At 69.9% G+C, this 56,860-nt stretch carries 51 protein-coding genes, 1 tRNA gene and 2 pseudogenes (1 of these 54 cut by a window edge); 26 read left to right on the top strand and 28 right to left on the bottom strand.

Annotated elements, in window-relative coordinates; genetic code table 11:
* From QFZ75_RS16500 to QFZ75_RS16485, 4 genes are all read right to left on the bottom strand, one after another.
* Positions 1-64, bottom strand: the start of a protein-coding gene (locus tag QFZ75_RS16500) for an ADP-ribosylglycohydrolase family protein (RefSeq protein WP_307537730.1). 1,097 nt of this gene lie to the left of the window's left edge; only the first 64 of its 1,161 coding nucleotides appear in the window; it begins with the start codon at positions 62-64; the stop codon falls past the left edge of the window.
* Positions 65-449: 385 nt separating this feature from the next.
* Positions 450-650 carry a DUF397 domain-containing protein gene (locus QFZ75_RS16495; RefSeq protein WP_307537728.1) on the bottom strand — a complete coding sequence of 67 codons (201 nt, stop codon included), beginning with the start codon at positions 648-650 and terminating at the stop codon, positions 450-452.
* A gap of 281 nt (positions 651-931) precedes the next feature.
* On the bottom strand, positions 932-1,789 hold the full coding sequence (locus tag QFZ75_RS16490) for a helix-turn-helix transcriptional regulator (protein ID WP_307537726.1): 858 nt from the start codon (positions 1,787-1,789) through the stop codon (positions 932-934).
* 487 nt (positions 1,790-2,276) lie between these two features.
* Positions 2,277-3,035: a GPP34 family phosphoprotein gene (locus QFZ75_RS16485; protein ID WP_307537724.1), complete on the bottom strand. Its 759-nt coding sequence runs from the start codon at positions 3,033-3,035 to the stop codon at positions 2,277-2,279.
* 251 nt (positions 3,036-3,286) lie between these two features.
* Here QFZ75_RS16485 and QFZ75_RS16480 point away from each other — a divergent pair, with 251 nt between their 5' ends.
* On the top strand, positions 3,287-6,466 hold the full coding sequence (locus QFZ75_RS16480) for a D-alanyl-D-alanine carboxypeptidase (RefSeq protein ID WP_307537723.1): 3,180 nt from the start codon (positions 3,287-3,289) through the stop codon (positions 6,464-6,466).
* Between the two features lie 225 nt (positions 6,467-6,691).
* Positions 6,692-8,713 (top strand): MFS transporter, encoded by a 2,022-nt coding sequence (locus QFZ75_RS16475; RefSeq protein ID WP_307537721.1) that lies wholly within the window; start codon positions 6,692-6,694, stop codon positions 8,711-8,713.
* A 225-nt stretch (positions 8,714-8,938) separates the two neighbouring features.
* Here QFZ75_RS16475 and QFZ75_RS16470 read toward each other — a convergent pair whose 3' ends face one another.
* Together QFZ75_RS16470 and QFZ75_RS16465 are read right to left on the bottom strand one after the other, a co-directional pair.
* Complete coding sequence (locus QFZ75_RS16470; protein ID WP_307537719.1) at positions 8,939-9,466, bottom strand: glutathione peroxidase; 528 nt, start codon at positions 9,464-9,466, stop codon at positions 8,939-8,941.
* Positions 9,456-10,556, bottom strand: coding sequence for a helix-turn-helix transcriptional regulator (locus QFZ75_RS16465; RefSeq protein ID WP_307537717.1), 1,101 nt, complete (start codon positions 10,554-10,556; stop codon positions 9,456-9,458). The genes QFZ75_RS16470 and QFZ75_RS16465 overlap by 11 nt, the downstream gene beginning before the upstream one ends.
* 127 nt (positions 10,557-10,683) lie before the next feature.
* On the opposite strand from QFZ75_RS16465, the gene QFZ75_RS16460 reads away from it, so the two are divergent.
* On the top strand, positions 10,684-11,859 hold the full coding sequence (locus tag QFZ75_RS16460) for an MFS transporter (RefSeq protein WP_307537716.1): 1,176 nt from the start codon (positions 10,684-10,686) through the stop codon (positions 11,857-11,859).
* Here the strand turns inward: QFZ75_RS16460 and QFZ75_RS16455 are convergent.
* The 3 genes from QFZ75_RS16455 to QFZ75_RS16445 form a co-directional block, all read right to left on the bottom strand.
* On the bottom strand, positions 11,837-12,202 hold the full coding sequence (locus QFZ75_RS16455; protein ID WP_307537714.1) for a PH domain-containing protein: 366 nt from the start codon (positions 12,200-12,202) through the stop codon (positions 11,837-11,839). The genes QFZ75_RS16460 and QFZ75_RS16455 overlap by 23 nt on opposite strands.
* A gap of 112 nt (positions 12,203-12,314) precedes the next feature.
* Positions 12,315-13,226, bottom strand: coding sequence for a hypothetical protein (locus tag QFZ75_RS16450; RefSeq protein ID WP_307537712.1), 912 nt, complete (start codon positions 13,224-13,226; stop codon positions 12,315-12,317).
* Between the two features lie 218 nt (positions 13,227-13,444).
* Positions 13,445-14,146, bottom strand: a complete 702-nt coding sequence (locus tag QFZ75_RS16445) for a TetR/AcrR family transcriptional regulator (RefSeq protein ID WP_307537711.1) — start codon at positions 14,144-14,146, stop codon at positions 13,445-13,447.
* Positions 14,147-14,394: 248 nt separating this feature from the next.
* On the opposite strand from QFZ75_RS16445, the gene QFZ75_RS16440 reads away from it, so the two are divergent.
* Positions 14,395-15,468, top strand: a complete 1,074-nt coding sequence (locus QFZ75_RS16440) for a medium chain dehydrogenase/reductase family protein (RefSeq protein ID WP_307537709.1) — start codon at positions 14,395-14,397, stop codon at positions 15,466-15,468.
* Positions 15,469-15,612: 144 nt separating this feature from the next.
* Here QFZ75_RS16440 and QFZ75_RS16435 read toward each other — a convergent pair whose 3' ends face one another.
* Positions 15,613-16,893, bottom strand: coding sequence for an SH3 domain-containing protein (locus tag QFZ75_RS16435; protein ID WP_307537705.1), 1,281 nt, complete (start codon positions 16,891-16,893; stop codon positions 15,613-15,615).
* A gap of 214 nt (positions 16,894-17,107) precedes the next feature.
* Between QFZ75_RS16435 and QFZ75_RS16430 the strand changes: the two genes are divergently transcribed.
* Entirely contained in the window at positions 17,108-17,908 is an 801-nt protein-coding gene (locus QFZ75_RS16430) for a peptidoglycan DD-metalloendopeptidase family protein (protein WP_307537703.1), read from the top strand.
* 127 nt (positions 17,909-18,035) lie between these two features.
* Here QFZ75_RS16430 and QFZ75_RS16425 read toward each other — a convergent pair whose 3' ends face one another.
* The 3 genes from QFZ75_RS16425 to QFZ75_RS16415 form a co-directional block, all read right to left on the bottom strand.
* Positions 18,036-19,694, bottom strand: coding sequence for a serine/threonine-protein kinase (locus QFZ75_RS16425; RefSeq protein ID WP_307537701.1), 1,659 nt, complete (start codon positions 19,692-19,694; stop codon positions 18,036-18,038).
* Positions 19,691-20,491: a serine/threonine protein kinase gene (locus tag QFZ75_RS16420; RefSeq protein WP_307537700.1), complete on the bottom strand. Its 801-nt coding sequence runs from the start codon at positions 20,489-20,491 to the stop codon at positions 19,691-19,693. Before QFZ75_RS16420 ends, QFZ75_RS16425 begins: the two co-directional genes overlap by 4 nt.
* 257 nt (positions 20,492-20,748) lie before the next feature.
* Entirely contained in the window at positions 20,749-21,939 is a 1,191-nt protein-coding gene (locus QFZ75_RS16415; RefSeq protein WP_373466047.1) for a hypothetical protein, read from the bottom strand.
* A 611-nt stretch (positions 21,940-22,550) separates the two neighbouring features.
* Between QFZ75_RS16415 and QFZ75_RS16410 the strand changes: the two genes are divergently transcribed.
* Together QFZ75_RS16410 and QFZ75_RS16405 are read left to right on the top strand one after the other, a co-directional pair.
* The gene (locus tag QFZ75_RS16410) at positions 22,551-23,540 is read left to right on the top strand and encodes a hypothetical protein (protein ID WP_307537698.1); all 990 of its coding nucleotides are present in this window, start codon (positions 22,551-22,553) and stop codon (positions 23,538-23,540) included.
* 121 nt (positions 23,541-23,661) lie between these two features.
* Positions 23,662-24,084 (top strand): peptidase inhibitor family I36 protein, encoded by a 423-nt coding sequence (locus tag QFZ75_RS16405; protein WP_307537697.1) that lies wholly within the window; start codon positions 23,662-23,664, stop codon positions 24,082-24,084.
* A gap of 99 nt (positions 24,085-24,183) precedes the next feature.
* Here the strand turns inward: QFZ75_RS16405 and QFZ75_RS16400 are convergent, their stop codons facing one another.
* Together QFZ75_RS16400 and QFZ75_RS16395 are read right to left on the bottom strand one after the other, a co-directional pair.
* Positions 24,184-24,627, bottom strand: coding sequence for a hypothetical protein (locus QFZ75_RS16400; RefSeq protein WP_307537695.1), 444 nt, complete (start codon positions 24,625-24,627; stop codon positions 24,184-24,186).
* Between the two features lie 52 nt (positions 24,628-24,679).
* Positions 24,680-25,747: an AraC family transcriptional regulator gene (locus QFZ75_RS16395; protein ID WP_307537694.1), complete on the bottom strand. Its 1,068-nt coding sequence runs from the start codon at positions 25,745-25,747 to the stop codon at positions 24,680-24,682.
* Between the two features lie 114 nt (positions 25,748-25,861).
* Between QFZ75_RS16395 and QFZ75_RS16390 the strand changes: the two genes are divergently transcribed.
* Positions 25,862-26,905 (top strand): aldo/keto reductase, encoded by a 1,044-nt coding sequence (locus QFZ75_RS16390; RefSeq protein WP_307537693.1) that lies wholly within the window; start codon positions 25,862-25,864, stop codon positions 26,903-26,905.
* A 565-nt stretch (positions 26,906-27,470) separates the two neighbouring features.
* Here QFZ75_RS16390 and QFZ75_RS16385 read toward each other — a convergent pair.
* Complete coding sequence (locus tag QFZ75_RS16385) at positions 27,471-28,361, bottom strand: alpha/beta fold hydrolase (protein WP_307537691.1); 891 nt, start codon at positions 28,359-28,361, stop codon at positions 27,471-27,473.
* 87 nt (positions 28,362-28,448) lie between these two features.
* On the opposite strand from QFZ75_RS16385, the gene QFZ75_RS16380 reads away from it, so the two are divergent.
* The 4 genes from QFZ75_RS16380 to QFZ75_RS16365 all read left to right on the top strand — a co-directional run bounded on the left by QFZ75_RS16380 (position 28,449) and on the right by QFZ75_RS16365 (position 30,937).
* A complete protein-coding gene (locus QFZ75_RS16380) occupies positions 28,449-28,925 on the top strand; it encodes a MarR family winged helix-turn-helix transcriptional regulator (RefSeq protein ID WP_307537690.1) in 477 nt (158 codons plus the stop codon).
* Positions 28,859-29,344 carry a tyrosine-type recombinase/integrase gene (locus tag QFZ75_RS16375; RefSeq protein ID WP_307544539.1) on the top strand — a complete coding sequence of 162 codons (486 nt, stop codon included), beginning with the start codon at positions 28,859-28,861 and terminating at the stop codon, positions 29,342-29,344. The genes QFZ75_RS16380 and QFZ75_RS16375 overlap by 67 nt, the downstream gene beginning before the upstream one ends.
* A gap of 94 nt (positions 29,345-29,438) precedes the next feature.
* The gene (locus QFZ75_RS16370) at positions 29,439-29,912 is read left to right on the top strand and encodes a hypothetical protein (protein WP_307537689.1); all 474 of its coding nucleotides are present in this window, start codon (positions 29,439-29,441) and stop codon (positions 29,910-29,912) included.
* A 524-nt stretch (positions 29,913-30,436) separates the two neighbouring features.
* On the top strand, positions 30,437-30,937 hold the full coding sequence (locus QFZ75_RS16365; RefSeq protein ID WP_307537688.1) for a hypothetical protein: 501 nt from the start codon (positions 30,437-30,439) through the stop codon (positions 30,935-30,937).
* Between the two features lie 1,855 nt (positions 30,938-32,792).
* On the opposite strand, the pseudogene QFZ75_RS16360 reads toward QFZ75_RS16365, so the two are convergent.
* From QFZ75_RS16360 to QFZ75_RS16350, 3 genes and pseudogenes are all read right to left on the bottom strand, one after another.
* A pseudogene (locus QFZ75_RS16360) lies at positions 32,793-33,158 on the bottom strand (hypothetical protein); the annotation flags it as partial.
* Positions 33,152-33,580 carry an ATP-binding protein gene (locus QFZ75_RS16355; protein WP_307537687.1) on the bottom strand — a complete coding sequence of 143 codons (429 nt, stop codon included), beginning with the start codon at positions 33,578-33,580 and terminating at the stop codon, positions 33,152-33,154. The gene QFZ75_RS16355 and the pseudogene QFZ75_RS16360, both read right to left, overlap by 7 nt.
* Before the next feature lie 46 nt (positions 33,581-33,626).
* Positions 33,627-34,034 (bottom strand): NUDIX hydrolase, encoded by a 408-nt coding sequence (locus QFZ75_RS16350; RefSeq protein WP_307537686.1) that lies wholly within the window; start codon positions 34,032-34,034, stop codon positions 33,627-33,629.
* A gap of 105 nt (positions 34,035-34,139) precedes the next feature.
* Between QFZ75_RS16350 and QFZ75_RS16345 the strand changes: the two genes are divergently transcribed.
* The 3 genes and pseudogenes from QFZ75_RS16345 to QFZ75_RS16335 all read left to right on the top strand — a co-directional run.
* A complete protein-coding gene (locus QFZ75_RS16345; RefSeq protein ID WP_307537684.1) occupies positions 34,140-34,925 on the top strand; it encodes a GntR family transcriptional regulator in 786 nt (261 codons plus the stop codon).
* A 14-nt stretch (positions 34,926-34,939) separates the two neighbouring features.
* Positions 34,940-35,221, top strand: a complete 282-nt coding sequence (locus QFZ75_RS16340) for a DUF3027 domain-containing protein (protein WP_307544537.1) — start codon at positions 34,940-34,942, stop codon at positions 35,219-35,221.
* A gap of 247 nt (positions 35,222-35,468) precedes the next feature.
* Positions 35,469-35,750 (top strand): annotated as a pseudogene (locus QFZ75_RS16335) (tyrosine-type recombinase/integrase); the annotation flags it as partial.
* Positions 35,751-35,770: 20 nt separating this feature from the next.
* Here the strand turns inward: QFZ75_RS16335 and QFZ75_RS16330 are convergent.
* A tRNA-Arg gene (locus tag QFZ75_RS16330) sits at positions 35,771-35,846 on the bottom strand.
* 532 nt (positions 35,847-36,378) lie between these two features.
* On the opposite strand from QFZ75_RS16330, the gene QFZ75_RS16325 reads away from it, so the two are divergent.
* From QFZ75_RS16325 to QFZ75_RS16310, 4 genes are all read left to right on the top strand, one after another.
* Complete coding sequence (locus QFZ75_RS16325) at positions 36,379-36,972, top strand: TetR/AcrR family transcriptional regulator (RefSeq protein WP_307537682.1); 594 nt, start codon at positions 36,379-36,381, stop codon at positions 36,970-36,972.
* Positions 36,973-37,061: 89 nt separating this feature from the next.
* Positions 37,062-37,748, top strand: coding sequence for a type 1 glutamine amidotransferase domain-containing protein (locus QFZ75_RS16320; protein WP_307537680.1), 687 nt, complete (start codon positions 37,062-37,064; stop codon positions 37,746-37,748).
* Between the two features lie 70 nt (positions 37,749-37,818).
* On the top strand, positions 37,819-38,349 hold the full coding sequence (locus QFZ75_RS16315; RefSeq protein WP_307537679.1) for a nuclear transport factor 2 family protein: 531 nt from the start codon (positions 37,819-37,821) through the stop codon (positions 38,347-38,349).
* Positions 38,350-38,650: 301 nt separating this feature from the next.
* A complete protein-coding gene (locus QFZ75_RS16310; RefSeq protein WP_307537677.1) occupies positions 38,651-39,319 on the top strand; it encodes a DUF6461 domain-containing protein in 669 nt (222 codons plus the stop codon).
* Positions 39,320-39,641: 322 nt separating this feature from the next.
* Here the strand turns inward: QFZ75_RS16310 and QFZ75_RS16305 are convergent, their stop codons facing one another.
* The 4 genes from QFZ75_RS16305 to QFZ75_RS16290 form a co-directional block, all read right to left on the bottom strand.
* On the bottom strand, positions 39,642-39,947 hold the full coding sequence (locus tag QFZ75_RS16305; protein WP_307537675.1) for a DUF1330 domain-containing protein: 306 nt from the start codon (positions 39,945-39,947) through the stop codon (positions 39,642-39,644).
* Positions 39,944-40,642: a type 1 glutamine amidotransferase domain-containing protein gene (locus QFZ75_RS16300; protein ID WP_307537673.1), complete on the bottom strand. Its 699-nt coding sequence runs from the start codon at positions 40,640-40,642 to the stop codon at positions 39,944-39,946. The genes QFZ75_RS16305 and QFZ75_RS16300 overlap by 4 nt, the downstream gene beginning before the upstream one ends.
* A gap of 210 nt (positions 40,643-40,852) precedes the next feature.
* Entirely contained in the window at positions 40,853-41,689 is an 837-nt protein-coding gene (locus QFZ75_RS16295) for an alpha/beta fold hydrolase (protein ID WP_307537671.1), read from the bottom strand.
* A 90-nt stretch (positions 41,690-41,779) separates the two neighbouring features.
* Positions 41,780-43,195, bottom strand: coding sequence for an MFS transporter (locus QFZ75_RS16290; protein WP_307537670.1), 1,416 nt, complete (start codon positions 43,193-43,195; stop codon positions 41,780-41,782).
* A 173-nt stretch (positions 43,196-43,368) separates the two neighbouring features.
* Between QFZ75_RS16290 and QFZ75_RS16285 the strand changes: the two genes are divergently transcribed.
* On the top strand, positions 43,369-43,665 hold the full coding sequence (locus tag QFZ75_RS16285; protein WP_307537669.1) for a muconolactone Delta-isomerase family protein: 297 nt from the start codon (positions 43,369-43,371) through the stop codon (positions 43,663-43,665).
* A 58-nt stretch (positions 43,666-43,723) separates the two neighbouring features.
* Here the strand turns inward: QFZ75_RS16285 and QFZ75_RS16280 are convergent, their stop codons facing one another.
* Positions 43,724-44,485, bottom strand: a complete 762-nt coding sequence (locus QFZ75_RS16280) for an IclR family transcriptional regulator (RefSeq protein WP_307537667.1) — start codon at positions 44,483-44,485, stop codon at positions 43,724-43,726.
* A gap of 290 nt (positions 44,486-44,775) precedes the next feature.
* Between QFZ75_RS16280 and QFZ75_RS16275 the strand changes: the two genes are divergently transcribed.
* From QFZ75_RS16275 to QFZ75_RS16265, 3 genes are all read left to right on the top strand, one after another.
* Positions 44,776-45,768 (top strand): 5-dehydro-4-deoxyglucarate dehydratase, encoded by a 993-nt coding sequence (locus tag QFZ75_RS16275; protein ID WP_307537665.1) that lies wholly within the window; start codon positions 44,776-44,778, stop codon positions 45,766-45,768.
* Positions 45,769-45,912: 144 nt separating this feature from the next.
* Complete coding sequence (locus QFZ75_RS16270) at positions 45,913-47,250, top strand: gluconate:H+ symporter (RefSeq protein WP_307537663.1); 1,338 nt, start codon at positions 45,913-45,915, stop codon at positions 47,248-47,250.
* A 158-nt stretch (positions 47,251-47,408) separates the two neighbouring features.
* Positions 47,409-48,737 carry an enolase C-terminal domain-like protein gene (locus QFZ75_RS16265; RefSeq protein WP_307537661.1) on the top strand — a complete coding sequence of 443 codons (1,329 nt, stop codon included), beginning with the start codon at positions 47,409-47,411 and terminating at the stop codon, positions 48,735-48,737.
* Positions 48,738-48,849: 112 nt separating this feature from the next.
* Here QFZ75_RS16265 and QFZ75_RS16260 read toward each other — a convergent pair whose 3' ends face one another.
* Both QFZ75_RS16260 and QFZ75_RS16255 read right to left on the bottom strand, forming a co-directional pair.
* Entirely contained in the window at positions 48,850-50,616 is a 1,767-nt protein-coding gene (locus tag QFZ75_RS16260; protein WP_307537660.1) for an IclR family transcriptional regulator C-terminal domain-containing protein, read from the bottom strand.
* 127 nt (positions 50,617-50,743) lie between these two features.
* Positions 50,744-52,039: a M6 family metalloprotease domain-containing protein gene (locus QFZ75_RS16255; RefSeq protein WP_307537659.1), complete on the bottom strand. Its 1,296-nt coding sequence runs from the start codon at positions 52,037-52,039 to the stop codon at positions 50,744-50,746.
* Positions 52,040-52,326: 287 nt separating this feature from the next.
* Between QFZ75_RS16255 and QFZ75_RS16250 the strand changes: the two genes are divergently transcribed.
* Both QFZ75_RS16250 and QFZ75_RS16245 read left to right on the top strand, forming a co-directional pair.
* A complete protein-coding gene (locus QFZ75_RS16250) occupies positions 52,327-52,971 on the top strand; it encodes a TetR/AcrR family transcriptional regulator (protein WP_307537658.1) in 645 nt (214 codons plus the stop codon).
* Positions 52,972-53,165: 194 nt separating this feature from the next.
* Positions 53,166-54,704, top strand: coding sequence for an MFS transporter (locus tag QFZ75_RS16245; RefSeq protein ID WP_307537656.1), 1,539 nt, complete (start codon positions 53,166-53,168; stop codon positions 54,702-54,704).
* 655 nt (positions 54,705-55,359) lie between these two features.
* Here QFZ75_RS16245 and QFZ75_RS16240 read toward each other — a convergent pair.
* A complete protein-coding gene (locus QFZ75_RS16240) occupies positions 55,360-55,887 on the bottom strand; it encodes a MarR family winged helix-turn-helix transcriptional regulator (RefSeq protein ID WP_307537654.1) in 528 nt (175 codons plus the stop codon).
* A gap of 141 nt (positions 55,888-56,028) precedes the next feature.
* Here QFZ75_RS16240 and QFZ75_RS16235 point away from each other — a divergent pair, with 141 nt between their 5' ends.
* Positions 56,029-56,790, top strand: a complete 762-nt coding sequence (locus QFZ75_RS16235) for a dioxygenase (RefSeq protein ID WP_373466046.1) — start codon at positions 56,029-56,031, stop codon at positions 56,788-56,790.
* The last annotated feature ends 70 nt before the right edge of the window (positions 56,791-56,860 follow it).

Genomic DNA, 56,860 nt, shown 5'->3' with positions numbered 1-56,860 from the left:
GCACCCGGCTGCGGAAGTCCTGCTGTTCGGCACGGCCCCAGACGGCACCGGCATTCGCACCCACCGAGGCCTCCTGAGTTCCCGATCCGATTCCTTCGGTACAGCCGACAAGTCAGCACTGTAATCGAACAGGAACGGTCGGTTGAAAGCCGGAACGGTATGCGAACAGTGAACCGACTGATCATATTTGTCGGTCGGCAAGGCAAAGGTGCGGACAGGGCCGAGCCCCCTCGGCCAGGACGGCGGGCCGGTCGAGAGGGCTCTTTCGTGAAACGTATGAAGTTGTCGGTGAAGTTGTCGATGAAGTTGCGGTGGTAGGTGCAATGCCAGGAGTAGTGGTGGAAACAGTGGAAGGAGGAGAAGAAGTGGTGTCCGGGACTTCTGCGGCTCCTGCTGTGCGAGGTCCCCGTCCGTACGGGGCCTTTGTCCCTGTCAGGCGGCTGTCCCTGTCAGACGGCGCCCCGGCTCACTTCTGCCACGAAGGCGTTCCACGACTCCGCCGGGAAGGCCAGCGTGGGGCCTTCGGCGACCTTGGAGTCGCGGACGGCCATCGCCGCCAGGACGGGGGACCGCACCTCGACGCACGCGCCGTTCCCCTGTGAGTACGAAGACTTCGTCCACGTGTCCGTGGCACCTTGCATGATCGGCATGTTCGCTCCGCTGGCCGGTTTTTGAGTGCCTGTCACCGAGTTGCGGGTTCCTTCCGGAACCCGCGGTTCGGATTGCGCCAAGGTTGTTGCCCCTTGGCGTGATCGACGCTACTCGCCAACTTCCTTGCGCGAAGCGACTATTCACTCGTCCGAGTGACATATGCCAGCCGAGTCTTCCGCAGTAATAGGTAGAGGGTGTATGGTCCGCCCCTCTCTTCTCGCGGAGCCTCGGAGCGCTCAAAACCGGCCCCGCGTCACCTCGGTGCGCGTAGCCCTTCGTGTCAGTGGGCGTAGTCCTTCATGACATCCGCGATGAACTCACGGGACTGGTCGGCGTTGAGCGCCTGCGCCCGCAGATGCTCGTACATCACGCTGTACTTCTGGACGTCGTTCGCCTTCTCCAGGTAAAGGTCGCTGGTGACGCCCTCGATGTAGACCACGCTGGAGTCGGCCGCGTCCGGGAACTCGAGGATCGCGTACTGACCGCTCACCCCGGGGTGCGCGCCCATCGTGAACGGGATGACCTGCACCGTCACGTGCGGCACGTGCGACATCTCGACCAGGTGCTCCAACTGCTCGATCATGACCTGCTTGTTGCCGACGGTCCTGCGCAGCGCCGCCTCGTCGAGGACGGCCCACAGCCGCAGCGGGTTCTCCGGGTCGGAGATACGTTCCTGTCGGCGCAGCCGCACCTGCACGCGCTTGTCGATGTCGCCGGCCGCGGCCTCCGGGAGCGCGCCCTGGATCAGGGCCTCGGCGTACGGACGGGTCTGCAGCAGGCCCGGTACGACCAGCGGGTCGTACACGCGCAGGCTCGCCGCGTCGGTCTCCAGACCGATGTAGACGCTGTAGGGGATGTCGCCGAAGGAGTGCCACCAGCCCTGCTGACGGGAGTCCTTGGCCATCTGCATCAGCGAGTCGACGATCCGGACGTCCTCGACCTCGTACACCCCGCACAGATCGCGGACGTCGCGCTGGCTGATGCTGCGCCGCCCGTTCTCCAGACGGCTGATCTTCGACTGCGAGACGAGCAGCCGCTCGGCCACCTCTTCGGCCGTCATGCCCTTGAGCTCCCGGAGCCGTCGCAGCTCCTGGCCCAGCCGGCGACGCCTGACGGTGGGATTGACGTTGGACGCCACGGGACGTGCACCTCCGGCTGCGGACTGCCTGTACTTTGCGTATCTGCTGTTGAGCAGATTGCCACCAAGGCGCTCGCCGCCGCTACGGAACAGCGGATATGCGGTGCGTACGCACCACTTGTCGCCACGTCTCGCCACCTCTCGCCACTTCGCGCCATCTGGCGGTCCGTAGGGCGGGGCGTGAACATGGAGGTGACGGCGAGCGGCCGTGTCCATGTCCGTGGCCGTGGGACCGACGGCGAGTGGGGGAACGGCCACGGACATGCGGCCGCGCGGGGCGGCGGGCCATGTCGTCGTCCGGACGTACGGCCCGTCACCCCGCGCGGTCCAGCGGCTCCCGAACCGGATCCTGGGGACTGCGGTGCGGCGCTGATCGTGCGTGACGCGCGAGGCGTGGTGCACGGTGGGTGCTGCGGAGTTGCTGCGGTTGTCGGTCGTTCGGTACTTCTGTGCTGCGGTCGTGCCGGAGGTGCCGTGGACCGGTGACTCAGTGGGCCACGGCGCGCGCCATCGAACCGCGGTGCGGTTGCATGGGAATGCCCCTGGCGGGCTCCGATGCGGGTCCGGCTCCTGGGGCGGCCTGACGGCCGGCCGGCGGGGCCGGGCTGCGGCGTGGCTGAGCGGCCACACCGTTCTGGACGTCCATCACGGCGTGAGCCACGAGGCCGCCCATGGGGTCGTGCCTGATCAGGTCCCGGAGGCGGGAGCGCGACGAACGCCCTTCGTTCCCTGGGTAGAGGTGCTTGCCCAGGCCGACGGCATGCGCCAGCGCGGCCAGTGCGGCGGTCCGCGGATCCGGCGGGACGCCGGTGCGGATCGCGTTGTCCAGCCGGTTCCTGATCTCCCGGCTGATCTCCGTGTCGGTCGCCTGGTAGCGAGTCGTCGGAAGCACCCCGCACATCTGTCCCGCCACGGCATGAACCATGCCGCACCGTTCCAGATGCGAGAGATATGTCTGGCGCAACCCCAGTCGGGGCCCGCCGATCCAGTTCACAGCGCGTACTGGAGCACCCCGCCTGCGGAGTAGTTCCAGCGCACAGTCCAAGGTCGGATCTCCGGTCGGCCGTGGTGCCACCACGGCGATACGATCCCCGTCTGGGGCTATCCGTCCGGCCAGCGCCAGCTCCACTAGCTGTGCTCCGGCCAGACCGAGGTCGAGCGACTGCGGCTGTGCGGTGGTACCCGTGGTCGGGTCCAACGCCAGCAGCAGAAGCTCCTCCGGAAGTGTTCTGCGGCTCCTGCCCATCCATGCCTCCCCGCGTGGATGAATGACAGGGTGACCCCTCTCACATTGGTCTGTCGAGAGCACGTGACCGGTTCGTAGCGGAACCAGTAGATATGTCGTTCTCGTCTACCGCAGGGGTCAACCCCGCACACAGGACACTGGTACACGGTTCGGACACAGGTGGCCGGGTCCCGCGTGCACTGTTTTTCTGGTTCTTTTCGAGTTCATGGTTCGGTTGGGCGCACGGTGTGTGGCGCACGGAGGAGGCATCGGTGGCGGGCGAGTTCCCCGACAGGTCGAAGCAGCACGAGTCGTCGGCAGAGCCGACGTCGGGGAGCAAGGCGTCGGTTCCGGATCCGCGCCTGGCGGTGTCCCGGGACCCGGTGACGGCCGCGGCCCGGACGGACACCGGTCCGGCGGCCGGCCGGCCGGACACGGCGACGGCGGTCTTCTCGACGAGGCGTGTCACGGAGGCGGCGAGTTCCGCCGGTTCCGCCGCCGGGGCCGAGGAGCCGGATGCCGGGAGTCCGCAGGGGAGTGACGGTTCTGCGAAGCCGGAGCCGACCGGCGGCGGCACCGGGAAGGGCGCCGGAGGCGGTGACGGGCGCCTGCGGGGCGCGGCGGCGGCCCTGGCCGCCACGGCGGACGAGGAGGCGCCTGGAGGCGCCCCTGAGGGCGCCGGCGCGGACGCGGGCGGGAAACCGGGAGCGCGGGGTGCGGGCCGGGGCTCGACCGGCCGCGACTCCGCCGGCGGTTCCGGCCCCGACGCGGATGACGCGGGCTCGAAGGCGGACGGGGGAGACCTCGGTGGTGACTCCGGCTCCGCGGGCTCGGACGCCGAGCCGCAGGACGCCGTTCCTGGCGTGTCGGCATCGGCGGAGGACGCTGCTGCCGGCGATGCCGCGCCGGGCGGCTCGCTCGCGGGTCCGGGTGCGGGTTCGGGTACGGATGCGGGCTCCGAGTCCGTGGATGCCGTCGAGGCGGACGTACCGGCCGAGGACGTCGAGTCGGTTCCGGCCGCGCGGACCGCGACCGGGACCACCGCGAAGCCCGGCGGCGACGCCGACGCTGACACCGATGTCGACACCGATGCCGATGCCGACGCCGAGTCGAAGCTTCCCGGCGAGGCGGCGGGCGCGGCGAAGTCCGCGCCGAAGACTGACACCGGAGCCGGAACCGCTGCCGGAGCCGGAGCCGGAGCCGGAGCCGGAGCCAAGGCCGTGGCCGCGGACGGGACCGCGCAGGCGAAGCGCGCTCCGCGGGACGCCGCGCTGCCGGACGCCGCCGAGACGGACATCCCGGCCGAGGACGCCGTCCCGGAGACCGGCACCGACCCGGGGACCGACGCCGATCCGGACGTCGACGTCCGCCTCGACGCCGGAACCTCTGCCACCGACCAGGGCGCCGCCGCGAAGGCCGACGCCGAACCCAAGGGTGAAACCCCTGCCGCCGACCGGAGCACCGCTGCTGTGAAGGCTGACGTCAAGCCCGAGGAGGGTGTGCCCGAAGCGGCAGCCTCCACGGCCGGGGCCCCGAAGAGCGCGGCTCGGGCCGCCTCCGACGGCGACAAGGCCCCCGCCGCGAAGTCGGCCTCCGGGGCCGGCGCGGACGCCGCTCGGAAGCCTGCCCCCGCGCCCGACGAGGACGCGGCTGCCGACACCGACACCGACACCGAGCGCGGTCACCCCGCCGACCAGGCCACCGCCATCTTCAAGCGGCCCCCCGCCGTGGACCGGCCCACGGCCATGCTCAAGCTGGGCGGCGCCGCGAAGGCCGGGGGCGACGAGCCCGCCGGAAAGCCGGGCGCGGGCGTGGACACCCCGACCGGCGCCGAGTCGGCTGCCGAGCCGGACTCCGGCACAGGCACCGGCACCGCAGCGAAGACCGGCGGCAAGGCGACCGGCGGCGAGGCGACCGGCGGCGAGGCAGCCGACGGCAAGGCGGACGGCGACAAGGCGACCGACGGCAAGGCGGACGGCCGTGGCGAGGGCCCGGCCGAAGCCGAGCGGACCAGTCGGTTCGTCGCGCTCAAGCCGCTCGACGAGCCCGCCCCGCCGAAGGCGAAGCCCGCCGGGCCCGCCGGTCCCTCCGGGGTGGCGCCGGCCTCCGAGACCGCCGTCGTGCCGCAGGTCGGGCCCGAGCGGACCTCGCAGCAGCCTCTTCCGCCGCGGCCGCCGCTGGACCTGCTGGCCGAGCTGACGAACACGCCGCTGCCCCGCCAGACCCCGGTGCGTACGATCGTGCGCCGGGTCAAGATCTGGACCCCGCTGGTACTCCTGCTGGCCGTGGTGTTTGCAGTGGTACAGGCCGTGCGTCCGCTGCCCACGCCCACCCTCACCCTGACCGCCGACGAGTCCTACGCCTTCGAGGGCAGCAAGGTCTCCCTGCCGTGGCCCGAGGAGGGCCAGGGCTGGATGGACGTCAACGGCCTCGGCACGGTCGACTCGTTCGGGGATCAGGAGCCCGTCGCGATCGGCTCGGTCGCCAAGGCCATGACGGCGTACGTGATCCTCAAGGAGCACCCGCTGAAGGCCGGCGCGGACGGCGCGAAGATCCCCGTCGACGCGAAGGCGGAGAAGGAGGGCGGCTACGACGCGCAGGGCGAGTCGACCCTCAACACCATCAAGGACGGCGACACCCTCACCGAGAAGGACGCCATCGCGGCGATCATGATCCCCTCGGCGAACAACGTGGCCCGTCTGCTGGCCCGTTGGGACGCGGGTTCCGAGGCGAAGTTCACCGAGAAGATGAACGCCGCCGCCAAGGACCTCGGGATGAAGAACACCACCTACACCGACCCCTCCGGGCTGAAGGAGACCACGGTCTCCACCGCCGAGGACCAGGTGAAGCTCGGCAACGAGCTGGTGCGGATCAAGGCCCTGGTCGACATCACCAAGCTGCCGACCTGGACGGACCCGTCCGGCAGGAAGTGGGACAACTACAACCGCCTGGTGCCGTACAACAACGCCATCGGCATCAAGACCGGCTCGACCACCAAGGCCGGCGGCAACCTGCTGTTCGCCGCCACCCAGGAGGTCGGCGGCGAGAACGTCATCGTCGTCGGCGCGGTCCTCGGCCAGCACACGCCGCCGATCATCGACACGGTCAACGCGGTCAGCAAGACGGCGATGATCGCCGCCCAGGAGGCGCTGACCTCGCGGAAGATCCTGAAGAAGGGCGACGTCGTGGGGTACGTGGACGACGGGCTCGGCGGCCGTACGCCGGTCGTCGCCACCAAGGACGTCTCCGCGGTGGGCTGGGCCGGCAAGACGGTGAAGCTGAAGCTGGACGAGGACGGCAAGGCGATCCCGCACGAGGCGAAGGCGGGAACCGAGGTCGGCTCGCTGAGCGTCGGCGGCGGTACGACGGGCGACGCGGTCGAGGTTCCGGTCGCGCTCCGGTCGGACCTCACCGAACCGGGATTCGGCGCCAAACTGACCAGGGTGGCCTGACCAGGCGGCCTGACCCGGGCGGCCCGACGGGGGCGTACGCCCGAGGGGCCGGCCGGGTCGGGGGCGTACGCCCCCGGAAGCAGCCGGACCGGCCGCACCCCGCCGACGGAACCCCACCCGGGGCCCGTCCTGCGGGGTGCGTGCTAGCGTCGCGCGGATGGGGCAACGCCGCCCGCCGCGGGGCCCGGCCGAGAGTGGAACAACGGGACACGGGAGTGCCAGCACGTGGCGACAGCGGAGCCGACCCACGCCGACGACGCCGAGCCGGGCCGCGAGGCCGGCCCGCGAATAGGCGTGCGTACACGGCACGCCGACAACCCCGGCCCGGCCGCCGACCGGGGCACCGACCCGGCCGCCGACCTGCCCGGGGGGACCCCCGGGACCGGCGCGCCTCCCGGCGCCCGGGACGCGGACGACGAGTCCCGCGGCGACACCCCGGACGCGGAGGCCGGCCCCCGCGACGCGGACGGCAGTGATTTGGACACCCGAGACGCGGACGGTGGTGGCTCCGGCACCCGTCTGCGCCGTTTCCTGCGCCACCCCGCGGTCCTGGCCACCGCCCTCTCCGGCGTGCTCCACATCATCTGGTTCTTCACGTTCGCGAACAGCGGGGGCGACCTCGCGGCGCAGGACGCGTGGGCGGAGTTCGTGGGACGCAACCCGGGTTCGGCGTACAACCTGGCCTGGTACGGCGGCATGCACCCGGTGTCGTACAGCGTGGTGTCCCCGTACCTGATGGCCGTGCTCGGCGTGCGGACGACGATGATGGTCGCGGGGACGCTCTCCGCCGGCCTCCTCACGCTGGTGCTGATGCGCAGCCGGGCCGTACGGAACCCGGTGTGGCCGGCCCTCGCCGGAGTGTTCGCGCTGCTGTGCAACGCGGCCTCGGGCCGGGTGACCTTCGGCCTCGGCATGGTCTTCGCGCTCGGTGCGGCCGCCGTCGTCTTCTGCTGGCCGTACCGGTGGCGTTACAAGCGCTGGGCCAAGGCCCTGTGCGCCGCCCCCCTCGCCGCGGCGGCGACCGCCGCGTCCCCGGTGGCCGGCCTCTTCGTCGGCTTCGTCGCCGTGGCGCTGTTCCTGCAGAAGCGCCGCCCGGGCGCGTGGGCGCTGGGCCTCGCGCCCGCCGCCGTCGTGGGCGTCTCGGCCTGGATGTTCCCCTTCTCCGGTACGCAGCCGATGATGTTCGCGTCGGTCCTGCTGCCGTTCACGTACGCGGTGCTGGTCTTCCTCCTCGTCCCCGAGGAGTGGAAGACGGTCCGCATCACGTCGGCGGTGTACGGCCTCGCCGTCCTGCTCGTCTGGCTGATCAACTCGCAGATCGGCTCCAACATCAGCCGCCTGCCGATGCTGCTGGCGGGCGTCGCGCTGATCGCCGCGCTGCCGTTCACGGCGCCGCGCTCACGCAAGTGGTACGCGATCGTGGTGGCCTTCATCGGCATGAACGCCTGGATCGGCTTCAAGGCCGTGGACGACATCGTGCACACGACGCCCGCCGCGTCCTGGGCCCGCGAACTGGCCCCCCTCGTCAACCAGCTCCAGGTGGTCGGTGCCGAGAAGGGCCGCGTCGAGGTCGTACCGGCCCGCTCCCACCGGGAGGCGTCCGCCCTCGCCCCGTACGTCAACCTGGCCCGCGGCTGGAACCGGCAGGCGGACATGGAGCGCAACCCGCTCTTCTACGACGACACCCTCAACTCCGCGAACTACCACGAGTGGCTGCAGCGCTGGGCCGTCCACTACGTCGTCGTCCCCAAGGGCGAGCCCGACGGCGACGGCGGCGAGCGCGAGCGTGAGCTGGTCCAGCGCGGGATGCCGTACCTGAAGCAGGTCTGGGGCGACGCCAACTGGCAGCTCTTCGAGGTCACCGACCCCACCCCGATGGCGGACCCGCCGGCCGTCGTCACCCGCGCCGAGCAGGGCGAGGTGACGCTGGAGGTGAAGCGGGCGGGCCGGGTGCTCATCCGGATCCCGTACTCGCCGTGGCTCGGGCTGGTCGACGCGCAGGGCAAGAGCCTCAAGCCCCCGCAGGAGACCGAGGAGTCCAAGCAGCGGGAGGACGGGGAGCCGAAGGCGTACGACAACGTCAACGGCTGCCTGATGGAGACCGAGGAGGACGCCCAGGGCGACCGGTGGACGGAGCTGCTGGCGCCCCGTGCCGGCACGTACCGCCTGGCGGCCCCCTACCAGCTGCCCCGGGGCACCGGCTGCCCCGAGGAACTGCGCGAAGAGGTCCGCGGGGGCGGGGAGTAGGCACCCCGGGCCGCCGGGCGCCTGGCCGCTGGGCGCCTGGCCGCCTGGCCGCCGGACGACTGGCCGCCGGGCCGCCCGGCGGTCAGGACGCTCGGCCAGGTCCGGGCCCCCTCGGTCGGGTCGTTCGGTCGGGGCCCCAGGGCCTTCCGAGGTCCCAGGGCCTTCGGCCGAGGCGCCGGGGCCTCGGCCGGGATACCGCGGCGCTCGGCCGGAGTACCGCGGCGCTCAGCCGAGGTGCGTCTCGATCGCCGACACGACCTCGGCCGACTCCGGCTCGGTCTGCGGGGAGAAGCGGGCGACCACCGTGCCGTCCCGGCCGATCAGGAACTTCTCGAAGTTCCAGCGGATGTCACCGCTGTGGCCCTCGCCGTCCGCGAAACCGGTGAGCCGCTCGTAGAGGGTGTGCCGTCCGTCCCCGTTCACCTCGACCTTCTCGGTCAGCGGGAAGGTCACGCCGTACGTCGCCGAGCAGAACTCCGCGATCTCCTCGGACGAGCCGGGCTCCTGCCCCAGGAACTGGTTGCAGGGCACCCCGAGCACGGTGAACCCCTGCGCCGCGTACCGCTCCTGCAGCCGCTCCAGACCCGCGTACTGGGGGGTGAGTCCGCACTTGGACGCCACGTTGACGACGAGGACGGCCCGGCCCTTGTACTGGCCGAGGTCCGCGGAACCCCCCTGCAGCGCATCGATGTCGACGTCGAGGACGGAGGCGCCGGGGGTGGCGTCGGAGGTGGTGGCGTTGTCAGTAGTCATGAGCGGATGCTAGCCCCGGCCGGCCCGGCGCCGGGCCGCCGCCCTGTGCCCCGACGAGAACATCACCCTCGGCCGTCCGGTAGTAGAGGACCGACCGCCCCGCGCGCCGCCGCCCCACCAGCCGCGCGTCGAACAGGACCTTCAGGTGCCGGCCGACCGAGCCGAGCCCCTGCCCGGTGACGGCGACCAGCTGGCTCGTACTCATCGGGGAGCCGAGGAGGACGAGCACACCGGCCCGCGCGCCGCCGAGCAGCCCGACGAGACCCGCAGGCACGGACGCAGACGCAGACGCAGGGACAGGCACGGACGCAGACGCAGACGCAGACACGGGAGCGGCCGACGCCGACGCGGCCCGCGGCTCCCCGTGCGCCAGCACGCCCGAGCACGGGTACACCACCGCGTACCGGTGCGGCCGTTCCTCCCCGTCCTCCCACGACACCCACCCGCGCCGTTGCGGCGTCACCGGTACGAAGGCGAGCCCGGCACCGGAGATCTTGCGGGGCGGATACTCGTGCAGGTTGACCTGCAGGCGGTTCCCGCCGAGCCAGCGCATGCCAGGCCGCATCGCGCCGAGCGCGGCCGCCCAGCCCTCCTGGCTCAGCCGGGCGGTACGGGCCACGACGTCCGCCTCCAGCACGCGCCGGCGCCGGGGCCAGTCGGGGCGTACGGTCTGCGTCCACACGTCGGTGAGCAGGTCGGCGGCGCGGTCGGGAAGGTCGTCGCGGTCCCGCAGGACCGCGGGGAGCGGACCGCGCAGGGCGACGGCGAGATGGGCGCGGGCGGCCGCGGGGGAGGCTCCGCGCACCCGGGCGACCTCAGTGGCGAAGTCCTCCTCGCCGCGCGGGGTGGGCGTGAGGAAGTCGGCGATCCACTCGGGTCCGAACCCGGCCCGTACCAGCGCGGCGGTGACGGGATCGTCCGCCAGCCGCCGCGTGTAGAACGGCAGATGGGCGGCCAGCCAGGCCCGTTCACCGGGATGCGCGGCCGTCTTGACGTGCAGGGTCTTCAGACAGGCGAAGGTCTCGGCGAGCGGCGAGACCACGAAACGGCTGCTCGCGAGGGTGTCCGCACTGACCTGCCACCAGCCCACTCCCGCCCCTCCTTCGTCCCGCTGCGGTTTCGCACGGACGCGAAACTCTAACGCCCGCTCCGGCACGGGCCCGAGACTCCGGACCATGCCTGCGACCTCTGCGACCTCTACGTCCTCTACGACGTCCATGACGTACGGATCCCTCTTCCGTACACCGGAGTTCACGCCCCTCTTCCTGACCTCCTCGGCACAGGTGGCGGCCCAGACGATGAGCGGCCTCGCGCTCGGCACCCTGGTGTACCGGGCCACGGACTCACCGCTCCTGTCGGCCCTGGCGATGTTCGGCCCGTCGCTCGCACAGGTCCTGGGCGCGACCACGCTCCTGTCGGCGGCCGACCGCCTGCCGCCCCGCGCCACGATGACGGGCACGGCCCTGGCGTTCGCGGCGGGTACGGCCCTCCTGGCGCTCCCGGCCCCGCTCTGGACGCTCTTCGCCGTGATCCTCGCCCTCGGTCTGGTGGCCTCCCTGGGCGGCGGTGTCCGCTGGGGCCTGCTGAACGAGATCCTCCCCGAGGACGGCTACATCCTGGGCCGCTCGGTCTTCAACATGATGAACGGCGTCACCCAGATCACGGGGTACGCCACCGGCGGCGTACTGATTGCGCTCCTGTCCCCGCGCGGGGCCCTGCTGACGGCGGCGGCCCTGTACGCGACGGCCGCGGCGGTCGCCCGCCTCACGCTGACCGCGCGCCCGCCGAGGGTCACGGGCCGCCCCTCGGTACGCGCGACGTGGCACACGAACAGGACCCTGCTCTCCGCGGCCCCGCGCCGCCACCTCTACCTGGCGCTCTGGCTCCCCAACGGCCTGATCGTCGGCTGCGAGTCCCTCTACGTCTCCTACGCCCCTGCGCACGCGGGTCTGCTCTTCGCCTGCGCGGCGCTGGGCATGCTGACCGGGGACGTGGCGGTGGCCCGCCTGGCCGGCCCCGTCCTGCGCGCCCGGCTCGGGGTCCCGCTGCTCCTGCTCCTGGCGGCCCCGTACCTGCTGTTCGCCCTGCGCCCCGGCCCGCCCGTCGCCGCGGCGCTCGCGGCCCTGGCCTCGGTGGGCTTCGCCGCGAGCCTGCTCCAACAGGAACGCCTCATGGCGCTGACCCCGCCCGAACTGGCGGGCCACGCGCTGGGGTTGCACTCGTCGGGAATGCTGGCCGCGCAGGGGACGGGCGCGGCGCTGGCGGGCACGCTCGCTCAACTCACGTCCCCGGCAACGGCGATGACGGCGACGGCGGCGGCCTCGGTCACCGTGACGCTGGCCTTGGCGCGGGGACTGGGACCGGTACGGCTCAGCGCGCCACGAACTGGGTGAGGATGGCCTGGACCTCGTAGATGTCGACGCCCTTGGTGAAGGTCTTCTCGATGGGCGTGGGCGTGCCGGAGATCCAGATCTTCAGCTCGGCGTCCAGATCGAAGGTCCCGGCGGTCTCGACGGCGAAGTGCGTGATGCTGCGGTACGGCACCGAGTGGTACTCGGTCTTCTTCCCGGTGATGCCCTGCTTGTCGACCAGGATGAGACGCCGGTCGGTGAACAGGATGGTGTCGCGTATCAACTGGAAGGCGGCGTGCACCTGCTCGTCGTGCCCGAGCAGCCGCGCGTAGTCGTTCTGGGCCTTGCCCGGGTCGACGGTATGGGCGTTTCCGAACAGTGCCATGACGAACCCCTGTCAGCTGTGGACATGCAAAGTCCCAAGAGCCTCGCACCGTGGGCGAAGGGGAGCAATGCCCTGTCCTCCCACGGCCCTGCTCAGTGCCTTATGTGCGGCTTCACCCGCTCTGCGCCGGTGCGCCCAGCAGCGCGCCGAGATCGGCGGTGTCACCGGCCGGCGGGGCTGTGATGGCGACCGGCTCATTGACCGCGAGGAAGGTGACGGTCATGTCGACCGGCTCGCCGACGGTCGGCTTGAGCGGCTTCCCGGCGGCGCTGTAGCGCGCCTTGTAGGAGTCGCCGAACAGGTGGAACCGCTTGGCGCGCCCGTCCTCGTCGATCCAGAGGTCCATGGTGAGTGACTTGTCGAGCCACAGCCCCAGGAACTGATCGAGGCTGTTGATCTGGCGCTCCCGGGCCGTCTTGCCCTTGGCGGTGTCCCTGGCGGCGCGCATGCCCTCACCGGTGACCGTTCCTCTGTAGTGCGTGGTCCGGGCGCCGTGGATCGTCTCGGCTCCGACCTTCCGCACGTTCTTGGAGCCGGTCAGAAGCGTGGACTGCGTGATCGGGCTGCCCTCGATCTGACGGGGCAGCATCTTGTAGGTGTTGTTGTCGACGGAGTAACGGCCCCAGGTCGCCGGTCCGAGACGGAGCCAGTCCTTGTCGCCCAGCTCCTCGGTGTCCACCCCTGTGGCGCCCGACTTCACGACGTCGATCGCACTGCCGCCGACGTACAGCGTCCTGCCGACGTACCGGACCTTCATCGGACCCTTCGCACGCAGGGCCGAGGTGGTCATTTTCATGCTCATGGCCAACGGTGCCGTCCTCATGAACGCCTCGGCCGTCAGCCGTCCCCTCTCCGGCACGGACCCGGTGATGCGGTAATGAAGGGACGTGATGTCGTCGGAGTCCTCCGCGGCCTTCGCCACGGCCTCGGCGGGCGTCAGGACCGGCGCCGCTTCCTTCGCGGCCGCGCCGGTTCCACTCCCGGTGCCGGTGCCGCAGGCTCCGGTTCCCCCGCCGAGCAACACGATTCCAAGGCCCGCACCCGCCACTCTCCGCGACACGGACGGACGGACGAACCGGCGTTCGGGCATCCCCATGGTTCCCCCCGGAACAACTGGTTGATCACGCAAAGGCTGCGAGGGTATCCCGGAACTCGCCGAGGACCTCTTGGAGGTACTCGCCCACGCCCACGCCCACGCCGACGCCGTCTCTCTTCGCCCTCGTCTTCACCTTCGCCGGTTGTTCAGGGGCCGGTCGGCCTCAGGGACCGGACGGCGTCGTCGATCTCCAGGTCGATCAGGCGCTGCGCCTCGATCGTCCGGTCGTCGAAGACGCCGGTGAGTTCGAGGCTCACGATCCCGTGGACCCGCGTCCAGATCAGGATGGCGGCGCGGGCCAGGACCGGCGCGGTGTCCGCCCGTTCCTGCGTACGGGCCCACCGCCGCAGTTGCCCGTCCAGCGTACGGTCGCCGCTGGTGCCGTCCGCCGACGCGGGGTCCTGGACGGCCGCGAGCAGGTCCACGAGCAGCGCCATCGCCTGATCCAGCGGGGTCCGCGCGGTGACCTCGCCGGGCACGTCGCCGGTCCGCTCACCGAACAGCATTCCGTAACGCCGCCGGTACCGCAGCGCCCAGTCGCGGTACGCGGTGACGATCAGCCGTACCCGCGTGGCCGGCGCCTTCCTGCCGCCCTCCGCGGCCTGGCTCATCGCCGCGGCGAGTTGCTGGTAGGAGAGCGTCACCAGGTGCGCCACCAGGGCGTCCCGCGACGCGAAGTAGCGGTAGACCGCCGGTGCGGACATCGCCATGCTCCGGGCCAGCGCCGCGATCGACAACGCCTGTACGCCCTCCGCGTCGATGATCGCGAACGACGCCTCCTCGATCTCCTGGAACGTCTGGGCCCGTAGCCGCTCGCGCCTGCTCACCGTCCGCGTTTCGTTAGTCACCGTCGCATCGTAACGGACCACGCAAGTACTGACGCCTCGACATCATGCGACGAGCCGTAACGCATCGACCGGCCACGGCTCTGATGCGATGCGATGCGGTCCGCGACGCGATCGATGCCGGAGCCGTGGGAGGGCTCGTGCGCCGAGCCGCCGGTTGACTTATCGGTTGACGCAACACGATAGATCGATGCATAGTTACGACCATTAACAGAGTGACGAATAGTCGCAATGCTTTGAAGGGATCGGCCATGACCGAGACGAATGCCACCGACGAGACCACCGTGACCGCCACCGAGGTGGTGCTGCCGGGCAAGGTCGCGCCGTCCGGCCTGCAACTGGTCCAGCGCGCACTGCCGTCGCCGGCCGCCGGTCAGGCCCTGGTGCGCGTTGAATCGACCGCCGTGTCCTTCGCCGAGAGCGCGATGCGCAGAGGCCGCTACTACGGCCAGCCCGCGTTTCCGTTCGTGCCCGGCTACGACCTTGTCGGCGTCGTCGAGGCCGTCGGCCCCGGTGTGGACCCCGCCCTGCTCGGCCGACGGGTGGCCGCGCTGACCAAGACCGGCGGCTGGGCCACCGCCGTCCTGCTGACCGCCGCCGACCTGGTGGAGGTACCTGAGGGAATCGGCCCCGACGAGGCGGAAACACTGATCGTCAACGGCCTGACCGCCTACCAGATGCTGCACCGCCGCGCGAAGGTGCGGGCCGGGCAGACCGTGCTCGTGACGGGCGCCGCCGGCGGCGTGGGCTCGGTCCTGGTGCAACTCGCCCGGGACGCCGGCGCCCGCGTGATCGGCACGGCCGGCTCGCGCCACCACGAGGCGCTGCGCACCCTGGGCGTGGAGCCGATCGACTACCGGGACCCGGACCTCGCCGCCCGCGTCCGGGAACTGGCCCCCGACGGCGTGGACGCCGTGTTCGACCACCTCGGCGGCGCAAGCGTCAGCCTCTCCTACCGACTGCTCAACCGCACCGGCACGCTGGTCTCGTACAGCATCGCGGCCGCGCTCGACGACACCCGTCCCGTACTGCTCGACTTCCTGCCGCTGCTGGCCAAGCTGGCGTTCTGGAACTACCTGCCCACACGCAGGCACGCGGGCTTCTACGACATCTGGGCGGGCTCCGGCAAGCCGGACTCGGCCAGGCGCGAGGCGTTCCGGGCCCGGACGCGCACCGACCTCACCCACGTCTTCGGCCTGCTGCGCGACGGCGTGCTCACCGCAAAGATCGCCGCCCGCTTCCCGCTGGCCCAGGCCGCCGAGGCCATGGAGATGGCGGAGTCCTCCGGCCGCCCCGCCGTCGGCAAGATAATCCTCGCCCCCTGACAGCCTCGACAGTGCCCGCACCCGCACCCGAACCCGCACCGGCGCCCGCCGACGGACCGACTGATCTACTTACCTACCAACCCGACCCCGCCGGGCCCCGGCCTCACGGACCGGGACCCGGCGACAGCGCGCATTCGGCCGGTTTCAGGAGCACCGGGTGCTGACGCCGCCGGTCTCGTCGCCCTTGAGGTAGATGCCGCTGACATAGCCGACGCCGCCCGCGTTCAGCGGCAGGCGGATCCACTTGTCGTTGGTGATGCCCTCGTCGGTCACGCTCTCCCCGACCACCCAGCAGTGCGCCGGGTAGGACTCGTTCGCCTTCACCGAGCTGACGATGCCGCACGACCTGGCCGCACAGGAACGGACGTTGGCATCGGTCCACGCCGTCACCGTCGTAGAACCCTCACCCCCACCGTCCGGCATGAAGGTGACGTCCACCCAGTCGTTGTCGGTCATGCCGAGGCCGTCCCAGAAGGTGCCGTCCGCGACGTCGATGCCGGCCGGGTTGGCGGCCCGTCGGCCGAACTCGTCGAGCCCGCCGTTGTAGCCGTTGAGGTACGCCGCCTGGGCCTCGGGAGTGCCCTGCGGCAGGTCCCGCCACATCTCCCGTTGCGCGGGCGGGTTCCAGTAGTCGTCCCGGGTGTTCCACGGGCCGACGTCCCACACGGGCGCGGTCTCACAACGCCCCTGGTAGCACAGACGCACCTGGTACTCGTGTCCGCCGTTGGTCGCCAGCATCCGCCGCGAGGGCAGGGCCACGAAGTGGTCGCGGGATTGGATGACGTGACCGTTGGCGGTGGTCCCCCCGGTGAGGCCCTCCCGCGTGGCGAACAACCGGTAGGTGGGACCCGACGCGGCGGCCGACATGCCGTTCTCCGGGACCTGCTGCGGCGCGGGCTGCTCGGCCGCCGCGGCGACGGTGACGCCTCGGACGGTGGGTGACGACCCGCCGGGGACGCCGCTCAGGGTGAGCCGGATCTGGAGGAGGGAGACCGCCTGCGGCAGCCGGACCGCGCCGGCTCCGTCCGCGGCCCGCCACTGCGTCCAGGTGCCGGGGTGGTTGCTGCCCCGGATCTCGGTCCGCACCCTGGTACCGGTGGGGACCTCGGCCTCGGTCCGCACGGTGAACGCCGTGAGCTGACGGCCGAGGCTCCTGCCGGGCGACGTGTAGACGGCATGGGAGGCGCCGGGCACCGACGGTGTCCGGACCGAGCTGTCCTCGACGGTGATCCCGTCCGGACGGCGGGCGACGTTGCCCCGGTCGGCCTCCGGCCCCGTCAGGTCGATGCGCCAGCTGTCCTGACGTTTCTGGTCCTGCGCCGCGGCGGGCGGCACCGTCAGGCCCGTCAGGACGAGCAGCAGACACAGAACCTGCGTTCTCCACAGCGGCGTACGCCACTTGGTACGCGCGGATACGGCACGCACGGATTCCCCCTCGGTCTCGGTGGATGCGGACGACGGTCCAGGAGTACCGCCCTTTGTGGGCAACGTCTCTCCGTAAACTTCCGGATGCCCCGGGGGACCGCCGCGCGCCTAGGGTCCGTGGTCCGGCCCCCGGTCCCCGTCCCACAGCGGGCAGGGACCGGACCACTGCACCCCGCGGCTCGTCGGAAGCCGCCACCTCACGGGAGGAACCCACGTGCGTCTTGGTCTGCGCGGCATGAACCTGCGGGCCGGCCTGGTGGCCGCCGCGGCCCTGTTGCTGCCCCTCGCGGCGGCCACCTCCGGCCACGCGGCGACGAACAGCCCTACCGGCGCCGGCACCGCTGCCACCGCCTTCGCCGGCTCCTGCCCGGCCGCCGGTGTGGTCAGTCAGGGCTACAGCAGCTCTCACGACGGCGTCGACATCGCGAACTCGCTCGGCACCCCGATCTACGCGGTCGGCGCCGGCGAGGTCATCGCCTCCGGTCCGGCTCAGGGCTACGGCCAGTGGATCCGCATCCTGCATTCTGACGGCACCGTGACCGAGTACGGCCACATGTATCAGCGGGACGTCTCCGTCGGCCAGCAGGTGTCGGCCGGTCAGCGCATCGCCCTGATGGGCAGCGAGGGCGACTCCACCGGCGTCCACCTGCATCTGCGGGTGCGGGTCGGCACCTCCACCACGATCCGGGGCATCGACCCGGTCCCCTACCTGGGCGACCGCGGAGTCGGACTGCCGTGCACGCCCGGTGAGGGTGAGGGTTCTACGACGGTGACGGCGTGGACCGATGCCAACGTCCGTTCCTGTGCGGCCAGGTCGTGCGGCATCGTCAGCTCGGTGAAGGCGAACGAGTCCTACCCGGCGCACTGCTGGGTGGTCGGGGAGAGCGTGACCGACGAGGGCATCACCAACGACAAGTGGATCCGCCTGCCGCTGAACGCGGGCGGCGTCGGCTATGTCAGCGGTATCTACCTCAAGGGCGACGAGACCGGCGGCGTCAGCGCCCAGTGCTCCTGAAACCGGCTGCGCCGATCCGCCGCTGTCGAGGACTAGCGCGCCGATCCGCCGCTGTTGAGGACCGCCGCGGTGACCCGTTGTTCCGGAGGACCGCCGCGGCGGTCCTCCGGAGCCGGGCCGTCGCGGCTCAGCCGGTGCAGGCGGGGACGGTGGGGCTGCTCCTGGTCCGCACGTCGGGCAGCCAGGCGGTGGTCCGCACGGTCTTCGGGCCCTTCTCCACCTCGGGCAGCCGCACCCGGTACCACCGCGACGACCTGGCACCCGCCTCGTCGGCGACGGGAACGCCTCGCGCCAGACCGCACTCGACGGTGAGGACGTCGCCGTGCCACACCCGGGTCTGCACGACGTTGTCCAGGACGTACGGCACGGTGGGCTTGATGGCCAGACCGAGGCTGCACATCGGATGCCGATCGGTGCGGGCGCGGCACTTGTCGTCGGCGTTGTACACGGTCAGCCGCACCTGCGACGCCGGAGAGTCGCCGCCGGAGCCTCCCCACTGCCACCAGGCACCGCCGCCCGCACCGAGCAGGACCAGCGCGGCACCGGTGGCCAGGACCACGGTCCGCCTGCCGGTCCGCGGGCGGACGGCGGGGCTGCCGGCGTCCCCGCGCCCGACGGCCCGGATGCGTTCCAGCAGGCTCTCCGCCGTGTGCGCCGCACGCTCGGTGTGCGCGGGCAGGAGGCAGTCGGCCGCCAGGGCGCGCCAGAACTCCGGCACCACGACGTGCAGCCTGAGCGGCGCCCTGCCCTCGGCGTACTCCTGGACCGCCGAGGCCCGGGCGGTGAAGGTGGCTCCGGGGAAGGGTGAGGCCCCTCCGCTGAACAGCTGGTGGATCATCACGCCCAGGGCCCACACGTCCGCGGTGGGCCGGACCTGTACCCCGCGTTCGTCCAGCGGGGCCCTCCAGCGCTCGGGGGGCAGGTAGTCCGGCGATCCCAGGGGCGGGATGTACCCGTGGGTGCCACGCGTCCCCTCCAGCTCGACGGCGAGACCGAAGTCGGAGAGCCGTGCCGAACCGTCCGCCATGATGAGCACGTTGTCCGGTTTCAGGTCGCCGTGCACCCAGCCGAGCCCGTGCAGGTGGGCCAGCCCCTCGCAGATCTCGGTCAGCAGCCGTTCCGCCTCCGGCAGGGGGCTGCCGTCCGCGGCGTCCAGCAGGTCCTGCAGGCTGCTCTCGGCCCGCTCCATGACCAGGACGACGGCGCCGTCCAGCCCGGGCACGTCGCAGTCGCCCAGCACCACGGAGTCCAGCAGCGTCATCAGCCGGGGATGGGGGGCGCGGCTGCCGAACCCGATCTCGCGCCGCGCCGTCTCCGCCAGTCGTTCGGCCTGCCGGGGAGCCAGCCCCGAGGTCGGCAGGAACTTCAGCGCGACCCGGCGCCCCGCCTCGCCGCTTCCTTCCGCGGCTCCCGCCGGGTCCGTGGTTCCCGCCGGGTCCGTGGTTCCCGCGGAGTCCACGGCCCCCGCAGCATCCGCCGGGTCCGCCGGGCCCACCGGGCCCGCAGTGGTGTCGCGGCCTTCGTAGACGCGTCCCCAACCGCCGTCGGCGATCGGCTCGGTCACCTCCCAACGGCCCACGCGAAAACCCCGGGGTATCCGGCCGGCCGTCTCACCGGTCTCACCGGTCTCACCAGTTTCGCCGCCACCCGATCCGCCGCCACTTGATCCGTCGATCCCGTCGATCCCGCCGGTTCCGTCGCCGTCCGACCCGCCGATCCCGCCGTGACCCGGTTCGCCTGTTGCCCCGTCGACCGTCTCGTCGTACTTCTCGACCGCGCCGCTCACCGGTGGCCCCCGGGCCGTGGTGGTTCCGGGAAGGGGGCACCCGGGGTGCGGGACGGCAGCAGCGCCAGGTGCTCCTCGCGGACCAGGCCGAAGCGCAGCGCGACGCCGACCACGGCCTCGCGCTTGCCGGTACGCCGCGCACCGCTGCCCGCGGCGCCGACGTCCTGGGGTCCGCGCACCCGCAGCTTCTGCTCGGCCAGGTAGTCGATATGGGCGTTGACCGCCCGCGCGGTCAGCCGTGTCAGCGCCGGGTGGGTGCCGATGCGTTCCACGACCTGCGGGGTGGTCGGCACGGAGACGGCCGACTCGTCGCGCAGCCGCGGTTCGCAGAGGGCCACCAGGACGAGGAAGTACGTGGCCGTCTCGTCCAGGGAGTACGCGTTGAGGGTACGGGTGCCCCGGGCGCCGCCGGGATCGTCCGCGTCGAGGTAGACATGGTCGGGCGCGAACACCTGGAAGCTCACCGTGGAACCCCGGGTGGGCAGCACGACCCGGGCGAACTCGAACGGGATCGGCGCCCCCGACCGGCGCGGCGGGACCCGCAGGTACTCCCCGGCACCTTCCGGGTTCTCGACCAGGTAACTGTGGGTGGTGGAGTAGTTGGTGAGCTGCCAGTGGTCCTCCGCCACCAGAATCTCCCCGGCGAGCCGGGAGACGGCCGGATCGGGCAGCAGCAGTTCGACCGGATGGGCCTTCGTGCCCCGGCCGAAGCGCGCGGCCTCTCCCGGTCCCAGGCGTCGGGTCGTCGTCGGCTCCGTGCGGTGCGCTGACGGCAAATGAATCAGTATACCACTCATCTGCAGGTCTTCCTCCCCCGTGATCGGCTGGTCAAGCCGCCGGGCATCATAGCCACGGGGGTGCGCTCCGTGCGGGCCGTTTGACGTTCGGCGGCTGGATTTCGCCGGTGGCCGGGGGCGGCCGTCTGTCCGGGACGGCGCGCGGATCCGTCCGGGACGGCGCGCGGATCCGTCCGGGACGGCACGCGGAGAGGGGGCGAAGGGTTCCGTGGAGTCCGTCCCGCAGGAGACCTCCGCCGCCGCTCGTCCGGTACTTCCTATGAGGAACAGACGGGCACGCCGGGGAGCTGATTGCCCGGCGAGCTCATATAGATGTTGGTCACGTAGCCGCCGTACTGGGGGAGGTAGGCCCACCACGCGTTCGTGTAGGGCGGAAAGCTGACCTCCTGGCCCAGCTTCTGGCACTCCACCAGGACCTCCACACCGGCCGGCAGCGTCGTCAGCGGAGCGGAGTCGACGGTGGTCGGCCGCGGACGCACGTTCACGCCCGAGCTCCAGGTGCCGAACCAGGTCCCGGCCGGGCGGACGGCGCCCGGCACGTCGAGGGCGCGGGTGAGCCGGTTGACCGCCGTGTAGGCCGTGCCGTACGGGGTCCCGTCGGGGTGCAGGGTGAACACGGCCACGATGGTGCGGTCACCGGCTCCGACCGTGCCGGTGGTGTGCAGCGCCTCCTGGGTCAGATCGACCGCGGCGGCGGACCGCTGGGCGGACGGCCGTGCGGACGGTTGCGACGATGCCGATGCCGATGCCGATGCTGATGTCGCTGTGGCGGCGGTCGTCGGGGGTTTGGGGGTGCAGCCGCCGGAACTGCCGAAGCCGGACCAGCCCTGCTTGACCGCCCACGGCCGCTCGAAGGAGCCCGCGATGCCGAAGTGCTGGTCGAACCCGTCGGTGCCGCAGCGCGTCGACTGCCGCAGGTTGCCCATCACGTAGTCGCGCACCGGCGTGGAGGCGGTGTCCAGGATGTACCGGTAGATCTTCACCGTGTCGGCGGCCGACACGGCGACGTACCCCCAGGTGTCCTCGTACCCCGCCGGCGGGGCGGCGGTGTCGGTCAGGCCCAGCTGCGCCACCGTCCGGTCGATGATCGCCGTCCGTCCACCGAGGGTCCAGTAGTGACTGGCCGCGGTGTCGTCACTGCTGCGCAGCATCGAGTCGAGCCGCGTGCGGTCGGCGGTGGACAGCGTGCGGGGGTCGTGGGTGCGCAGGTAGTCCAGGGCGATGAGCAGTTTCACCACCGAGGCGGAGCGGAACCGCATGGTCTCGTTGTGCCGTTCGGTGAAGGTCCCGGTCGTACGGTCGAAGACCGCGACGCCGGCGGTCACGCCCGCCGGTACCTCGACCTGCGTGTCCCGGACCGGTGCGGCGGCGGCCCGTGGTGCCTCGCTCAGGCCCAGCACCGTCGCGGCCAGTGCGAGGGCGGCGACGACGGCGCCGAGTCGCCGCAGCCGTGTCCTGCGCCGGTCCGGCGGCCGGTCGGTGGAGGCTCCGCCGTGGCGGGGGGTGGTCGGACTCTTCACAGTGGGTTCCCTTTCGTCGGGCCACCGCGGCTTCGCGGCGCGGGCACGGACACGGGTACGAGCACGGGTACGGGTACGGGTACGGGCAGTTCCGCGTCGGCGTAGGCGCGGGCGCTCCTCGTCTCGAACCGTTGGCGACGATGTCCCTTCACGTGTTCACGCGTTCACACATGCGCGCATTCACCCATGCACGTGTGCGGGGACACCTGTCCTCCAGGGCCGTGGTCCGCATACGGGTCGCAGGCGGCGGGAGCACGCTAAGGCGCTCACCGCCAGCGCACCATCCGGAAGTTGACAGGGTGGCCGCAGCGACGTGCCGGCCCTCCGGAACCGCCCGCGACCGGGCCGCCCGGCCATATCCCACCGGCCCGCGGAGCGTCATTCCGCGAATTTCCGGATGACGCGCCCCACCACGCCCGGGATACGTTCCGCAGCGTTCGGCCGGGCTTCACACCATCGGCCGGAGCCACGCGTCCCGCCCGGACCGCGGACCGCCACCCAGCGGCGGCGGGCCACCACCGACGACACGAGGAGTTCCGATGAGCGGAAAGGCTGCGCTCCGGACGCTCGCCGTGACGGGCCTGCTGCTCGTCACGGCCTGCTCCGCCGCCGACCGGCCGTCCGGGGACGAGAACGCCGGCGGTCCGCTGCGCACGGGGCTGACAGACGTGGAGCGGGGGCACCTCGGCGAAGCCGAGCAGCGGCTGGTCTCCGGCTGTATGCGGGACAAGGGCTTCCGGTACGGGCTCGACGTCGGCCAGGACAGGCCGAGCGGCGAAACACCCGAACGCCGTTTCGGCTCGGACGACATCGCCTGGGCCCGCCGGCACGGATACGGCCTGGCCGAGGCGTCCCGGTCCGGCGACCGGGACGGAAAGACCGCGACCGGGACCCCGGCTGAGACCGCGACCGGGACCGCGGCTGAGACCCCGGCCGGGACTGCGGCCGAGAACAACCCTCAGGCACGCTACGTCGCCTCCCTCACGTCGGGGCGCAAGGCCGCGTTCGACCGCGCCCTGAACGGCACCGACCGCGCCGCGATCGTCGTCCCGGCGCCCGGCCGTGGCCAGATCTTCACCAGTGCCGACGGCTGCCGGGCCGACGCCCGCCGACGGCTCTACGGCGACCTGCGCAAGTGGACCGAGGCCAAGGCGGCCGTGGTGAACCTGGAGTACCTCACCTTCGACGCGGTGGTGGCGGAACCGCGGTACACCAAGGCGCTGGCCGACTGGCACACCTGCATGAAGGCACGGGGACTGGACTACTCGAGCTCTTCGAAGGCCATCGGCGCCGTCGCGAAGGAGAACCGGTCCCGTGCCGCCGGGAAGGCGTGGAAGCGCGAGGTGACCGTCGCCGTCGCCGACGCCGAGTGCAACCGTACGGCCGGACTGGCCAGGACCGGCACCCGCCTGCAAGGGGAGCACGTGCGGGACGCCGCGCGCCACGAGTTCGCCCGCCAGACCCGCTACTACACCCGGGCGGTCACGACCGCACTCGACCGAGCCCGCTCCGTCACCGGCTCCGACTGAGGCTGCCCCCACCGCCCCACCGCCCGACTGAACCCGCGTGCCCGACCGCTGTCGGCATGGGCACGGGCACGGGCACAGGCCCCGGCGCACGCCGGAGGCAATCCACCATGAGGAGAACGTCATGCGCAACACCAAGCGCACCCTGCTGGGACTGGTCCTGGCCGCCGCCCTGGTTCCGATCGCCGCCACCACCGCCCAGGCCGGAGGCACGACCCCCACCTACAGCCGGCACAACCCGGGCAACTGCTCGCAGGGGTCCCTGTGCGTCTACAGGGGGATCAACTACGACTTGGGCGGCGTCGGCATCGCCGAGTTCGAGTACAACAACCCCGTCTGGTCCGACACGGACAACAGCTACATCGCCCATGAGGACTCGTCCTGGTACAACAACGGCAACCCCGGCGCGTACAGCTCCGTGGTGGTCTACGCGGACAACGGCTACGGCGGCAACTCCTTCTGCCTGGACTCGGGCTGGGGCAACACCTGGGACAGCGTGGCGAACGACCAGGGCGAGGCCAACCGCTGGGTGGACGGCACCTGCTGAACGGCCCTTGCTGACCCGCGCCCGCCGCTCGCGCCGACCCGTCACCGACGCGAGCGGCCCGGCACCCGCTCCGCCCCCGATCGGAGACGTTCGCCCGGCTCAGTCGAGCGGTGTCTCCCCGAACCGTGATCCGCTCGCGAGGCCGAAGTCGGCGGAGCCGAGGGACATGGAGCCGGAACCGGTGAGACCGGAGGACGTACCCGGCAGGGCCCACAGGCCTCCGCCGCGGTCGTTCTCGAAGAAGGCGGCCACCGCCAGGTCGGCCTTGCCGTTGTCGTCGTAGTCGGCGAGCCGGACCTGGGCGCCGAAGAGGTCATCGGTCTCGGCGACACCCGGTACGCCGGTGCTGTCCTGGGAAATGCGCACGACTCCGGACTGCGAGACACCGGAGGCGGAGCCGCGGAACACGGTCACGTCGCCGGCATTCTTCAGGTCGCCGAGCTGTTCGCCGTTGGCGCCGACCACCAGTTCGGCCTTGCCGTCGCCGGTGATGTCGCCCACGGTTGCTTCCCAGTTGAGGAGCTGGGCACCCGGGACCGTCATGTGAGGAGCTGTGTCACATCCCTTGTGGGGCCGGGTTGGGGCTGGGGTGGGGTCAGGTTCGGGCGCGGGCCCCCGGCACCACGGACCGATGAGGCCGAGCGGCTGCGGATCGAACGAGGGCAGCGGGCACCACGGCGCCGGGATCCGAGCCGGCCTTTACCGCCGCGTTGCGGTAGTGCCGGGGCGAGGACCCGACTTCACGCCGGAATGCTGTACTGAAGGCACTTTCAGACTCATAGCCCGTTGCAGCTGCCAGTTCAGAGATGGACAAACCACTGTTGCGCAGAGCGTCCCGGGCCAGGGTCATTCGCCATGCAATCAGGTAGGTCAACGGGGGGACACCCACTTTGGTCTTGAACGCCGCGGCAAACACCGAACGTGACATCTGACCGATCTCAGCGAGTTCGGCGAGCGTCCATCGTCGGCTCACCTCGGCGTGTATCGCCCGCAGCGCCGCCCCGACGCCGTCTTCGGCCAGCGCTGCGAGCCAGCCGCTGGGTTGTTCGTTGCTGTCGGCATGCGCCCGCAGCATGTGGACGAAGATGATCTGCGCAAGGTGCTCCAGCACCAAAGACTTTCCGACGTCGGGCGATTCGATCTCGGATACCAGCAACGAGGCGAGGTTCATGAACAGCGGTCCGCGCGGATCGCCGGCCCGGACAAGGACTACCCGCGGAAGCGCATCGAGCAGTATCGCGGTGTCGCTGCCGTCGAACGTGAAGTCGACGCTGCATGTGTACGAGTCCTCGTCCGCCTCGGTCCCGATGCGGAATCCCCTGCCGGTCGTGTTCCGCGGCAGCGTGGTGGCCGGGCGTGCCACAACCTCTTCGAGCGAGCTGCTCAGCGTGTACTGCGGAGGGTGACCAAGCAGGTAGAAGTCCCCTTCGTCCAGCAGCACCGGCTCAAGACCGTCGAGTCTCAACCAGCACCGGCCTTCGACGACAACGCCGAGTTTGACGTGAGGAAAGGGGGCGAACCGCACGGCCCACGGACCGGCGGCGTGCAGCGGTGCCGGCACGACCGTGCGTGGACGGAGCAGCCCCATGACTCCGGCCAGCGGATCGTGAGGACCGAGCACAGCACGATCCGAGGACGATACATAAAGAACTTCGGACTCCACGTTATGGACCGTACCAGGGGGCTTGTTGATGATGGTGCCAGTCCAGCTTCTGCTGGAACGGCTCGGAACAGCGTCATAGCCGGGCGCAACAACCCTGGTGTTTAGGAGCGGACTGTGCGTTATCGATACCTCGGCCGATCGGGACTGCGTGTCTCGGCGCTCTCTCTGGGAACCGGAAACTTCGGAGCCGGCTGGGGGCACGGCGCGACCGTTTCCGGGGCGCAGGACATGTACGACGAATATCGTGCGGCCGGCGGAAACTTCATCGATACCTCCAGCAACTATCAATTCGGGGACGCGGAGATCTATCTCGCCGACATGATCGCCTCACATCGCGACGAGGTGGTACTGGCAACCAAATACGCAACGGGCACCACGATGGACAGCAGCCTCCAGCTGACCGGTAACGGCAGAAAGTCGATGGTGCAGTCGCTGGAGGCGAGCCTGCGACGTCTGAAAACTGATCGAGTGGACCTGCTGTGGGCCCACGCTCCCGACTACGCGACTCCCATCGAAGAGATCATGCGCGCCTTCGACGATCTCGTCCGTTCCGGCAAGGTGCTCTACGCCGGCCTGTCCAACTTCCCCGCCTGGCGGGTCGCGACAGGCGCGACGATCGCCGCGGCACGAGGCTGGGCACCCCTGGTCGCCATCCAGACCGAATACAGCTTGGTCGAACGCGCCGCGGAACGCGATCTGCTGCCGATGGCGGAAGGCTTCGGACTGGGGGTGCTGGGCTATTCCCCGCTCGGCGGAGGCATGCTGACCGGAAAATATCGCCGAGGCGAAACCGGCCGCGCGCAGAGTTCGATCAGCCAGTTCCTGCACAAAGAAGAGGACGACAACAAGGCCGCCGTACTCGACACGGTGGAAGCGATCGCCCAGGAAGCGGACGTCAGTGCCGAAACGGTGGCGCTCAGCTGGTCGATGGCCAAGGGAGTCATCCCGATCGCCGGCCCACGGACGACCGAGCAGCTGAAGACCAACCTTGCGGCGGCCGAGCTTCAACTGAGTCCGGAACAGATCGACAGGCTCGACACTGTCAGCGCACTGCAACTGGGCTACCCGCACCACATGAAGACCGACCCGGGCGTCGTCCAAGCCGTCACGGGAGGGAAGGCGAACCTGCTCGACGTCCCTTCCTTGACCATCCCCTAGACGGTACGAGGACCGGCGCCTCGCTCGTGGAGCCGGACGCAGGTTGCCGCTGGATGAGCCGTGGGCGGCATCACGGCATCACGGCGTTCGGCAGGACGGCAGGGCGGGGTGGGTCGGGGACGGTTGTTCCAGGTTCTTCTGGCCCCACCCGGCCGTCGGACCGTCCGTGGCTTTCAGCGAAAAATCAACGTCAGGCAGTTGATCTGGACGGCGTGGGCCGCCTGGGTGCGGAGAAGGCCCCGCCCTTCGGTAGCCGAGGAGCGGGGCCTTCTGCCCTGCTACTTGTCGGACGGCTCGTCGCCCCCGAAGCGCGCAGGTCATGCCACTCGTCGATGGTGCGGCCGATCTGCCGCATCAGTTCACGTGGCTGCGCGAGAAGCAGAAAGAGTTTCGTGGCGCCGGTCGAGCGGACGGCGTATCCGCGGTTGGAACACGCGGTGTCGGCGCGGGAGTTGCCCGCCTCGGCAGCACGAATCCGGGAGGCAACGGCGCTGCCCCGGTTCGAGGCCCCGTCAGTGGCGGGCCGGGGAGGGCACGGAGGGCGGCGGTGCAGGGACTCGGCCGTTCAGCGGCTCCGGTCGACGCGGTCGACGAAGTCGCCGACCGCGGTGGCGAAGGCGGCGGGCGCCTCCTGCGCGACGAAATGCCCGACGTCCGGGATCGTGACCGCGGTGACGTCGCCGGCGACCTGGCGCATCGTCCGCTCGGTGAAGGGGGCGTTGATGCCGTCGACGGCGAGCACAGGAACGGTCAGCGGCCGCGACTCGGCCAGTGCCCGCATCCGGTCGCCGCCGGTCAGGGAGGAACGGTAGAGCCCCTCGGTGCCGCGCCAGCCGCCCGACCGCGCGTAGGTGCGGGCGAACTCGTCGAGGTCGGCCTCGGTGACCCCGCCCGGCACCGTCGTCATCGCCGAGACGGCCCAGTCGAGCATCACTCGCTCGCGGCCGGCCAGGAACAGCTCCGGAATTCCCGGGGCGGCCAGGAATCCCACGTGCCAGGAGCCGCCGTTCCTCACGTCGGCCAGCATCTCCCAGCCGTACCCCGGAAGGGTGGTCTCGACGCCGGTGAAGCTGAGGACGTCGCCGGGGTGCGTGGCCGCGAACGCGAAGACCGGCCCGCCGCTGATGTCCTGGCAGGTCACGTGCACGGGCCCGACGCCGAGGTGGGTGACCAGCCAGTGCAGGTCCTCCGCCATGGTGGCCAAGTCGTGGTCGCCGTCGGCGATGCCGGAGTCGCCGAAGCCGCGCAGGTCGACGGCGAACACCCGGTGGGTGGCGGCGAGCAGCGGGATGACGTCGCGGAAGGCCCACCAGGACTCCGGCCACCCGTGCACCAGCAGGATCGGGGAGCCGGTGTCGCCCGCCGAGACGTAGTGCAACGTGGTGCCGTTGACCTCGGCGGTGTGGTGCGTGACGCCCGCCACGGAGGGCGAGGCGGTCACGAAAGAGCTGGTCATACGATGACTCCCAAGATGGACAACCAGGTTGACCTCAGTATTGGTCAACCTAGTTGTCCAAGTCAAGGGAAGATCTAGACTGTGGTCATGTCCTCACGATCCGGCGCCGATCTCGCCCTGCTGCTCCTGGGCAGCTATCGCAATCTGGTGGACGAAGTGGTCCGGGAGCTGGCGACCCGGGGATACCCCGACGCCCGGCCGTCGCACGAGTACGCGATCCGGGCCATCCGGGCCGGCGCCGACAGCGCCTCGGACTTGGCCCGCAGGCTCGCCATCACCAAGCAGGCCGCGGCGAAGACGATCGCCGCGCTCGTCGAACGCGGGTACGTCATCACCGAGACCGACCCCGCCGACAGCCGCCGCAAGAACATCCGGATCACCGATCACGGGATCGGGCTGATCACCGAGGGCACGGCGATCTTCGACGAGGTACGGGCCCGCTGGGAAGCGCGTCTGGGCGCCGCCGAACTCGCCGAGCTGGAAACGCAGCTCGCCCAATTCGTCGGCGACTCGCCCATCAACCTCGACGCTCCGGGCTGGGCGGCGGGACAGGAACTGCGCTAGCGGTCAGCCGAGGGCCGCGGTCGGCCGGTCGGCGCCGCTTCCGGAGCCACCGGAGACATCGGCGGGGCCGAATCCGGCGCCACCTGAAGCATCATGCCGCCGCTGGTCAGGACGGTCACCTGCTCGTCGGTCCGCAGGGCGGGCAGCTCCGGCGGAGCAACTTCCGGGAAAACTGGGTCAAGGCCAGGAAAGCGGCAGGTGTTTCGGCCGAGCTGCATTTTCACGACCTACGGCACACGGGCAACACGCTGGCCTCCACGACCGGAGCCGGCACACGCGAACTGATGACTTGCATGGGACACAGCAGCTCGCGCGCCGTGCTGATCTATCAGCACATGACCAGCGACCGTGACCGGGCCATCGCCGATCGGCTTGGGGCCAGGATCCGTGATGGTGGGGGAGAGACGGCCCCCGGCTAAGAATTGTCCTGAAGGTCTTGGCAGGGTCTTCAACCCCTGGCGCCCGTAGATATCGGACTGCCAGGGGCTGATCGCGTGGGGTAGAAACGGTGGCATGGACGCCGCAGCACTTGCCCAGATGCTGGACGAGACCTTCGATCACGCCGTCGTGCACCACGGATACACCAGCTACATGCGCGACTACGAGGTCATCGTCTACGTGACGGCGGATCCCCGTACCGACGTCGAGCCGGCCTATCTGCGGTACCTCTTCCGGCACTGCGTCGAGGCCCGGTGCGAATCGTCGGTGCCTTCGGAGACTTGGCGCGCCTCTCTGGATGACCGCCTCATCGACCATGAGGCCGGTGCCGACCTCGACGGATACGTCTGGGGTGTGAAGTGGCACTCCTTGTACCCAGGTGCGAAGGTACTTCCTGAGTCGGAAGCGACCCGTCATTGGGCGCAAACTGTCGGGATCGACTTCCATGAGGTTCGCATCGAGACCAATGCGCACCGTCTCACCCTGCTGTTCTCGGACTTGCAAGTCAGCGAGGTGCCGGACGGGTATGCCCCCTTCGTCACGGAGTAGTCGGCAACCTTCCGCGCTGACGAGACGGCGAGTGCGAACGTAGTGGCACGCGTGTGGCACGAGCCCGAACACGACGAAGGACCAGCCCGAGAGGAAACCCCTCCCGAGCTGGCCCTTACTGCCGTGCCCCGGCAGGATTCGACCCTGCGACACCCACTTTAGGAGTTCGATCCGAGCACGTACCCACAGTGCCCCTGCTTGATCGGATCGGACGTCCAGGGCCGCGCATGGGTGCCTACGTCCGGTGCTGTTGATGTCACCTGTGGATGTCAGCGACCTTCTGATCCGTAGCTCTGTAGACCAACCGCGGACGGTCCAGAGACGGCCCAGCCTGGCCTGGTGCAGGGGCCGCGTTCGGTGACTGGGGCGACCGGCGGCGGCTGAAGCTGGTCGCTTCCCGCATGTTCCGGAGTCGGCTGCCAGGGCCGTGTCTGCGCCAGGGCGACATCCCGTCACAAGGACAATGGGAGCGCCCGTAGGGAAAGATGCGCATCAACCAGTGTCGAGGAGAGGGGAATTGATCGGTGGAGAGATTGCGGCGGGCGTTCCTGCGTTTTGACGAGCGCTTCGGCGGGACCGAACCGCCGCCCCGAGTGCAGGTGTTCTTGGCCCGGCATCCGGTGGGTACAGGAGTAGTCCATGGCGTCTTCCAGGGACTGCTGTTTGCCGCGGTCCTGTCCGCTTTCGACGATCCGGGGCGCATGCTGCAGGCGGTGCTGGTGGGGCTGGGCGCCGGGCTGTTCGCCTGGCTCGTGTGTCGCTTTGAGCGCCGACGCCAGGCTCACTACGAGCGCAAAGGGGGGTTCCGGTCGGCTCCTGTCTATCCCGTCGAGAGTGATGCACTGCCCGTGTGGCTTGAGGGCCTGCTATGGATCAGCCACTGGTCGATCTTCACGGTGGTCCTATGGCTTGTTGGACAGCTGAAGGATCCGCCAGACAGCTGGCTTCGGAGTGCGATCCTCGCCGGGGTCATCATCATCGGAGGCTGGGCGGCCCGGCTGTTCAGAGATCGTAGACGGCGCTGACCGCGAGGCCCTGCGTGACGCGAATCAAGTTCGCGCTCTTAGCTTGGGAAGCTGAGAGCAATCGCGGATGATTTGAGGACTGAGCTGGGCAGATGTCCGGGACAGGGCTTGGCGCGGCCCCGTTGCTTTCACCGTGATTCCCCACTGTTCCCCGCTGGATCTGGTGCGGTTGTGGTGCATGTGCACGAGGTTTGTCGTCGAACAGTGCAGGGATGATCCGCCGGGTCTGCGCTCTGGAGCGCAGACCCGACGTGGGCGGTTCCGGTGCGGGTATGTAGTCCTCAGACGTCTCAATGCTGGGGGGCATATGAGTGGGATAGTTGACCAACTACCGACACTGTTGGGCGTCGTAGTCGGTGGTCTGATGTCCTACGTGGTTGGGGCGCTCACTGAGCGAAGCCGATGGCGCAGGCAGCAGGAGACACGTTGGGATGGCCAGCTCCTTCAGGCTTACAGCGATTACGGCCATGCAGTGAAGGAGTGCGCGACTCGCTACCTACGGCTTGCTGCCTACCGTGGTCTAACTGATCACCCGGCACCCCTTGAGCCGACAGACGGGGAGTTGGAACAAGCCGCGGCTGCTGAAAGCCGGCGGTCGCTCATGGTGGAGGCCCTCAGTCTCCTAACCAACGCTGAGACCGCTGAGTCGGTGCAAAAACTCAATCGTTGCGTTTGGCATCTCGAGTGGCTCGTCCGCGGTCAGTTGGCGGGCGAGCCATCGTCGTGGGCACAGGCCTTCAGTGACTACCGAACTGCGCGGGTCGAGTTCTACGAGCGTGCTCGGCGGAGCCTTCAGATAGCAGAGATGAGGCCCTTACGCGAAGCACCCTGGCCTCCACCTTGGCGGCCGGTCCGAGAACCTTCTGATCCGTAGCTCTAGATAGATCGGTCAGCGACGGTCATACAGGCCACACTTCGGGTGTACAAGGACGCCATAGGACGGGACCGATTGCTGTGGTTGCTGTACTTCGCTGCTGTATCGCCACCTCAGGACCTCATCCTTGTCAGGTCGTTCCTGGGCCAGATCACCCACGGCAACGCTCCAACACTGCGTACTGCGACGCTGCGGCGGCTGACGGTAAATGAGCTCAGACGGCATCCCGTCGATCCGGATTCGCGTTCCGTGCCGTTCTGTTCGCGATTCGTCTTGCAATGCCGCCGTAGAATCGCGCCAAGCCACGTTGCAGTGCGAACTGGATGAGGTGCATGGCGCCGTAGAGGGCCAGAGAGCCACCGGCAAGCATCCCCCAGAAGGCCAAATTTCCGAGGTTCTTCGTTTCAGGATCGCCGTAGTAGCGAGTGCCCCCGAGGTACCCGCAGAAGCCAATTACGGTGCCTATGACGAGAACGAACCACCAGATGACGCGGCGCCCCCTCTGTCTGCCTCGCTCAACCATTTTCGCCCGCCCCTTCGTTCGACCGTCCAGTCATCATTCCAGCCGCCGCAACCCACCACTCGCCTCAGCTTCCATCCCGTCCGCCGTCGACCCACACACCGTGGAGCGGGCGTGGTTCAGGGCGTCAAGGTGGAGCGCGCCACTGTACGAACGACCTGGACGCCATGGGCCGCGACTGCTCGGCTCTGCCTGGGTCGGCGGTGGTCGGGATGGAAGCTCCCCGCGCACGCCACAATGTGCCTGCGGTCGGCAATGGCGCCCCCTCTGCCCCGGTGCCGGCCGATCCCCCGCCGGAGGCGTCGCCTTGACCGTGACGTGCTGCACGGTGATCAACCCATCGCCCGGCCTATTCACGCATGGGCGCGCGTCGGCGTCGGCAGCGCCGAGCGGGCCGAAGGCAGGAGCGCGGGCGCAGCCAGAGCCGGAAAGCGCGCCCGGCGGAGCGGAGCGCAGCCGGACTTGAAGTCGTTTGCGCAGAATGGAAGTTCGATGCCTGGTCGGTGTGCGAATGGCAGGAAGAGGACCGGACGGATCGTCCAGGTGATGCGGGTACGGGCCTGGGTTACCGAGACTGCGCAGGGCTGCTGGCGCATGAGTGCTAGTCGGGTCTTGACTCGGCCCTCGTCCAGCCACCTCCAAGCCTCGTCGGATGCGTCGGCGTCGAGTGCCGGTGAGATCGTGTGCAGAGCCACCGCTACCCACCTGTCGGCCTGCGGCGCTGAGTACGCGTCGAAGGATCCTCGGAGCTCCGGCGCCGTTCCCGCGGCGAGGTCTTCTGTCCAGCACTCGCACCAGTAGCCCCACTGAGGCTTGGTCGTCAGCATGGATGGCCCCCTGGGCGGACGCCGGTGAAGAGTTCCGCAGTGACCGTGTGGCCGCCGTTGCTGTTGTGGACCACCACCCGGTGCGCGAGTGCGTTGACCATGCCCAGTCCTCGGCCGTGCTCCGCGTCTTGGTCCTGGTGCTCGACCTTCGGGGCCCGGCCGGTGCCTCCGTCGTCCGTGACCGACAGGGCGACCATCTGCGGGGAGATCGCGAGAGCCAGGTGGAAGCTGCCCGAGTGCCGACCGCTGGCGGTGTGCAGGATCGCGTTCGCGCTCAGTTCGCTCACGATCAGTTCGGCGTCTTCGGCCAGGGGTGAACCGCGCAGGATGTCTCTCGTCCAGCGGCGGGCCCTGCTGACCTCTTCTGGGAAACCTGGGCAAGTGAGTCCCCAGACCCGGGCGGTGCTCGTATACTCGTGCATACAAGTTCCTTCGTGCTGGTAGGCCGCCATATGTAGCGGGTTCGGGCTAGACGAGTTTGACGCCGTCGTGTGCGCGGACGGCCGGCGGGGACAATGCGTCCAGAGCGTCAATGACGCGGATCGCGTATGCCTCGTCGGCAAGGCCGGTGACTTCTTCGCGGGTGGCCCACCGCAGTGCGCGGGTCTCGTCCCCGGTGCTGGGTGTGCCGTCGGCGGCCCGGCAGCGGAAGACCAGGGAGACGATCAGACCCGTCATGTTCTTGTAGACGCCGGTGAGGGTCGCCGGAAGTGCGATCTTGATGCCGGTCTCTTCAAGGACTTCACGCTGAAGTGCTTCGGGGAGAGTTTCCTCCCGCTCGACGATGCCGCCCGGGGGCTCCCACTGGCCGTTGTCGCGCCGCTGGATCAAGAGGGCCCGGCCCTGCTCGTCGACGATGACTCCGGCAACGCTCACGGAGTGCGGACGCTCAGCAGTCACGTTCCTCGGCCCTCTCGGATGGCTAGGCTCAACCGTAGCAACAACACTTGCCCACTCGTCTAGATACCTAAAGGAGTACTCGTGACCTCTCTCCCGTCCCTGCTCGGTGGCCTGGACCCCACCAGCGATCGTGCGGTCTTCCGGCAGATCGCCGACCAGCTGCGCGAGGCCATCGACCGTGGACGATTCAAGGAAGGAGAGAAGCTTCCTTCGGAAGCGGAGCTAGTTGAGCACTACGGCGTGTCCCGCATGACCGTCCGCAACTCCTTCTCCGTCCTCCAGGGCGAGGGCCTGGTACACGCCGAGCATGGGAAGGGGGTCTTCGTCCGGCCTCGGCCGCCCGTGCGGCGCCTCGCCTCCGACCGGTTCGCCCGACGCCACCGCGAGCAGGGGAAGTCCGCGTTCATCGTCGAAGCGGACGCCGCCAGCAGTCACCCGAAAGTGGACAGCCTGGAGGTCAAGGAAGAGAAAGCCACGCAGGACATCTCCGCCCGGCTCGGGTCGGTTCGGCGTGTGCTCGCCCGGCGGCGCCGGTACCTGCTCGACGGCCGCCCCGTTGAGTTCGCCACCTCCTACCTCCCCCTCGACATCGCCCGCGGTACGCAGATCGCCGAACCCAATCCCGGCCCCGGCGGCATCTACGCCCGCCTCGAAGAACTGGGCCACCACCTCGACCACTTCGAGGAGGAGATCCGGGCCCGGATGCCCTCGCCCTCCGAGGTCAAGACGCTGCACCTCGCCTCCGGTGTGCCGGTGATCCACCTGATCCGTACCGCGTACGACACCGAGAAGCGGCCCGTGGAGGTCTGCGACACGGTCATGGCGGCGGACGCGTACGTGCTGTCCTATCAACTTCCGGCGACGTGAACGCGGGTCATCGAATGCCCGATAGAGCTTGGACCGGCGACGACCGCGAACACAACGACGAGTGCCACGAGCGCTGGTTGTCGGCGCGGAATCGAAGCACTGACCAGCCGACTTACCGGGATAAGTGGTTCGACGAGCAGTGCGGTGGCTGTCGGTTCTGGGTCGCACTGAGCGGAGAGCTGGGACGGGACTGGGGGGTCTGCACCCATCCTGGCTCGGCGTTCGATGGGCGTTGCCGCTTCGAGCATGATGGTTGCGAGCTGTTTGCCATACGTGCAGACGCTTCCTTCGGGTGACGTCGCGGAGGACCGAGCGATGCGTAAGGGCTCTTCCTCGAACTCGTACACACCAACACGCATACTCATATAGATGAGTAGGCAAGTTACGTGTCAGAGTGGTCCGCGTTCTCGGAGTCCCGGGTTCACAGATTGCCACTCGTCTATATGAGTAGATAGGAAGAAACCTTGCGCACCATCCGTGTGGAGACCTCGGCCGCGACGATCCTGCTGAGCGAGGCGCCCAAGCCTAAGGTCCGCGACCGGCAGACCGGCGAGATCGCCAAGCCTTCGCGTGGTCCGGCTACATGACGCTCGGCACGGCACGGCGACTCTCCTCACAGCGGCCGGAGTCGCGCCCCGCGTCGTGATGGAGATCCTGGGGCACTCGCAGATCAGCATCACTATGGACGTCTACACGCACGTCGTGCAGGACACCCAGCGCGAGGCCATGAGCCACATGGACCGGCTGCTGCGAAAGCGGCGGCCCGGTCGCGAGCGACCGACCCCGTTGATGTCAAAAGTGGATGTCAAAGGCCCCGGACCATGATCGGTCCGGGGCCTTTGTCCTGGTGCCCCCGGCAGGATTCGAACCTGCGACACCCGCTTTAGGAGAGCGGTGCTCTATCCCCTGAGCTACGAAGGCCGGGGCTTGTGGGGAACCTTGGAGAAATCCGGAAGGTGGATTTGCGGCGAGGATCACAAGCCCGCTGGTCGGGCGTGGTGCGACGTCCTCTGCGATGTCAACTGAGCAGACAGCGCGACGTACCAACGACCGACCAGGCACAGCTTAGCGGATGCGCAGGGGCGAAGGTCTTGTGTATCGGGGCAGCGGGCAGGCGGCGAGTTGCAGCGCTTGCGACCTGCCGTTTCTGCGGCTTGCGGTGAGTGGCCGGCCGGCGCTGAGAGGGGCGTGCCAGGGGTTGCCTGACAGGCCTGCTCCCCGTGTCTGGCCGCGAGGCCCTCGGTGTTGCCCCCGGCTTCTGGGGTCCGGCATGGGACCGCCTCGTGCTCGTGGAGGTGTAGGGCTCGGATTCAACGGCCCGCTCTGGCGTCTGGATCACCGTGTTGACGGCACAGTTGTGGCTTGAGTCGCAGGGGGCGCGGACGCCGCGTACGAGAGCAGTGGTTCGGGCTCGCTCTAGACGACTAGTCTAATCGTGTGTTACGTTTACGTCATGCCAGCTACCGCACGCAGTACCGACACCCGCCGGAGCATCCTTGATGTCGCTCAGCGGACCATGGCCCACAAGGGTTACTCCGCGGTCGGCATCAACGAGGTGCTCGCAGAGGCCGGTGTGCCGAAGGGTTCCTTCTATCACTACTTCGCCTCCAAGGACGCTTTCGGTGAAGCGCTCCTGAAGAGCTACTTCGACGAGTACCTCTCCGACATGGACCGCCTTCTCGCGCAGCCCGACACGTCGGCCGCCGAGCGGCTGATGGCGTACTGGCGGCAGTGGCAGGAGACGCAGAGCGTCGACGAGTGTCAGGGCAAGTGCCTCGCGGTGAAGCTCGGCGCCGAAGTCGCCGACCTGTCGGAGTCGATGCGGCTCGCCCTGAAGGACGGCACCGGCGGGATCGTCGACCGTATCGAGCGCATGATCGTCAGTGGGCTCGCGGACGGGTCGATCGCGGTGGACGGCGATCCCCGCGAGACGGCGCAGGCCCTGTACGACATGTGGCTCGGCGGGAGCATCATGGCCAAGATCCATCGCAGCATCGCGCCAATGGACACCGTCATGACTGTGACACGGCAGCTCCTCCACCTCTGAGTCCAGCAGTCTCACGTCGAGTGGGGAAGTGCGAGCTTCCCTTTGTCCAGTATTAGTCGACCGGTCTACTTATCTACACGGAGATAATCATGAAGGTTCTTGTTGTTCTCACCTCGCACGACCAGCTCGGCGACACCGGCCGCACGACCGGTTTCTGGCTGGAGGAACTCGCCGCTCCCTACTACCGCTTCCAGGAAGCCGGCTGGGACATCACCCTGGCCTCCCCCAAGGGCGGCAAGCCGCCCCTGGACCCCAAGAGCAACGAACCCGCCTTCCAGACCGACCTGACCCGCCGCTTCGAAACCGACCCCGACGCCACCGCCGCACTGGCCCACACCGTGCGCCTGGACACCGTCTCGGCCGACGACTACGACACCGTCTTCTACCCCGGCGGCCACGGCCCCCTGTGGGACCTCGCCGAAGACACCCACTCCGCACGCCTCATCGAAACAACCCTGCGCTCCGGCAAACCCCTGGCCCTGGTCTGCCACGCCCCCGGCGTCCTGCGCCACACCCTCAACGAAGACGGCACCCCCCTCGTCCAGGGCAAGAACGTCACCGGCTTCACCAACACCGAAGAAGAAGCAGTCGCCCTCACCGACGTCGTCCCCTTCCTCGTCGAGGACGAACTCAAAAGCCTCGGCGGCATCTACACCAAGACCGACGACTGGCAGCCCTACGTCATCCAGGACGGCCTCCTCATCACCGGCCAGAACCCCGCCTCCTCCGGCCCCGCCGCCGACACCCTCATCCAACTCGTCAGCACGGGGGCGTGAACACGCGGGCTGACATGCCCTCACGAGGCGCATGCCCACATCGCCGCATCACCTCACCACCGCATCACGCATGAACGCCTGGGCCTGGCCGGCCATCCGCACCGGCCGGGCCCAGCCGTCTGCCCGCCAGCACTGGCACCGGCACCTGAACCTCTTCGCCCTCTCCCCCTCCCCTCCCCTCCGCGAAAGAACAGGAAGCGCAATGAACGAGTCGCGCAGTTTCCAGATCATCAGCGACCTCTACACGGCCTACAAGGACGGAGATCTGGACGCTTTTTACAGGGACCTGCATCCTGAAATCGTCTGGATCGAATGCGTCGGCTTTCCCACGCCTGGAGTCTTCCGGAGCAAGGAAGAGATAGTCGACAACGTTTTCAGTGTCCTTGCGCGTGACTGGAGTCACTGGCAGTACGAGCTGAAGCACCTCTTGGACGCCGGCGAGTTCATCGTTGCCACGGGTAGTTACCAAGGGACTCACGGAAAAACGGGAAAATCTTTCACGGCACGGGCAGCGCATACGTGGCACGTAGTCGACGGAAAGATCATCCGATTCGAGCAGTTCGCCGACACTCATCCGATGCAGAGCGCAGCAACTGCATAAGGAGGGCGGATCCGTGCATCTCTTCGACGCTGATGGTGTGTGAGGGGGTGGAGGCCGGCCCTCCTGCATAGCCCCAATCCCAAGCGTTGCACCGCTACACGTGCTGCACCGCTACATGATCTGTCGCGCAGAGACCGCAGAGACCGCGGAGACCTACGAAACCGAGTTCACCGGGCAGGACCCCACCGGGCATCCTGCCCGGTACCGAACCTCCCGCATGAACCAGGCAGGCATCATGATCCGGGCTCCCCGGGGCTCCGCCCTGGAAGACGATGCCAGGTGTGAACGACGGAGGCAGATCATGGACGCGGATACGGATACGGACGCGAGTTCGCTGGACTGGGCGAGGGCCTGGATGTGCGTTACTTTCACCCGCGGTCTCGGCCCCGAGGAGGTGTTCGCCCGGTACGGAGCCGATCCGGAGCGGGCGCGTCTGCTCTCCTGGGACGCGGCTTCGGATCTGTCCGAGGACGAGTCGGGCGACGGGGTGGTCTCGCTGCTACGGGCCGGCAGGACCGGGGAATGGGCCTTCTGCGTCGAGGAGGAAGGCGGCTTCGGTTTCGCGGAAAAATCGCTCGCGAAGCTGTCTCGGGGAACTGAGACGTACAGCGTGGCGACCACCGAGGGAATCGACGTCTTCCAGTACTGGCGCGACGGCGAGTGCGTCGAGTACTTCGAGCCCGGCATGGAGCACAGCCGGTCCGAACCGCTCGGCCCCTGGTGGGACCGGGTGGAAGAGGCGCTCGCAGCGCACGAGGGAGAGGGCGCCGGGATGGCGCCAGTGGTGGCCCTCGTACTCGACCACCTCGGCATCACCCTGGACGACGCAGCCCTCGCCGGGCCCTGGCCCAGCCTGACGCTCGCCGAGGACGACGCACCAGCGGCACCGCTGGGCGATACCTACGCGGGCGAGGGGCCTGTGCCACCCGGGACCGTCCTGGATTTCGGCCCTTCACGGGGACTGTCCTGAGACGATGACCAATCCGAGGGCAAGGCCAATGCGAGGAGGGCGTGATGAAGCTCGGCTCGGCTCGTCGTGCCGCTGACACAACGCCCACGCCCACGCCCACGCTCACTGCGCAAGCCGGTCACCGGAAGCCGACCTCGCCGGGGAAGGACAACGCCCGTTGAAAAGCATCCCAAGCAGCATCCCAGGCCAAGGTGGACGCAGGTGAGCTGGGCGCGCAGGCGGTTGATCTACCGAGGTGCTTGATGGCCGTCTTCGACGACCGGACAGAAAGCGGCGGCCCGGCGTCCTCACTCCTCCGACAGAGGGGGGACGCCGGGCAGGGTCAGCGGGACGAAGTGTCCGAGACGCCCTCGACGATGAACACACGGTAATCCGCGGCTGCTTGCCGGTGGGGCAACGCCGCTTGGTAAGCGGGACTGTCGTACCACGCGCGCGCCTGTTCCACGCTCGGGAACTCGTGGATCAGGACTCCGTCGAAGGGCTCGCCCTCCAGGGTCTCGATCGCGCCGTACCCGACGACGGGGGTCACGGAGTGCCCCGAGCGGGCCCGCCGGGCCAGGGCCGAATAGGCCTCCAGCTCGGCGGAATCGGAGAGCCGCTCGCGCAGCATCACCACGTACGCGCTCATGCGCGAGCCGCGTGCACGTCGGCGACGAGTTGGATGAGGGTGTCGGCGGCGGGGCCGGAGGAGGCGGGGTTCTGGCCGGTGATGAGGAGGCCGTCCTGGATGACGTAGGGCTGCCAGTCGTCGGTCTTGGTGTAGATGCCGCCGAGGCTTTTGAGTTCGTCCTCGACGAGGAAGGGGACGATGTCGGTGAGGGCGACTGCTTCTTCTTCGGTGTTGGTGAAGCCGGTGACGTTCTTGCCCTGGACGAGGGGGGTGCCGTCTTCGTTGAGGGTGTGGCGCAGGACGCCGGGGGCGTGGCAGACCAGGGCCAGGGGCTTGCCGGAGCGCAGGGTTGTTTCGATGAGGCGTGCGGAGTGGGTGTCTTCGGCGAGGTCCCACAGGGGGCCGTGGCCGCCGGGGTAGAAGACGGTGTCGTAGTCGTCGGCCGAGACGGTGTCCAGGCGCACGGTGTGGGCCAGTGCGGCGGTGGCGTCGGGGTCGGTCTCGAAGCGGCGGGTCAGGTCGGTCTGGAAGGCGGGTTCGTTGCTCTTGGGGTCCAGGGGCGGCTTGCCGCCCTTGGGGGAGGCCAGGGTGATGTCCCAGCCGGCTTCCTGGAAGCGGTAGTAGGGGGCGGCGAGTTCCTCCAGCCAGAAACCGGTCGTGCGGCCGGTGTCGCCGAGCTGGTCGTGCGAGGTGAGAACAACAAGAACCTTCATGGCTGATTGCCCTTTCGGGGTGTGAGGGGGCGAGGGGGTGAGGGGGTGGGATGGGGATTCGAGGACCGGTTCGTTTGCGGGATTAGACCGGTCGTCTTGATGAGGGTGAAAGAGAGGTCGGCGGGACAGTCCGGCGGCGGTCGCGGTGGCGTTTCGCCGGGTCGTACCGCTGCCCGGGTGGTCGGGTCGCGCGTCAGGTCGCGCGTTGCGTCACTGTCCGAGGAAGGTCAGGAGGGCTTCGTTGACTTCGGCGGTGTGCGTGATGATCAGTCCGTGGGGCGCGCCGTCGATCTCGACGTACTGGGCGGTGGGCAGGGCCTTGGCGAAGCGGCGGCCGGTGGCGTCGATGGGGAGGGTGCGGTCGGCGGTGCCGTGGACGATCAGTGCCGGGACGTCGATCTTGGGGATGTCGGCGCGGAAGTCGGTGGGCCAGGCGAGGGGGGCGGCGGCCGAGGCGATGGCTCCGGAGCCGGCGGCGACGTTCCAGGCGTTGCGGACGGCCGCTTCGCTGACGCGGGTGCCGAGGTTCTCGTCGAGGTTGAAGAAGTCGTTGTAGAAGTCGGTGAAGAAGTCGTAGCGGTCCTTCTTCACCGCGTCGGAGACGCCCTGGAAGAAGGAGGCGGGCGCGGCACCGTCGGGGTTGTCGTCGGTGATCTCCAGGAACGGCTCCAGGGAGGCCAGGAACACGGCCTTGGCGATGCGTGCGGAGCCGTGCTTGGCCAGGTAGCGGGCGACCTCTCCGGTGCCCATCGAGAAGCCGACGAGGACCGCGTCGCGCAGGTCGAGGGTCTCCAGCACGGTGTGCAGGTCGGTCGCGAAGGTGTCGTAGTCGTAGCCGGTGGAGGGCTGGCTGGACTTGCCGAAGCCGCGTCGGTCGTAGGTGATGACCCGGTAGCCGGCGTCCAGGAGGGCCGCCGTCTGTCCGTCCCAGGAGTTGCCGTCCAAGGGGTAGCCGTGGATCAGTACGACCGGCTGGCCCGATCCCTTGTCCTCGTAGTGCAGCTCGATGTCCGTGCTGTTCTCGGTGCCGACCTTGATGCTTCCCATGGTGCTTGTCCTTTCGGGGGTGTGCGGTGCTTCTCTTGGGTTATTTCTATACGACCGGTCTACTGCAAGTCAAGCATCAAGCGTCAAGCGTCAGTCGTCGACGGTCGTCCGCGGCCAGGCGAAGAAGGTCGCCGTCAGGGAGATGACCGCCAGCGCGGACCCGGCGACCAGCACGGTGGCCGGGTTCCAGAAGCTGCTCAGTGCCTGTACGAGGACGGGGGCGGCGAACCCGACGTAGGTGAGGCCGTAGAAGATCGCGATCACTGTGGCCACGTCCTGCGGGGGGACGAGCGACTCCACCAGCCGCAGACCGCTCACCAGGAGCAGCCCGTAGGCCGAACCCAGGATGACGGCGGTGGCGACCAGGAGGACGAGCGAGCCGGTCGCGACGGTCAGGGCCGCGACGAGCATGCCGACGATCGCAGCTGCCATACCCGCACGGAACGGTGTCGCCGGTGAGCGTTCTGCCAGAGTGCGCGCCAGCGGCTGGATCATGATGCCGGTGCCCAGCGTGACGGCGGCGACGGTGCCGCTGCCGACAGGGCCGTAATGCCCCAACGGCACCAGGACGGGGAGCGCCGCGAGCGCCACGGTTGCGGCTCCGAAGACCCACGGAGCCGTCGGCAGCACCGCGGTCAGGAAGACCCGGCTGGTCAGCGCCGCCCTCAGCCCACCGCGTGCCGTGTCTGCCGTGCCTGCAGTGCCTGCCCTGCCTGTGGTGCCTGCCCTGCCTGTGGTGCCTGCTGCGTCGGCCGTGCCCGTGCCCGTGCCGGTTGCGTCGGTCGCCGTGCCGCGACGGCTGACCGGTCCGACGTGTGGCCGGGCCGTCTCGGGAGCTCTCCAAACGGCCGGCACCGTCAGCGCGACGAGTGCGATGTGTACGAGGTAGGCCGCGGTCTCCGGTGAAGGGAACCACTGGACGATGATCCCGGACACGAACGGGCCGGCCGCGAAACCTGCCGTCAGCGCGACTGCCGAGCGCCGCGCTCCCGCTCCTGCTGCCCGCCCCGCGTCGGAAAGTTCCTTGATCCATGCCGTGCCGGGCCCGAACGCCGAACCGGCGCTGACTCCGACGATGATCCGGCCTGCGAGGATCGTCCCGAATGCTCCGCCCGAGAAGAGGATCACCACCGACCCGAGCGCGGAGAGCAGCAGGGCCGCGAGGAGCACCCGTCGCCGACCGAGGCGGTCGGAGACCTTCGCCATGATCAGCAGGGCCGGGACGAGCCCGAGGGCGTACGACCCGAACAGGCCGTTGACCTGGAGTCCGCTCAACTGTCCGCGGTAGATCTGCAACAGGGCCGCGAACATGTTCGCCCCCCATCCCACGACGAGGATCGCGGCGGCGGGCCGTACCCAGGCGTTGCCCGTGATCGCCGCTGGAGCGTGTGCCGTCGCGGCCGGCTCTCCGTCCCGGCGCGGCCGTGCGGGGCCGCTGTCGCGAACCCTGTCATGCCGGAGGCCGAGGTGCGGTGCGTGCGCGAGGGTCTGTTGTCGAGTTCCCATGAGCTCGACAGTACGGCATATTAGACCGGTCGTATAGAGGGTTTCCGATGTGCGTGGTGGCTTGAGGCCGAAGGTCTGGCGTTCGCCCTGGACTCGCCTTTCTTTTAAGTTCGACGAACATCGATGTATTCTGCTGCGCAGACAGCCGCTCCGTGCGGCTCAAGGAGGCCTCGATGGACTTTCTGGTACGTATCGATGTGCGCCGCGCCTATGACCTTCCGGTCGCCGAACGCACCGATCTGATCGAACGGGAGCAGGCGCGGGGGCGTGAGCTGCACGCCGAGGGTGTGCTGCGGAACATCTGGCGCGTGCCCGGCACGCGCTCCAACGTCGGTATCTGGTCGGTCGCGGATGCCGACGCCCTGGAGGACGCGCTGACCAGCCTGCCGATCCGGCCCTATGCGGAGATCGAGGTGACCGCACTGGCCACGCTCGCGATGGTGAAGGAGGACCCTGGCGCCTGGGTGTGACCGCGGCCCTGTCTCCCCGGGAAGGGGCCGCCCGAGGTCCGTTCTCCTCCGGCGCCCCTCACCGCCAGTCCGGTGCCCCCGGCGACCGGGGAAGCGTGTTCTCGATCTTCGCTCGGATCTCGTGCATGACCGCGATCACCCGTGCCTCGTGTGAGCCGGTGAGGCGCGTCACCGGGACCGAGCAGCTGATGGCGTCCGTGGGCGGGGAGCCGTAGCGCAGGGCGAAGCCGAAGCCCGCGATGCCCGTCACCGTCTCCTCGCGGTCGATCGAGTGGCCGCGGGCCCGTACGTCCGCCAGGTCGCCGAGCAGTGCGCCCCGGGTGGTGTGCGTGTTTTCGGTGAGGGCCGGCAACGGATCGTCCGGCAGCGGGAGTTCGGCGTCCGGACGTTCCGCCAGCAGCGCCTTGCCCAGTGCGCCCGCATGGGCCGGGATCCGGCGGCCGACCCTGCTGATCGTCCGCAGGTACTCGTGGGACTCGCGCGTCGCGAGGTAGACGACGTCCGGGCCGTCCAGCCGTGCCAGGTGGATCGTCTCGCCGAGCGCGTCCGAGGCCTCGTCGAGGTAGGGGCGTACGACCCGGACGTGCGGGTCGCTGTCGAGGTAGCTCGTGCCCGTGAGCAGGGCGTGGATCCCGATGCCGTACAGGGACCCCGTCGTGTCGGAGCGTACCCAGCCGCAGTCGATGAGGGTCTGGAGCAGCTGGTACATGCTGCTGCGCGGTACGCCGAGCTCCTCGGCCAGTTCGTCCAGGCGGGCCGGACGGTCGCCGCGGGCGGCGAGCAGTTCCAGCAGGGCGACCGTGCGGGCCGCCGACTTCACCCCACGGACCCCGCCGGTGCCACGGACCCCGCCGGTTTCACTGACGCCACCGGTTCCACGGACCCCACCGGCTGCGCCGACTCCACCAGTTGTACCGACTCCACCGGCTGTACCGACTCCACCAGCTGTACCGATCCCACCGGCCCCACGGACTCCGCGGCCCCCGCTGCTCTCCGCCATGGCCTCATCGTAAATCCGTGCTGTCGCACCCATTGACCACTCCGGTTCACCGACCTAATCTCCGTTCTCATACATATACGCCATCTGCATATAGAGATGAGAGTCACGAGATGCGGTACAGCGCGGAGATCGAAGCCGTGGTCCAGCGACTGCGCGACGGTATGGCGGGCGGGGTGCTCGCCTTCCCCCTCACCAGCTTCGGCGACGACGGCGGTCTCGACCTGGAGTCCTACCGGGCCTGCCTGACCGCCCAGTTGGCCACCGGGGGCGACGGTGCCGCCCCCGCGGCCGGCGCCCCCGGTGCCGTCTTCCCCGCCTGCGGCACCGGCGAGTTCTTCTCGCTGGACGAGGACGAGTACCGCGCGGTCGTCCGGGCCACCGTCGAGATCGCCGACGGCCGCCTGCCCGTCGTCGCCGGCATCGGCTACGGCTGGGCGCAGGCCCTGCGGTTCGCGCGGATCGCCGAGGAGGCCGGCGCGGACGCCCTCCTCGTACTGCCGCACTACCTCGTCGACGCTCCGCAGGACGGCCTGGTCGAGCAGCTGCGCCGGATCGCCGCCGGGACCCGGCTGCCGCTGATCGCGTACCAGCGCGGGCAGGTCGCCTTCACCGCCGGCAGCCTGCGGCGCATCGCGGAGATCCCCACGGTCGTCGGCCTGAAGGACGGGCACAGCGACCTCGACCGGCTGCAGCGGCTCACGCTCGCCGCCCCCGACGGCTTCCTCTTCTTCAACGGTGCCTCCACCGCCGAGATCCAGGCCCGCGCGTACGCCACCGTCGGCGTCCCCGCCTACTCGTCGGCCGTCCACGCCTTCGCCCCCGAGATCGCCGGCGCCTTCTTCACCGCCCTGCGCGCCGGTGACGAGGCCACGCTCACCGAGCTCCTGCGCGACTTCTACGTCCCGCTGGTCGAGCTGCGCGACCGCGTCCCGGGGTACGCCGTCTCGCTCGTCAAGGCCGCCGCCCGGCTGCGGGGCCTGCCCGTCGGCCTCGTACGGGCCCCGCTCACCGAACCCGGCGACGCGGACCTCGCCGAGCTGGAGGCGATCCTCGACGTCGGCCTCGCCCTCGTCGGAGCGCCCCGCCGACGCCCCACCGGCTGACCTGCGGCCCGCCCCGTACCGCCCGCCGTAACACCCGGCCTACCGCCTGGCCCACCGTCCCGCCCACCGCCCGGTCCACCGTCCCGCCTCCTGCTCGGCGTACCGCCCGACACATCACCCACGGCCAGTTCAAAGGGGAACTGCATGCCTCTGCTCGTAGTCGGGATCAGCGTCCTCGTGCTGCTGTTCCTGATGACCCGGACGAAACTCAACGGCTTCGTCGCGCTCCTGCTCGTGGCGGTGGGTGTCGCCCTGGTCCAGGGCATTCCGGTGGCCGACATCCCGGACGTCCTCTCGGACGGCATCGGGGACCAGATCGGCGACACGATGCTCGTCATCGGACTCGGTGCCATGGTCGGCCGGGTGATGGGCGACTCCGGCGCCGCCCAGCGCATAGCCGGCAGGCTGCTGGACGCCTTCGGGCCGCGCTGGGTCCAGGTCGCCATGGTGGTCACGTCCATGCTCATCGGCGTGACCATGTTCTACGAGGTCGCGTTCATCATCATCGTGCCCATCGCGTTCACCCTCGTCAGGGTCACCGGCGCGAAGCTGCTGTGGGTCGGCCTGCCGATGTCGATCGCGCTGTCCACGATGCACAGCTTCCTGCCGCCGCACCCCGGCCCCACCGCCGTGGCCGCCACCTTCCACGCCTCCGTCGGACACACCCTGTTCTACGGCCTGTTCATCGCCGTCCCGGTGGGCGCGTTCATCGCGCTGCTGTGGCCGCGACTGCCGTTCATCCGGGCCATGGACCCGTCCATCCCCAAGGGCCTGGTCAGCGACCGTGAGTTCGAGGACGGGGAGATGCCGGGCCTCGGCTGGTCGCTGTCCGTGGCGCTCTTCCCCGTCGTACTCATCGCGGGCGCCGCGGTGGTCGACATGGCCACCTCCGGCGACAGCCCGTTCCTGCACTTCGTCGCCTTCATCGGCTCCGCGCCGATCGCTCTGATGCTGACGCTGCTCATCGCGATCTGGGCCTTCGGGCCGCGCATCGGCCGCAGCCTCGCCGACGTCAACGCCTCCTGCACCTCCGCGGCCCGGTCCATGGCGATGATCCTGCTCGTGATCGGCGCGGGCGGCGCCTTCAAGAACGTCCTCGTCGAGGGCGGCATCTCCGACTACATCGCGGACGCCACCGACAGCTGGTCCGTCTCGCCGATCGTCCTGGCGTGGCTCATCGCGGTCATCCTGCGGGTCGCGCTCGGCTCGGCGACCGTCGCCGTCGTCACCGCGTCCGGCGTGGTGCTGCCGCTCCTCGCGGGCAGCGGGGTGCACGCCGAGATCATGGTGCTCGCCGTGTCCTGCGGCTCGATCGCCTTCTCACACGTCAACGACCCGGGATTCTGGCTGTTCAAGGAGTACTTCAACCTCTCGGTCGTCGAAGCGATCAAGGTGCGTACGACCTATACGACGGTGCTGGCGGTCCTCGGCCTGGGCGGCGTGCTGACGATGGAGTGGACGCTCGACGTCCTCGGCCTGTGAGGCACCGACCAGCGGCCCCCGGCCCCGCTTCCGGACCCCGCTTCTCCGACTCCGCTCCCCGACAGCCCCGACAGCCCCGACATCTGCGACACCTCCTCAGTCACTCAGTCACTCAGTCACTCAGTCACTCAGCTACTCAGCCAAGGACCCCGATACGCATGAGCCAGCCGACCGTCACCGAGTTCGCCGTCTACCCCGTCGCCGGCCGCGACTGCATGGAGCTGAACCTCTCCGGCGCGCACGGCCCCTACTTCACCCGCAACATCGTGGTCCTCAAGGACTCCGAGGGCCGTACGGGACTCGGGGAGGTGCCCGGCGGCGAGAAGATCACCCGGACCCTGCGGGACGCCGAGTCCCTGGTCGTCGGCGCGAAGGTGGGCGACTACAAGCGGGTCCTGCGCGCGATCGGGGACCGCTTCGCCGACCGTGACTCCGGTGGCCGCGGCGCCCAGACCTTCGACCTGCGCACCACCGTGCACGCCGTCACGGCCGTCGAGTCCGGGCTGCTCGATCTCCTCGGCCAGCACCTGGACGTACCGGTCGCCGCGCTCCTCGGGGACGGCCAACAGCGTTCGTCGGTACGGGTGCTGGGCTACCTCTTCTACGTCGGTGACCCCGGCCGCACCGATCTCGAGTACGTCCGCGAGAGCGACTCGGACGTCGACTGGTACCGCGTCCGGCACGAGGAGGCGCTGACGCCGGAGGCGATCGTCCGGCAGGCCGAGACCGCGTACGACCTCTACGGCTTCCGGGACTTCAAGCTCAAGGGCGGTGTCCTGGCGGGTGCGGAGGAGGTCGAGGCCGTACGGGCGCTCAAGGACCGTTTTCCGCAGGCGCGGGTCACGCTGGACCCGAACGGGGCGTGGTCGCTGCGTGAGGCGGTCGAGCTGTGCCGGCCGCTGGTCGGGACGCTCGCCTATGCCGAGGATCCCTGCGGGGCGGAGGGCGGGTACTCGGGGCGGGAGGTCCTGGCGGAGTTCCGGCGGGCGACCGGGTTGCCGACGGCCACCAACATGATCGCCACGGACTGGCGTCAGATGACGCACGCGCTGGCCCTCCAGTCGGTGTCCATCCCGTTGGCGGACCCGCACTTCTGGACGATGCAGGGGTCCGTGCGGGTGGCTCAGCTGTGCAACGCGATGGGGCTGACCTGGGGGTGCCACTCCAACAACCACTTCGACATCTCGCTGGCGATGGTCACGCACTGCGGGGCGGCGGCGCCGGGGGAGTACAACGCGCTGGACACGCACTGGATCTGGCAGGAGGGGCTGGAGCGGCTCACCGTGCGGCCGCCGCGGATCGTGGACGGGGAGGTCGCGGTGCCGGACGCGGCCGGGCTCGGCGTGGAGCTGGACATGGAACGGTTGCTCGCGGCGCACGAGTTGTATGTGATGAAGGGGCTGGGGGCGCGGGACGACGCGGCGGGGATGCGGTATCTGGTGCCGGGGTGGGAGTTCGACGCGAAGCGGCCCTGCATGGTGCGGTAGGAGTTCGCGGGTCGTCGCAGGTCGTCGTGCGTCCGCGGGCCGGCGGGGGCTGGTCGCGCAGTTCCCCGCGCCCCTGGGAAACGGGTCCGCCGTTCGGTGCGGGTGGTGGGGGTCAGGTGAGTGGGGGGCGGGTGAAGCGGCCCGCCACGCGGAGGTCCGCCTCGATCGCTCCGGCCGTCGCCGACAGGTGCGGCAGGACCTCCGAGACGCACTGCCCGACCGTCCGCCGCGAGCTGTGCATCGCCACGTTCACGGCGGCCACGACCTTCCCCGTACGGTCCCGCACCGGGACCGCGACCGACCGCAGCCCCTCCTCCAGCTCGCCGTCGACCAGCGCGTACCCGGCCTCCCGTACGTGGTCCAGGACGGCCGCGAGGGCCGCCGGGTCCGTGACCGTGTGCGGGGTCAGCGCGCGCAGGCCGGTCAGGAACGGGCCCCGCCCGGCCGGCGGCAGACCGGCCACCATCACCCGTCCCAGCGAGGTCGCGTACGCGGGCAGCCGGGTGCCGACCGTGATGTTGACGCTCATGATGCGGCTGGTGGCGGCACGCGCCGTGTACTGGATCTCGTCGCCCGCCAGGACCGCGAGCGACGCGGAGTCGTGCAGCCGGTTCGCGAGGTCGGCGAGGTGCGGGGCCGCGATCTGCGCCAGCGTCGTACGGGACAGGGGCGGGAAGCCGAGGGCCAGGACCCGGGGCGTGAGGCGGAAGGTCCGGCCGTGGGCCGTGACCTGGCCCAGGTGTTCCAGGGTGATCAGCGCACGCCGGGCCGTCGCCCGCGCGAGGCCCGTCGCCTGCGCCACCTCGGTGAGCGTCAGTTCGGCCCGCCCCTCCCCGAACGCCGTGATCACGGTCAGCCCGCGGGCCAGCGACTCGATGAACCCCCGGCCCAGTTCCTGCTTCGAGGCGCCGGTCCAGGTGGCGAGCCCGGCGGGGGCGGGGACAGGGGCAGGGGCGGCGGGCGGTTCGGCGGAGGGCTCGCGCAGGTCCCGTTCCGCGGCGCGTACGTCGCGTTCCATGGCGCGTACGGTCGCCCGCAGCCGGGGCAGCATGGTGTCGCGAAGGGAGTCCGCGGTGTGCCGGCTGGTGTGGCTCACCACGCTCACCACGCAGGCGATGCGCCCGTCCCCGTCCCGTACGGGCACCGAGACGGCGACCAGGCCCGGTTCGATCAGCTGGTCGTCCAGGGCCCAGCCCCGCTCGTCCGCCCGGCGGGTGCGTTCCTCGAACGTCCCGGTCCTCTCGGACGTGTCGGTCCTCTCGAACGTCCCGGATGTCGTGGACTCCGCTGCCGGCGCGCGGTGTTCGCGTGGGGGAATCGCCGGGAACCCGTGGTCCTGCGGGTCCGCGGTACGGCGCTCCCGCCAGCGTGTCCAGTCCTCGGGGGTCCACTCGGTCGCGAACAGCGGCCCGGGGGCGGTGCGTTCGGCCGGCAGCAGGTCGCCGATGCGGAAGCTCAGCGACATCGCGCGGCGCCGGGTGGCCTGGTGGATGAAGCGGATGCCGTCGCGGTCGGCGACCGCGAGCGACACCGACTCGTCCAGTTCGTCGGCGAGCGCGTCGGCGCGGGTGTCCAGCAGGCGGGGGAGCCGGAGGGCGGACAGGTAGGCGTTGCCGAGTTCCATCAGCCGGGGGGCGAGTACGGCGTCGCGGCCGTCCAGACGCAGGTAGCCCATGCGGGCCAGGGTCGCGGCGATGCGGTCCACGGTGGAGCGGGCGAGGCCGGTCGTCCTCTCCAGGGAGCTGAGGCTCTGCGTGCCGCCGGCCTCGGTGAGGCGGTGCAGGACGGTGATGCCGCGCATCAGGGGGGTCACGGCCTCGTCGGGAACGGGGGCGACCGCGTCGGGCCGGGCGGGCGGTGTGAGGCGGGTCGGTGGCATGGCTCCCCAATACGGTGTGCGTTCACGGTAATGCTCCGCAGGTGGGGAGTCGGTCGTGGGCCGCGGGTGGGTGGGCGCCGATCGCGCCGTTCCCGCGCTCCTGTGGGGGAGTGGTTCCGGCGGTGGTCTAAGCCGGCGTCGTGCGGGTCACGTACACGCGGTGGTTGCCCTGGGGGTCCATGCCGGCGACCGTGATGCGGATGCCGGTCCTGAGGTCCTTGAAGTACTGGCCGGGGGAGAAGGCGGCGTCGGAGAGCTCGGCGTGGACGTTCGGGCTGCGGGTGCAGCCGCCGCTGTCCTTCGTGGAGTCGACCACCGATATCGGGCCGTGGCCGGTGTCGACGTCCGCGTCGACCTTGTAGATCAGCACGCCCGTCCGGCAGACCGACTCGTCGTTGCCGGCCTGGGTGCGCAGCTCGACCGCGTACCCCGTCTTCGCGTCGACCGGGACGAAGACCAGCTTGCCGCCGGTGCCGGGCTCGGCCAGCGGGGTCAGCAGGTGCTCGGTCGTGCCGGACCCGGCCGCGCAGTCCACCTGGGAGTCGTCGAGCCAGCCGAGCTTCCACTTGTGCCAGCCCAGCAGGTCGTTGTCGGCCCCCCAGTCCTCGCTCATGATGTCCCAGTGCCCCACCGCGCCGCCCCCGTCCTGCGTGTAGAGGTCGGGCAGGCCGAAGACGTGGCCGTTCTCGTGGGGGAGCACGCGGTACCCGGTCTCGGCGTACGAGCCGGAGCCGTCGTCCTGGCGGCTGTAGACGAAGGACGCGTTGGCGACGGGCACCCCGTCCGCGACCGGCGCCTCGGTGTTGCCGGCGAAGGTGACGGAGAGGACGGTGTCCAGGGCGGAGGGCCCGGCGTTCGGGGTGATCAGGACGTTCAGCAGGTCGTAGTCCTGGAAGTTCACCTTCGGGTCGGCGGTGGACACGATGTCCTGGACCAGCTCGCGGTACCCGGGGTCGAAGGGCGCGCCCCGTTCTATCCCGTACTCCTCGAAGGGCTTGGGCATCCGCAGCCAGGTGCCTATCGGGGCCTGCGGACGGTAGTCGAGACGGCCGTACGAACTGGTGCGGAACCAGTCGGTGGTCTGCGGGAAGAACTCGCCGAAACGGTCGAGAGCGCTGCCCTGGCCGGGCGCGTCGGAGAAGTCGACCATCAGGTTCAGGGCCCGGACGGTGCCGGTGGAGCGGGCGTAGCCCGTGGGCGTGGGGATGCCCTCCGACATCTGTACGCCGGTCGCGCCGCTGATCATGCAGGGGCCGAGCGGAGACGTTCCGGCCGCCGGTGCCACGGGGCCCGCCGCCGAGTTCGAGCCGGCCGTCAGGTGCCCGGACCCGGCGGAGGTGCTGACCGCCAGGGTGAGGCAGGCGACCGAGGTGAGGGCTGCGGTGCGGCGGCGCGGGCGTATCCGACGGCTGGTCGGCTGCATGCAGGGGCCTTTCGCTCCAGGCAGCCGGCCGTTTCGGGCTGCACCCTTCCGATCACCCTGTGCCGCCGGATGCGCGGGCGCGCGCTGGAGGAGACCGATCGTGGGAAGGGCGCGACAGCGGCTCTTTTCAGAGCCTCCTTCCAGGACCGTCACAGCTGTGACCCAGGTCACAGCGAACTTCTTCGGGATCGGGAAATAACCGGGGACCCCTTCCCCGTTTAGCCCTGTGTCCGCGTGAAACGGGGAGAGGTTCCCCGGAACCGAGAGAGCACTCGAAGGAGTACGCCGTGGAGACCGCCACCGCCGCACAGCGCAAGGTGCCCCGCCCGCGGGCCGATGCTCTGCGCAACCGGGAGCGGATCGTCGCCGCCGGACGGGAGATGTTCGTGGAGTTCGGCGCCGAGGTGCCGCTCGACGAGATCGCCCGCCGGGCCGGCATCGGCAACGCCACGCTGTACCGCAACTTCCCGGACCGGGCGGCCCTCCAGCGCGAGGTCGTCTGCTCGGTCATGGACCGTGTCGCGGAACAGGTCGAGCAGATGCTCGCCGAGACCGGCGACGCCTTCGAGGCCCTCTCACGGTTCGTGCACACGTCGGCCGACGAGCGGATCGGCGCCCTGTGCCCGATGCTCTCCGCGACCTTCGACGCGAACCATCCGGACCTGGTCGCCTCGCGCGAGCGGGTCGAGGGGCTGATCGAGACCCTCATGGAGCGCGCCCGCGCGGCGGACCAGCTCCGCCCCGACGTCGCCGTCGGAGACCTCATGATCGCCATCAGCCAGCTCACCCGGCCCCTGCCGGGCACCGCGTGCCCGAACATGGACCGCTTCGTACACCGTCACCTGCAGCTGTTCCTGGACGGGCTGCGGGCACCCGCCCGCTCCGAACTGCCCGGCGCGGCCGCGACCATGGAGGACCTCCGCCGAGCATGACCGACTGACCGCCGCACCGGGCCCGACCGGCCGCAGCCACAGCCACAGTCACAGCCACTGTCACAACCACCGGTCGTCATCGACAAGGACGTCGAGGAGGGCGTCGACAAGGAAGTCGACGAAGACGTCACCGGCGACGAGCCGTCCCTTTCTGTCACCTTTTTTCGCCACGAAGTCCTGAAGTGGGTATTCCCATGTCTCAAACAGCCCCGGCCACCGCCGCCAAGGCGCCGGCTCCCGATTCCAACCGCTGGAAAGCGCTCGCGTTCATCGCGATCGCCCAGCTGATGGTCGTGCTCGACGCGACCATCGTGAACATCGCCCTTCCCTCGGCCCAGCAGGACCTCGGGATCTCCGACGGCAACCGGCAGTGGGTCATCACGGCCTACGCCCTCGCCTTCGGCGGACTCCTCCTGTTCGGCGGCCGGATCGCCGACCTGTGGGGCCGCAAGCGCACCTTCGTCACTGGCCTGATCGGCTTCGCCGGCGCGTCCGCCCTGGGCGGTGCCGCGACGAACGAGGCGATGCTCCTCGGCTCCCGCGCCCTGCAGGGTGCCTTCGGCGCGCTGCTCGCGCCCGCCGCGCTCTCGCTGCTCGCGGTGATGTTCACCGACGCCAAGGAGCGCGCCAAGGCGTTCGGCATCTACGGAGCGATCGCCGGTGGCGGTGGCGCCGTCGGCCTGATCCTCGGCGGATTCCTCACCGAGTACCTGAACTGGCGCTGGACGTTCTTCGTCAACATCCCGTTCGCGATCGTCGCCGCCACCGGTGCGTACTTCGTCATCCGTGAGCCGTCCGGCAGCCGCAACCGCTCGCCGCTCGACATCCCGGGCGTCGTCCTGTCCACCCTCGGCCTGGTCACCCTGGTCTACGGCTTCACGCGTGCCGAGTCCGAGGGCTGGAGCGACTCCACGACGATCGGCCTGTTCGTCGCGTCGGTGCTGCTCCTCGCGTCCTTCGTGTTCGTCGAGTCCAGGGTCAAGGCTCCGCTGCTGCCCCTGCGCGTCATCACCGACCGCAACCGTGGCGGTATCTACCTGTCGCTCGGCCTCGCGATCATCGCGATGTTCGGTCTGTTCCTCTTCCTGACCTACTACCTGCAGATCGTGAAGGGCTACACGCCGGTCAAGACCGGTTTCGCCTTCCTCCCGATGATCGCGGGCATGATCACGGGCTCCACGCAGATCGGCGCCCGCCTGATGACCCGCGTTCCGGCGCGGCTGCTGATGGGCCCGGGTTTCCTGGTCGCCGCGCTCGGCATGCTGGTGCTGACCCAGATGGAGATCGGGTCCTCGTACACGACCCTGTTCCTGCCGGGCATGCTGCTGCTCGGCCTCGGCATGGGCACGGCGTTCATGCCGGCCATGTCGCTGGCCACGCTGGGTGTCGAGCCGCGTGACGCCGGTGTCGCCTCCGCGATGGTCAACACCTCGCAGCAGGTGGGCGGCGCGATCGGTACGGCACTGCTGAACACGATCGCGGCCTCGGCCACCACGGCGTACCTCAAGGACCACATCGGTGGTGCCGCCACCCAGTCCCAGCAGCAGCTCGTCCAGCTGCAGGCGCAGGTGCACGGCTACACCAACGCGATCTGGTTCGCCGTCGGCATCCTCGTCGCGGCCGCGGCGATCGTCTTCACCCTCGTCAACGCCCACCCCGCCGACACGGCCTCGTCCGCCGAGTCCGTCGACGGAGCCGAGGACGACCTGAAGGTTCCGGTCATCGCCCACTGACCGCTCCACGGGGCGCGCCGGGAGGACCGGCCGCGCCCCGACCGGCAGGGTTGCCCACTGCACCTCGTACGTACGTGGGGGTGGGGACGCCTTCGTACGTACGACCCCGGGTCTGCCCCGGCTCCAGCGACACCGGAGCCGGGGCAGACCCATGCGCACCGGCCGCTACCGCCTTGAGAACGACACCGAGGGCACTCGACCACCCGACAGCCCTGCGGCTGCGCGGGGCCGGCCCACGCAGCCCCCCGTGCCCCCGCAAGGGCCGCGGGGAACGGCGCGCCAAGCCCCCACACCCCCGCACCCGACAGCGGACCTGCTTTTCAGGGGCGCGGGGAACGGCGCGACAAGCCCCCACGCACCCGCACCGAACAGCGGCCCCGTTCTTCAGGGGCGCGAGGAACGGCGCGCCAAGCCCCCACACCCCCGCACCGAACAGCGGCCCCGTTCTTCAGGGGCGCGGGGAACGGCGCGCCAAGCCCTCACACCCCCGCACCCGCACCCGACAGCGGCCCCGTTCTTCAGGGGCGCGGGGAACTGCGCACCCAACCCCAGCCCCCACACCCCCGCACCCGACAGGCGCCCCACCCCGGCGGAGCCACCCGCGGCCGGCTCTGCCCCCAGCCACCCCAAACCGGCGGAGCCACCCCGCGGAGCGCTACCGCAGCCAGGGCAGATCCGCCCCCGTCCCCTCAGGCTGCAACCCCTCCGCGATGACGAGCATCGCCTCCCCCAACGCCTTCTGCTGCTCCGGCGTGAGCCGGTCGAACAGCGCCTGACGGACCGCGGCCACATGCCCCGGAGCAACCCGCTCCAGCACCCCGTACCCCTCGTCCGTCAGGACGGCGAACTGCCCCCGCTTGTCCGAGGGGCAGTCCTCCCGCCGCACCCACCCGTTCTTCTCCAGCCGCGCGACCGCGTGCGACAGCCGCGACCGCGTGATCTTCGCCCTCATCGCCAGCTCGGTCATCCGCAACCGCCGCTGCGGCGCCTCGACGAGCTGCACGAGCAGGCCGTAGTAGATGTGCGGCATGCCCGCGTCACGCTGCAACTGGCGGTCGAGATGGTCCTCGAGAAGCGTGGTGGCATGCATGAACGCACGCCAGGTGCGCTGTTCCTCGTCGCTGAGCCAGCGGGGCCCGCCGGGGTCGCCGGACCCGTCGGTGGCTGCGGATGCGGTGTTCATACACCTACTGTACGAGGCCCTCCTTGAATGTTAAACAAGTAAGCGGTAGGCTCCGCCTCTAGAAGCTTGATACTTCAAGCAATAGGAGAGGGAGCCGCAGCCATGTCCGCAGCCACCGAGGAACGCCCCGCCGTGGACCGCATGCCCGCCCTCTACCTCTCCCACGGCGCCCCGCCCCTGGCCGACGACGCGCTCTGGCCCGCTCAGCTCGCCGCCTGGTCCGCCGGCCTCCCGCGCCCCAAGGCGATCCTGATGGTCTCCGCGCACTGGGAGGAGGCCCCGCTCGCCCTGGGCGCCACCGCGCCCGTCCCGCTGGTCTACGACTTCTGGGGCTTCCCCGAGCACTACTACAAGGTGCGGTACGCGGCCCCGGGCGCCCCCGCCCTCGCCGAGTCCGTCCGCAAGCTGCTGCGCGCCCCCGGCGTGCCGGTCCAGGACATCCCGGACCGCGGCCTCGACCACGGCGCGTACGTCCCCCTCGTGGAGATGTTCCCCGAGGCCGACATCCCCGTCCTGCAGATATCCATGCCCACGCTGGACCCCGTCCGCCTCATGGAGATCGGCCGCAAGCTGGCCCCCCTGCGCGACGAGGGCGTCCTCATCGTCGGCTCCGGGTTCTTCACCCACAACCTGGCCGCGTTGCGCCAGGGCGGCATCCCCGGCTGGTCGGCCGAGTTCGACGCGTGGGGCCACCAGGCCCTCGACTCGGGGGACGTGGACGGCCTCCTCGACTTCCTCCGGAAGTCCCCGGCCGGCCGACTGGCCCACCCGCGCACGGAGCACTTCGCCCCGCTGTTCGTGACCATGGGCGCGGCGGACGCCGCCGGCGACCTGGACACCCAGCGGTCCGTGATCGACGGCTTCTGGCTGGGCCTCGCCAAGCGCTCGGTGCAGTTCGGCTAAGACCCCACGGACGACGGCTCCCGCCACGGCTGACGGCTCCCGCCACGGCTGACGGCTCCCGCCACGGCTG

The organism is Streptomyces sp. V3I8, assembly GCF_030817535.1.
In the GTDB taxonomy this organism is placed as follows: Bacteria; Actinomycetota; Actinomycetes; order Streptomycetales; family Streptomycetaceae; genus Streptomyces.
Note: the sequence above shows the minus strand (reverse complement) of the source record. Positions and strands in the feature narration are given on the sequence as shown.

Coding starts and splice junctions, on each gene's coding strand:
- QFZ75_RS16385 (WP_307537691.1), bottom strand. CDS start 28,361: ATGACCAGCTCTTTCGTGACCGCCTCGCCCTCCGTGGCGGGCGTCACG.
- QFZ75_RS16495 (WP_307537728.1), bottom strand. CDS start 650: ATGCCGATCATGCAAGGTGCCACGGACACGTGGACGAAGTCTTCGTAC.
- QFZ75_RS16245 (WP_307537656.1), top strand. CDS start 53,166: ATGTCTCAAACAGCCCCGGCCACCGCCGCCAAGGCGCCGGCTCCCGAT.
- QFZ75_RS16270 (WP_307537663.1), top strand. CDS start 45,913: ATGCCTCTGCTCGTAGTCGGGATCAGCGTCCTCGTGCTGCTGTTCCTG.
- QFZ75_RS16470 (WP_307537719.1), bottom strand. CDS start 9,466: ATGACTACTGACAACGCCACCACCTCCGACGCCACCCCCGGCGCCTCC.
- QFZ75_RS16355 (WP_307537687.1), bottom strand. CDS start 33,580: ATGCACGAGTATACGAGCACCGCCCGGGTCTGGGGACTCACTTGCCCA.
- QFZ75_RS16405 (WP_307537697.1), top strand. CDS start 23,662: ATGCGCAACACCAAGCGCACCCTGCTGGGACTGGTCCTGGCCGCCGCC.
- QFZ75_RS16310 (WP_307537677.1), top strand. CDS start 38,651: ATGGACGCGGATACGGATACGGACGCGAGTTCGCTGGACTGGGCGAGG.
- QFZ75_RS16325 (WP_307537682.1), top strand. CDS start 36,379: ATGCCAGCTACCGCACGCAGTACCGACACCCGCCGGAGCATCCTTGAT.
- QFZ75_RS16440 (WP_307537709.1), top strand. CDS start 14,395: ATGACCGAGACGAATGCCACCGACGAGACCACCGTGACCGCCACCGAG.
- QFZ75_RS16460 (WP_307537716.1), top strand. CDS start 10,684: ATGACGTACGGATCCCTCTTCCGTACACCGGAGTTCACGCCCCTCTTC.
- QFZ75_RS16315 (WP_307537679.1), top strand. CDS start 37,819: ATGAACGCCTGGGCCTGGCCGGCCATCCGCACCGGCCGGGCCCAGCCG.
- QFZ75_RS16235 (WP_373466046.1), top strand. CDS start 56,029: ATGCCCGCCCTCTACCTCTCCCACGGCGCCCCGCCCCTGGCCGACGAC.
- QFZ75_RS16265 (WP_307537661.1), top strand. CDS start 47,409: ATGAGCCAGCCGACCGTCACCGAGTTCGCCGTCTACCCCGTCGCCGGC.
- QFZ75_RS16285 (WP_307537669.1), top strand. CDS start 43,369: ATGGACTTTCTGGTACGTATCGATGTGCGCCGCGCCTATGACCTTCCG.
- QFZ75_RS16255 (WP_307537659.1), bottom strand. CDS start 52,039: ATGCAGCCGACCAGCCGTCGGATACGCCCGCGCCGCCGCACCGCAGCC.
- QFZ75_RS16260 (WP_307537660.1), bottom strand. CDS start 50,616: ATGCCACCGACCCGCCTCACACCGCCCGCCCGGCCCGACGCGGTCGCC.
- QFZ75_RS16410 (WP_307537698.1), top strand. CDS start 22,551: ATGAGCGGAAAGGCTGCGCTCCGGACGCTCGCCGTGACGGGCCTGCTG.
- QFZ75_RS16340 (WP_307544537.1), top strand. CDS start 34,940: ATGCCCGATAGAGCTTGGACCGGCGACGACCGCGAACACAACGACGAG.
- QFZ75_RS16320 (WP_307537680.1), top strand. CDS start 37,062: ATGAAGGTTCTTGTTGTTCTCACCTCGCACGACCAGCTCGGCGACACC.
- QFZ75_RS16275 (WP_307537665.1), top strand. CDS start 44,776: ATGCGGTACAGCGCGGAGATCGAAGCCGTGGTCCAGCGACTGCGCGAC.
- QFZ75_RS16400 (WP_307537695.1), bottom strand. CDS start 24,627: ATGACGGTCCCGGGTGCCCAGCTCCTCAACTGGGAAGCAACCGTGGGC.
- QFZ75_RS16420 (WP_307537700.1), bottom strand. CDS start 20,491: ATGAGTGGTATACTGATTCATTTGCCGTCAGCGCACCGCACGGAGCCG.
- QFZ75_RS16485 (WP_307537724.1), bottom strand. CDS start 3,035: ATGGGCAGGAGCCGCAGAACACTTCCGGAGGAGCTTCTGCTGCTGGCG.
- QFZ75_RS16380 (WP_307537690.1), top strand. CDS start 28,449: ATGTCCTCACGATCCGGCGCCGATCTCGCCCTGCTGCTCCTGGGCAGC.
- QFZ75_RS16240 (WP_307537654.1), bottom strand. CDS start 55,887: ATGAACACCGCATCCGCAGCCACCGACGGGTCCGGCGACCCCGGCGGG.
- QFZ75_RS16290 (WP_307537670.1), bottom strand. CDS start 43,195: ATGGGAACTCGACAACAGACCCTCGCGCACGCACCGCACCTCGGCCTC.
- QFZ75_RS16455 (WP_307537714.1), bottom strand. CDS start 12,202: ATGGCACTGTTCGGAAACGCCCATACCGTCGACCCGGGCAAGGCCCAG.
- QFZ75_RS16300 (WP_307537673.1), bottom strand. CDS start 40,642: ATGAAGGTTCTTGTTGTTCTCACCTCGCACGACCAGCTCGGCGACACC.
- QFZ75_RS16295 (WP_307537671.1), bottom strand. CDS start 41,689: ATGGGAAGCATCAAGGTCGGCACCGAGAACAGCACGGACATCGAGCTG.
- QFZ75_RS16370 (WP_307537689.1), top strand. CDS start 29,439: ATGGACGCCGCAGCACTTGCCCAGATGCTGGACGAGACCTTCGATCAC.
- QFZ75_RS16305 (WP_307537675.1), bottom strand. CDS start 39,947: ATGAGCGCGTACGTGGTGATGCTGCGCGAGCGGCTCTCCGATTCCGCC.